The sequence below is a fragment of the Pseudomonas sp. SYWMCR5 genome (genome assembly GCF_057197165.1).
In genome coordinates, this window is record NZ_JBXUNH010000006.1 from 170,655 (window position 1) to 227,401 (window position 56,747).

Annotated in this window: 50 protein-coding genes, 2 pseudogenes and 1 riboswitch (2 of these 53 cut by a window edge); of the genes and pseudogenes, 39 read left to right on the top strand and 13 right to left on the bottom strand. The window is 64.1% G+C overall.

From position 1 onward, the window contains the following. The 4 genes in view from AC2CGW_RS17205 to AC2CGW_RS17220 are tightly spaced (at most 58 nt apart) and all read left to right on the top strand, a layout consistent with a single transcriptional unit that may run on beyond the window. Positions 1-826, top strand: partial view of a PIG-L deacetylase family protein gene (locus AC2CGW_RS17205; protein ID WP_186665877.1) — the 3' portion only. It extends 578 nt beyond the left edge of the window; 826 of the gene's 1,404 nt are visible here — the last part of the coding sequence; its start codon lies beyond the left edge, outside the window; its stop codon occupies positions 824-826. A gap of 46 nt (positions 827-872) precedes the next feature. Continuing rightward, positions 873-1,829, top strand: coding sequence for a glycosyltransferase family protein (locus tag AC2CGW_RS17210; protein ID WP_186665879.1), 957 nt, complete (start codon positions 873-875; stop codon positions 1,827-1,829). 58 nt (positions 1,830-1,887) lie between these two features. Beyond that, the gene (locus AC2CGW_RS17215) at positions 1,888-2,661 is read left to right on the top strand and encodes a glycosyltransferase family 2 protein (protein WP_186665881.1); all 774 of its coding nucleotides are present in this window, start codon (positions 1,888-1,890) and stop codon (positions 2,659-2,661) included. Between the two features lie 48 nt (positions 2,662-2,709). Then, a complete protein-coding gene (locus AC2CGW_RS17220; RefSeq protein WP_186708233.1) occupies positions 2,710-3,801 on the top strand; it encodes a glycosyltransferase in 1,092 nt (363 codons plus the stop codon). Between the two features lie 3 nt (positions 3,802-3,804). On the opposite strand, the gene AC2CGW_RS17225 is transcribed toward AC2CGW_RS17220, so the two are convergent. Further along, a complete protein-coding gene (locus AC2CGW_RS17225; RefSeq protein WP_186708231.1) occupies positions 3,805-4,410 on the bottom strand; it encodes a BUD32 family EKC/KEOPS complex subunit in 606 nt (201 codons plus the stop codon). Positions 4,411-4,510: 100 nt separating this feature from the next. On the opposite strand from AC2CGW_RS17225, the gene AC2CGW_RS17230 reads away from it, so the two are divergent. The 3 genes from AC2CGW_RS17230 to hldE all read left to right on the top strand — a co-directional run bounded on the left by AC2CGW_RS17230 (position 4,511) and on the right by hldE (position 9,061). Beyond that, a complete protein-coding gene (locus AC2CGW_RS17230) occupies positions 4,511-5,686 on the top strand; it encodes an O-antigen ligase family protein (RefSeq protein WP_411383384.1) in 1,176 nt (391 codons plus the stop codon). 15 nt (positions 5,687-5,701) lie between these two features. Next, positions 5,702-7,510, top strand: coding sequence for a lipid A export permease/ATP-binding protein MsbA (msbA, locus tag AC2CGW_RS17235; RefSeq protein ID WP_484574350.1), 1,809 nt, complete (start codon positions 5,702-5,704; stop codon positions 7,508-7,510). A gap of 129 nt (positions 7,511-7,639) precedes the next feature. Beyond that, on the top strand, positions 7,640-9,061 hold the full coding sequence (hldE, locus tag AC2CGW_RS17240) for a bifunctional D-glycero-beta-D-manno-heptose-7-phosphate kinase/D-glycero-beta-D-manno-heptose 1-phosphate adenylyltransferase HldE (RefSeq protein ID WP_151926040.1): 1,422 nt from the start codon (positions 7,640-7,642) through the stop codon (positions 9,059-9,061). Positions 9,062-9,111: 50 nt separating this feature from the next. Here hldE and AC2CGW_RS17245 read toward each other — a convergent pair whose 3' ends face one another. The 4 genes from AC2CGW_RS17245 to AC2CGW_RS17260 all read right to left on the bottom strand — a co-directional run bounded on the left by AC2CGW_RS17245 (position 9,112) and on the right by AC2CGW_RS17260 (position 12,502). Continuing rightward, entirely contained in the window at positions 9,112-10,080 is a 969-nt protein-coding gene (locus AC2CGW_RS17245; RefSeq protein ID WP_186708225.1) for a metal ABC transporter ATPase, read from the bottom strand. A gap of 37 nt (positions 10,081-10,117) precedes the next feature. Then, complete coding sequence (locus AC2CGW_RS17250) at positions 10,118-10,930, bottom strand: aldo/keto reductase (protein WP_484574351.1); 813 nt, start codon at positions 10,928-10,930, stop codon at positions 10,118-10,120. Further along, on the bottom strand, positions 10,927-12,102 hold the full coding sequence (locus tag AC2CGW_RS17255) for an NAD(P)/FAD-dependent oxidoreductase (protein WP_186708223.1): 1,176 nt from the start codon (positions 12,100-12,102) through the stop codon (positions 10,927-10,929). Before AC2CGW_RS17255 ends, AC2CGW_RS17250 begins: the two co-directional genes overlap by 4 nt. A gap of 67 nt (positions 12,103-12,169) precedes the next feature. After that, the gene (locus tag AC2CGW_RS17260) at positions 12,170-12,502 is read right to left on the bottom strand and encodes a DMT family transporter (RefSeq protein WP_186665890.1); all 333 of its coding nucleotides are present in this window, start codon (positions 12,500-12,502) and stop codon (positions 12,170-12,172) included. An 87-nt stretch (positions 12,503-12,589) separates the two neighbouring features. On the opposite strand from AC2CGW_RS17260, the gene AC2CGW_RS17265 reads away from it, so the two are divergent. From AC2CGW_RS17265 to AC2CGW_RS17275, 3 genes are all read left to right on the top strand, one after another. Further along, positions 12,590-13,480, top strand: coding sequence for a LysR family transcriptional regulator (locus tag AC2CGW_RS17265; RefSeq protein WP_186708219.1), 891 nt, complete (start codon positions 12,590-12,592; stop codon positions 13,478-13,480). Between the two features lie 98 nt (positions 13,481-13,578). Continuing rightward, positions 13,579-14,856, top strand: coding sequence for a lipid IV(A) 3-deoxy-D-manno-octulosonic acid transferase (gene waaA / locus AC2CGW_RS17270; protein ID WP_484574352.1), 1,278 nt, complete (start codon positions 13,579-13,581; stop codon positions 14,854-14,856). A gap of 85 nt (positions 14,857-14,941) precedes the next feature. Next, positions 14,942-15,376 (top strand): hypothetical protein, encoded by a 435-nt coding sequence (locus AC2CGW_RS17275; RefSeq protein ID WP_186665893.1) that lies wholly within the window; start codon positions 14,942-14,944, stop codon positions 15,374-15,376. Positions 15,377-15,443: 67 nt separating this feature from the next. On the opposite strand, the gene AC2CGW_RS17280 is transcribed toward AC2CGW_RS17275, so the two are convergent. Further along, positions 15,444-16,880 (bottom strand): TolC family outer membrane protein, encoded by a 1,437-nt coding sequence (locus AC2CGW_RS17280; RefSeq protein WP_054893157.1) that lies wholly within the window; start codon positions 16,878-16,880, stop codon positions 15,444-15,446. A 160-nt stretch (positions 16,881-17,040) separates the two neighbouring features. Then, a riboswitch (TPP riboswitch) is annotated at positions 17,041-17,148 on the top strand. A 160-nt stretch (positions 17,149-17,308) separates the two neighbouring features. Between AC2CGW_RS17280 and thiC the strand changes: the two genes are divergently transcribed. Both thiC and cytX read left to right on the top strand, forming a co-directional pair. Then, complete coding sequence (gene thiC, locus AC2CGW_RS17285; protein ID WP_186711420.1) at positions 17,309-19,189, top strand: phosphomethylpyrimidine synthase ThiC; 1,881 nt, start codon at positions 17,309-17,311, stop codon at positions 19,187-19,189. 165 nt (positions 19,190-19,354) lie between these two features. Beyond that, positions 19,355-20,638 carry a putative hydroxymethylpyrimidine transporter CytX gene (gene cytX / locus AC2CGW_RS17290; protein ID WP_484574353.1) on the top strand — a complete coding sequence of 428 codons (1,284 nt, stop codon included), beginning with the start codon at positions 19,355-19,357 and terminating at the stop codon, positions 20,636-20,638. On the opposite strand, the gene AC2CGW_RS17295 is transcribed toward cytX, so the two are convergent. Beyond that, the gene (locus AC2CGW_RS17295) at positions 20,607-21,353 is read right to left on the bottom strand and encodes an RsiV family protein (RefSeq protein WP_186665896.1); all 747 of its coding nucleotides are present in this window, start codon (positions 21,351-21,353) and stop codon (positions 20,607-20,609) included. The two genes, cytX and AC2CGW_RS17295, sit on opposite strands and share 32 nt — an antisense overlap. A 172-nt stretch (positions 21,354-21,525) precedes the next feature. Here AC2CGW_RS17295 and AC2CGW_RS17300 point away from each other — a divergent pair, with 172 nt between their 5' ends. The 9 genes from AC2CGW_RS17300 to AC2CGW_RS17340 all read left to right on the top strand — a co-directional run bounded on the left by AC2CGW_RS17300 (position 21,526) and on the right by AC2CGW_RS17340 (position 30,832). Next, entirely contained in the window at positions 21,526-22,143 is a 618-nt protein-coding gene (locus tag AC2CGW_RS17300) for an NUDIX domain-containing protein (RefSeq protein WP_186665897.1), read from the top strand. Further along, positions 22,134-22,586 carry a DUF1249 domain-containing protein gene (locus tag AC2CGW_RS17305; RefSeq protein ID WP_186665899.1) on the top strand — a complete coding sequence of 151 codons (453 nt, stop codon included), beginning with the start codon at positions 22,134-22,136 and terminating at the stop codon, positions 22,584-22,586. The genes AC2CGW_RS17300 and AC2CGW_RS17305 overlap by 10 nt, the downstream gene beginning before the upstream one ends. A gap of 84 nt (positions 22,587-22,670) precedes the next feature. After that, on the top strand, positions 22,671-23,480 hold the full coding sequence (gene cpdA / locus AC2CGW_RS17310) for a 3',5'-cyclic-AMP phosphodiesterase (RefSeq protein WP_189657734.1): 810 nt from the start codon (positions 22,671-22,673) through the stop codon (positions 23,478-23,480). A gap of 154 nt (positions 23,481-23,634) precedes the next feature. After that, the gene (locus AC2CGW_RS17315; protein WP_186711418.1) at positions 23,635-24,243 is read left to right on the top strand and encodes a YqiA/YcfP family alpha/beta fold hydrolase; all 609 of its coding nucleotides are present in this window, start codon (positions 23,635-23,637) and stop codon (positions 24,241-24,243) included. Positions 24,244-24,279: 36 nt separating this feature from the next. Beyond that, a complete protein-coding gene (parE, locus tag AC2CGW_RS17320; RefSeq protein ID WP_054893165.1) occupies positions 24,280-26,184 on the top strand; it encodes a DNA topoisomerase IV subunit B in 1,905 nt (634 codons plus the stop codon). Next, entirely contained in the window at positions 26,184-27,167 is a 984-nt protein-coding gene (locus AC2CGW_RS17325; protein WP_483407402.1) for an esterase-like activity of phytase family protein, read from the top strand. Before parE ends, AC2CGW_RS17325 begins: the two co-directional genes overlap by 1 nt. Then, a complete protein-coding gene (locus AC2CGW_RS17330; protein WP_484574354.1) occupies positions 27,164-27,682 on the top strand; it encodes a retropepsin-like aspartic protease family protein in 519 nt (172 codons plus the stop codon). Before AC2CGW_RS17325 ends, AC2CGW_RS17330 begins: the two co-directional genes overlap by 4 nt. A gap of 10 nt (positions 27,683-27,692) precedes the next feature. Continuing rightward, positions 27,693-29,948, top strand: coding sequence for a DNA topoisomerase IV subunit A (parC, locus tag AC2CGW_RS17335; RefSeq protein WP_186711415.1), 2,256 nt, complete (start codon positions 27,693-27,695; stop codon positions 29,946-29,948). A gap of 173 nt (positions 29,949-30,121) precedes the next feature. Next, entirely contained in the window at positions 30,122-30,832 is a 711-nt protein-coding gene (locus tag AC2CGW_RS17340; protein WP_186665908.1) for a PqiC family protein, read from the top strand. Positions 30,833-30,943: 111 nt separating this feature from the next. On the opposite strand, the gene AC2CGW_RS17345 is transcribed toward AC2CGW_RS17340, so the two are convergent. Then, a complete protein-coding gene (locus tag AC2CGW_RS17345; protein WP_186711414.1) occupies positions 30,944-32,416 on the bottom strand; it encodes a histidine kinase in 1,473 nt (490 codons plus the stop codon). A 135-nt stretch (positions 32,417-32,551) separates the two neighbouring features. On the opposite strand from AC2CGW_RS17345, the gene serB reads away from it, so the two are divergent. Further along, on the top strand, positions 32,552-33,766 hold the full coding sequence (gene serB / locus AC2CGW_RS17350; protein ID WP_186711413.1) for a phosphoserine phosphatase SerB: 1,215 nt from the start codon (positions 32,552-32,554) through the stop codon (positions 33,764-33,766). A gap of 45 nt (positions 33,767-33,811) precedes the next feature. Here the strand turns inward: serB and asd are convergent, their stop codons facing one another. The 3 genes from asd to AC2CGW_RS17365 are packed head-to-tail and all read right to left on the bottom strand — an operon-like array spanning position 33,812 to position 37,075. Then, positions 33,812-34,675, bottom strand: a complete 864-nt coding sequence (gene asd / locus AC2CGW_RS17355; protein WP_186709720.1) for an archaetidylserine decarboxylase — start codon at positions 34,673-34,675, stop codon at positions 33,812-33,814. Between the two features lie 9 nt (positions 34,676-34,684). Beyond that, entirely contained in the window at positions 34,685-35,494 is an 810-nt protein-coding gene (locus AC2CGW_RS17360) for a rhodanese-like domain-containing protein (protein ID WP_484574355.1), read from the bottom strand. Between the two features lie 45 nt (positions 35,495-35,539). Continuing rightward, positions 35,540-37,075, bottom strand: a complete 1,536-nt coding sequence (locus AC2CGW_RS17365; protein ID WP_186709716.1) for an HDOD domain-containing protein — start codon at positions 37,073-37,075, stop codon at positions 35,540-35,542. A 130-nt stretch (positions 37,076-37,205) separates the two neighbouring features. Here AC2CGW_RS17365 and motA point away from each other — a divergent pair, with 130 nt between their 5' ends. After that, positions 37,206-38,057, top strand: coding sequence for a flagellar motor stator protein MotA (motA, locus tag AC2CGW_RS17370; RefSeq protein WP_151926055.1), 852 nt, complete (start codon positions 37,206-37,208; stop codon positions 38,055-38,057). Between the two features lie 3 nt (positions 38,058-38,060). Beyond that, positions 38,061-39,086 carry a flagellar motor protein MotB gene (motB, locus tag AC2CGW_RS17375; protein WP_186665912.1) on the top strand — a complete coding sequence of 342 codons (1,026 nt, stop codon included), beginning with the start codon at positions 38,061-38,063 and terminating at the stop codon, positions 39,084-39,086. Positions 39,087-39,128: 42 nt separating this feature from the next. Here motB and rsgA read toward each other — a convergent pair whose 3' ends face one another. Beyond that, complete coding sequence (gene rsgA, locus AC2CGW_RS17380; protein WP_186665913.1) at positions 39,129-40,160, bottom strand: small ribosomal subunit biogenesis GTPase RsgA; 1,032 nt, start codon at positions 40,158-40,160, stop codon at positions 39,129-39,131. A 92-nt stretch (positions 40,161-40,252) separates the two neighbouring features. Here rsgA and orn point away from each other — a divergent pair, with 92 nt between their 5' ends. Both orn and AC2CGW_RS17390 read left to right on the top strand, forming a co-directional pair. Beyond that, entirely contained in the window at positions 40,253-40,795 is a 543-nt protein-coding gene (orn, locus tag AC2CGW_RS17385) for an oligoribonuclease (RefSeq protein WP_054893178.1), read from the top strand. 85 nt (positions 40,796-40,880) lie between these two features. Further along, a complete protein-coding gene (locus AC2CGW_RS17390) occupies positions 40,881-41,492 on the top strand; it encodes a trimeric intracellular cation channel family protein (RefSeq protein ID WP_054893179.1) in 612 nt (203 codons plus the stop codon). 127 nt (positions 41,493-41,619) lie between these two features. Here AC2CGW_RS17390 and queG read toward each other — a convergent pair whose 3' ends face one another. Beyond that, positions 41,620-42,687: a tRNA epoxyqueuosine(34) reductase QueG gene (gene queG, locus AC2CGW_RS17395; protein WP_186665915.1), complete on the bottom strand. Its 1,068-nt coding sequence runs from the start codon at positions 42,685-42,687 to the stop codon at positions 41,620-41,622. Positions 42,688-42,752: 65 nt separating this feature from the next. Between queG and AC2CGW_RS17400 the strand changes: the two genes are divergently transcribed. The 13 genes and pseudogenes from AC2CGW_RS17400 to AC2CGW_RS17460 all read left to right on the top strand — a co-directional run. Further along, positions 42,753-43,613: an NAD(P)H-hydrate dehydratase gene (locus AC2CGW_RS17400; protein WP_186709715.1), complete on the top strand. Its 861-nt coding sequence runs from the start codon at positions 42,753-42,755 to the stop codon at positions 43,611-43,613. Next, on the top strand, positions 43,601-44,071 hold the full coding sequence (gene tsaE, locus AC2CGW_RS17405) for a tRNA (adenosine(37)-N6)-threonylcarbamoyltransferase complex ATPase subunit type 1 TsaE (protein WP_186665919.1): 471 nt from the start codon (positions 43,601-43,603) through the stop codon (positions 44,069-44,071). The genes AC2CGW_RS17400 and tsaE overlap by 13 nt, the downstream gene beginning before the upstream one ends. Before the next feature lie 3 nt (positions 44,072-44,074). Continuing rightward, positions 44,075-45,520: an N-acetylmuramoyl-L-alanine amidase gene (locus AC2CGW_RS17410; protein ID WP_288374136.1), complete on the top strand. Its 1,446-nt coding sequence runs from the start codon at positions 44,075-44,077 to the stop codon at positions 45,518-45,520. Then, positions 45,517-47,418 carry a DNA mismatch repair endonuclease MutL gene (gene mutL / locus AC2CGW_RS17415; protein WP_484574356.1) on the top strand — a complete coding sequence of 634 codons (1,902 nt, stop codon included), beginning with the start codon at positions 45,517-45,519 and terminating at the stop codon, positions 47,416-47,418. Before AC2CGW_RS17410 ends, mutL begins: the two co-directional genes overlap by 4 nt. Before the next feature lies 1 nt (position 47,419). Continuing rightward, complete coding sequence (miaA, locus tag AC2CGW_RS17420; RefSeq protein WP_186665923.1) at positions 47,420-48,391, top strand: tRNA (adenosine(37)-N6)-dimethylallyltransferase MiaA; 972 nt, start codon at positions 47,420-47,422, stop codon at positions 48,389-48,391. Positions 48,392-48,484: 93 nt separating this feature from the next. Next, entirely contained in the window at positions 48,485-48,745 is a 261-nt protein-coding gene (gene hfq / locus AC2CGW_RS17425; RefSeq protein WP_023533024.1) for an RNA chaperone Hfq, read from the top strand. Positions 48,746-48,757: 12 nt separating this feature from the next. Further along, positions 48,758-50,059 (top strand): ribosome rescue GTPase HflX, encoded by a 1,302-nt coding sequence (gene hflX / locus AC2CGW_RS17430; protein ID WP_151926062.1) that lies wholly within the window; start codon positions 48,758-48,760, stop codon positions 50,057-50,059. 96 nt (positions 50,060-50,155) lie between these two features. Continuing rightward, positions 50,156-51,337 (top strand): FtsH protease activity modulator HflK, encoded by a 1,182-nt coding sequence (gene hflK / locus AC2CGW_RS17435; RefSeq protein ID WP_063546405.1) that lies wholly within the window; start codon positions 50,156-50,158, stop codon positions 51,335-51,337. After that, positions 51,337-52,206 (top strand): protease modulator HflC, encoded by an 870-nt coding sequence (gene hflC / locus AC2CGW_RS17440; protein ID WP_054893186.1) that lies wholly within the window; start codon positions 51,337-51,339, stop codon positions 52,204-52,206. The genes hflK and hflC overlap by 1 nt, the downstream gene beginning before the upstream one ends. Positions 52,207-52,486: 280 nt before the next feature. Beyond that, complete coding sequence (locus AC2CGW_RS17445; RefSeq protein WP_063546403.1) at positions 52,487-53,674, top strand: ATP phosphoribosyltransferase regulatory subunit; 1,188 nt, start codon at positions 52,487-52,489, stop codon at positions 53,672-53,674. A 55-nt stretch (positions 53,675-53,729) separates the two neighbouring features. Continuing rightward, a complete protein-coding gene (locus AC2CGW_RS17450; RefSeq protein WP_484574357.1) occupies positions 53,730-55,022 on the top strand; it encodes an adenylosuccinate synthase in 1,293 nt (430 codons plus the stop codon). Positions 55,023-56,054: 1,032 nt separating this feature from the next. Continuing rightward, positions 56,055-56,267 (top strand): annotated as a pseudogene (locus AC2CGW_RS17455) (methyl-accepting chemotaxis protein); the annotation flags it as partial. Positions 56,268-56,657: 390 nt separating this feature from the next. Then, positions 56,658-56,747, top strand: a pseudogene (locus tag AC2CGW_RS17460) (methyl-accepting chemotaxis protein); its annotated part runs 426 nt beyond the window's last position; the annotation flags it as partial.

Genomic DNA, 56,747 nt, shown 5'->3' on the forward strand with positions numbered 1-56,747 from the left:
GGCGGCCTATGGGCTCTACAGCCAGGCCGACGAGGCCTGGGTGGTTACCTTGACCGCAGGCGAGATCGAGGCCGAGCACTATCAGCAGATGGGCCTGGCCAAGGCCGAGGCGGCGCAGCTCAAAGGGCGCCTGCGCGCCTGGGACAGCATCGCCGTGCCACGCTGGGCCGGGGTGCCGGAGGCCCGTTGCGTGCAGTTGGGTTACTTCTGTCTGCAATTGCCTGCCATGCAGGCTGCGCCGGATCAGCCAGCGGCCTCGCGCGAGGCGGATATGGCCGATATCCGGCCGTTCCGTCGCTTCAATCCGTTTCCGCTACCGGCCGATGCCGATGGTGCGCCGACCTGGAACAACCTGCTGGCCGACTTGCGCGTACTGCTGCAGATGGCTCGCCCGGAAATCCTGGTCATGCCGCACCCGCAGCTCGATCCGCACCCGGATCATCTCTGCGCCCAGGCCGCCGTGCTCGAAGCCCTGCAGGGGCTGGACTGGCAGCCGCAGACCTTGCTGTGCTACGCCAACCACCTGCACGACAACGACCGCTGGCCCATGGGTGACAGCGGCGACGGTGTTGCCCTGCCGCCGCAACTCGAAGCCGCTCAGCCCTGGGCGCCCTGCAGCCTGGTGCTGGACGTGCCGACCCAGCGCGACAAGGCCATGGCGTTGGGCATGATGCACGACCTGCAGCCGCCGGCGCCGTTCAAGCGTCGCCTGCGCCGTCTGTTGCAGCGCTGGCTGGCCGGGCGGCGACCGTCGCCTTACGGGGAGAACGAATTCTTCCGCAAGGCGGTGCGTCGACATGAACTGTTCTGGCGCCGCGAGCTGTGAGTGCCCGATGATTGACCGCGATGGCGTCACGCCCCCAAGGAATGCAATGAAAGTCCTATTTCTGGTGCAGAAGGAACAACGGGCCATCCTCGATCGCCTGTACGACGGCGTCGCGGCCAACTGCGAGTGCGACTTGCGCTGGCTGTCGAGCGACGACCAGCGCAACCTGCGGCGCTACTTCAAGCGTGAAGTGGACGTCGAGCGTTATGACCGTATCGTCTTTTTCCTGCGCTTCAAGCAGGAGATTCGCCAGGTCGGCTTTATCCGCACGGTCCCTAATCTGGTGATCCTCGAGCACGATGCCTACCAGAACTACATTCCCTGCAAATACACCGGCAAGTTCAGCGCGCACTACCGCAAGCTGCCTTGGGCGCGAGTGATCAGCTCTGGCTACATGGTCAGCGAGCGCCTGCGCCAGGAAGGTTTCGATGCGGTGTTCGTGCCCAAGGGCTATGACGAGCAATTGCTGACCGACCAGGGGCGCGAGCGTGATATCGAACTGGCCTTTGTCGGCAGCACCAAGAGTGTCGCCTATAGCGGCCGCAAGGCGTTGCTCGATGAACTGGGGCAGGTGGAAAACCTGGTGGTGACTCGCACCAAGTCCGGTGAAGACTACTGCAACACGCTCAACCGTATCCGCTTCTTCGTCAGTGCCGACGTTGGCATGGGCGAGTACATGATCAAGAACTTCGAGGCCATGGCCTGTGGCTGCGTGCTGCTGGCCTTCGACCAGGGCGAGGCGGAAAACCGTGCGTTGGGTCTTGAGGACATGCACAACGTGGTGCTGTACGACAGCATCCCGGTGCTGCAGGAGAAGTTGCGGACATTACGCGCCGATCCGGCACTCGCCGAACGCATCGCCGCCAATGGCCGCGAACTGGCGGTTTCTGGCTTTAGTTTTGCCCAGGTCGGGCGTAGCATCGTCGACCACATGATGCCCCCCCTCAGACCGCGAGCGCCGCTTAGTGCTTGGCAGCGCCTGCGTCTGAAACTGGGGCTTTGAACCACATCAACCTGTCCGTCGGACGGATCGGAAATGGCCGCAAGGCGGAGGGAGCCCAGTGCGCTTCTCGGAAAACAGTGACATCACGCTGGTGGTAACCAGTTGCGGGCGTTTCGACCTGCTCAAGACAACGCTGGAAAGCTTCGACCGCTACAACACCGCGTCGATCCGTGAGGTGTTCATCACCGAAGACTCGGGAGACGATGCGGTTCACGCGGCCGTTCCCGAGCATTGGAAGGCCCACTGCAAGGTGTTCGTCAACCGGCCCAAGCTGGGGCAGCTGGCGTCGATCGACCTGGCCTACAGCCACGTCAAGACGCCCTACATCTTCCACTGCGAGGATGACTGGAGCTTCTATCGCCAGCACTTTGTCGAGGACTCCCGGCTGATCCTCGAGGCCAGCCCACAGATCCTGCAGGTGTGGCTGCGCAGCCATGCTCACGACCTGGCGATCCATAGCCCCTACATTCGCCTGGGCGACCGGCAGGTCATCGCGCAGGTGCCGTGTTACCCGCTGCTTTCGGATAAAGCCGATTGGCAAGCGTTTTCGCTTAACCCAGGATTGCGCCGCCTGAGCGATTACCAAACCTGCGCACCATTTGCTGCCTATTCTGGAGAGAAGGCGCTGTCGCGTCGTTATGCCGAGCTGGGCCTGACTGCGGTCACGCTCGAGGGCGATGCGGTGCTGCATACTGGTTTCGGTAGCCATGTGACCTTGCCCGAGGAAGTTCAGCGCAAGGCCAAGCGTCGCCAGCGCGATCGGATCAAGCTGGTGGCCGCGCTCGTTGTAGGAACATTGGTCGGTATTGGAATCGGCTTTCTTGCTCATTGAATCGGTTGACCTGGCGGTCGGCCCGCCGGGTATGAGGGAGCTCTACCGATGAATGTTGTCAATGTGATGTGGTCGGGAGGTGCCCCGTACATGTCAGTTCACAAGGTGCACCGTCAGATGTTGTGCCATGTTGCAGAAGGGGCCGAGATCAGCAACTGGCTGCTGCTGGGCGATGGCCTGTGCTGCGGCGAGGGCACGACCCGAGAGTGGCACATGCCGCCTCGCACACTCAAAGGCCGAAGTTTCTGGCGCTGGCTGACGCCTGTGTTGCGGCGCCGTTTGTACAAGGCACTGCAGCAGACCCGCCCCGATGTCTTGCTGCTCGACGGCATGGGTGTTGCGCGCCTTGTCTTGCCGTTGATGCGCCATTTCCCTGATGCGCGAGTGACGGTGCTTTTTCATGGGTCGACTCGCTTGCGCGGCAGCGACATTCGCTTGCTGCGTGCGGTCGAGGCGCACCGCCTGAGCATCGCTGCGGTTTCCCACACCCTTGCCCAGGCGCTGGAGCAGGCGCTTGGTCGTTCTGTCGAAACGCTGCGTGTCGCGCTGGACCCACAGGTGTTCGACGCAGCACTCTTCGAGCGTGACCACGCCAGACGAGAGCTTGCCCTCGTTCAGCGTCCGGGGCCTGTATTCGGCGCGGTAGGCCGGCTGGTGGAAAGCAAAGGTTTCGAGATGCTGATCGAGGCCTTTGCCCAGGTGCACCGGCAGCAGCCGGACGCTCGCCTGGTGATCCTCGGCGACGGCGAGCTGCGAGAGCGCCTCAGCGCCCGTATCCAGGCGCTCGGGCTGGGCGAAAGCGTGCAACTGTGCGGTTATCGTCCCGATCTATCTCAGCTCTATCGTGCCTTCGACTGGCTGCTGGTGCCTTCGCGTTCGGAAGGGCTGGGGCTGGTGCTACAAGAGGCGGTGCTGGCCGATGTGCCGGTGCTGTGCAGCGACCTGCCGGTGTTCCGCGAGCAATTGGGGCAGGCCGGACGCTACCTGCCGGTAGGGGACCAGGCCGCCTGGGCGCATGCCATCGGGGAGTGCAACACGCTCAGCGTCAAGGAGACGGCTGCCGGGCAGCGTGAGGCGCTGGCCCCGGAGCAGGCCTGGCGGGCATTCAGCCAGGGCTCGCGGACGTTGTTGCGGGGTTGAGGCTCAGCGCTCGAGCAGCGCCGACTTCAGTTCGGTGAGTGGGAAGTGGTCGCCGAGCCGCTCCCGTTCGATGTAGTTCGCCAGATGCTGCACGTTGCGCCGAACCATGCGTGCCGACAGCGGAGGGCGCAGGAAACGCATGTCGGCGACATCGATGAGGCCAAGCTGTTGCTCAGGGGTGACCACGACGTTGCCCAGGTGCAATGAACGGAAGTAGATCCCTGAGCGATGAAGGTGGCGGATCAGCGCGATCAGTGCCGGCAGGTAGTCATTCCAGCTGAACCCCGGCAGGCGCGAGCGCTGCAGCAGAGTTTCGCCCGGCAGCGGGCGGTAGAGCACCGCGGTGCGCCCCGGCAGGTCCAGCTTGTGATGGCTGATCACTTCCAGAGTGGGAATGCCCAGTTGCACCAGGCGCGCAGCGTTGTCGATGAAGCGCTGGGAGTAGGGACGCAGCAGCGCAGATGAAATCAGACGCTTACGACGAAAAACCTTGAGGATATTGCCATCCTCGAGCAGGTAGACTTTGGCGCCGTGACTGTCGGCCTCCAGAACCCTGGCGCCGAGTGTCAGCTGATCGAAGTCGGGCTGGGAGAGTCGGGAGCATTGCATGGATGGGTGCCTTGTCTTCTGCAAGCAAAATGACTGGCAATAATGCCGAAAATAATGCGGTTGCACCATGACGGTGTCATTGGACTGATCGGGGGAAGGAATGTTGTATGAAAAGCGCTGGGCCCAGGCCTGGCTCGGATTCGGTTTCGTCTGGTTCCTGGCTGCGATCGCCCTGGCGCCGAGCAACAAGCTCTACCAGCAAGGCCTCATCCTGTTCCTCTGGCTACCGACCCTGGTCTTCGCCTGGTCCGCCCGGCACCTGTTCGTGAGCGGGTGGCGACGTCAGCCGGCACTCTGGACGGCGATTGCACTGTTGTTGGCCTGGGGAGCGTTGAGCCTGGTGTGGTCATCCACCGAAGAGGGCGGACGCGAGGGTAAGCGGCTGGTCTATATCCTGCTGTTCCTTATGGCTTTCCCATTGCTGGCGCAGCTTGGTGCCCACCGTGTGCGTATGTTGTTGCGCATCGGTGGAGTCCTGATGGCGGTTGCTGCACTGATTTCGATCTACCGCTTCTATCATGTGGCCGGCAACGTACTGGTTTCTCGTCTTGAGGGAATCGGTGAAATCAGCCATCCGATCCTGGGCGCCTATGTCGTCGGTGTCATGGCCGTATTGATGCTCAACGATTGTCCGCGCAACCGCTTCGTGCAGTCGGGTTGGCTGCTGGCTTTGGCCTGCCTGGGGGCTTTCATCGCCTTTTGCCAGAGCCGCGGCGCGGGCGTGGCCTTGCTGCTCACTGTGCTCTTGGCGCCATTCTGGATGCGTGATCGGCTCAGCAAGCTGGTCTTCGTGTCATCGCTGCTGATCACTGCCGTCGCGATATTCCTGTTCCAGGACCTGATCATGCAGCGGGGTTCCTCTTATCGGCCCGAGATATTCCAGTCCTCGATGCAGATGATCGAACAGCACCCATGGACCGGCCTGGGGCTTGGCGCGTTCTACCGCGTGGAGGCAATGGGGATCCAGTTCGACCATACCCACAATATGCTCACTCACGTCGCCGTCGAGCTGGGGCTGCCCGGTATGTTGCTGTGGATAGCGGTATGGCTGTTCGCCCTGCGCGAGATCCTGCGTGCCCGGGAGACCATGTTGGGCAAGCTGGCGCTGGCGGTCTGGGTGTTTTCAACTGTGGCCATGCAACTCGATGCGGCAAGCCTGACTGGCACGCCACGGGCGGAGTGGTTCATCAGCTGGTTGCCGGTCGGTCTGGCGATGATGTTGCCGTGGGTGCATGCCGAGCGAAAAGCCTGTGGTAAAATTTCCGGTTCAACCTGAACAGCGAGCTCGATGATGGCCGAAACACCGCGACCGGCGGAGAACCCCACCAGCCTGAAGATCTATTTAAGGCTCCTGGGCTATGTGAAACCCTACATCGGCATTTTCCTGCTGAGCATTGTCGGTTTCGTGATCTTTGCCTCGACCCAGCCGATGCTGGCGGGGATCCTCAAGTACTTCGTCGATGGCCTGAGCAATCCGCAAGCGGTGTTGTTCCCCGACGTTCCCTATCTGCGCGATCTGCAATTGCTGCAGGCGGTGCCGTTGCTGATCATCCTGATCGCTGCCTGGCAAGGGCTCGGGTCGTTCCTCGGCAACTACTATCTGGCCAAGGTCTCCCTCTGCCTGGTCCACGATCTGCGCCTGGAGCTGTTCAACAAGCTGCTGGTGCTGCCCAACCGCTACTTCGACAGTCATAACTCCGGGCACCTGATCTCGCGCATCACCTTCAACGTCACCATGGTCACCGGTGCTGCCACCGACGCGATCAAGGTAGTGATCCGCGAAGGCCTGACGGTGGTGTTCCTGTTCGTCTACCTGCTGTGGATGAACTGGAAGCTCACTCTGGTGATGGTTGCCATCCTGCCGGTCATTGCAGTGATGGTGAGTACCGCCAGCAAGAAATTCCGCAAGCAGAGCAAGAAGATCCAGGTGGCCATGGGCGACGTCACCCACGTGGCCTCCGAAACCATCCAGGGCTACCGCGTGGTGCGCAGCTTCGGCGGCGAAGCCTACGAAGAGCGTCGCTTCAGAAACGCCAGCCAGAGCAACACCGACAAGCAGCTGCGCATGAACAAGACCGGCGCCCTGTACACCCCGGCGCTGCAACTGGTGATCTACAGCGCCATGGCCGCGTTGATGTTCCTGGTGCTGTTCCTGCGTGGCGATGCCTCGGCTGGCGACCTGGTCGCCTACATCACGGCGGCAGGTCTGCTGCCCAAGCCGATTCGCCAGCTTTCGGAGGTCAGCTCGACCATCCAGAAGGGCCTGGCCGGCGCCGAGAGCATCTTCGAGCAGCTCGACGAGAAGCCTGAGGTGGACGGCGGTACCGTGGAGAAGGAGCGTGTCGAGGGTCGTCTGGAGGTGCGCAACCTGAGCTTCACCTACCCAGGCACCGAGCGTCAGGTACTGACCGACATCAGCTTCGTCGCCGAACCCGGGCAGATGATTGCCCTGGTGGGGCGTTCGGGCAGCGGCAAGTCGACACTGGCGGCGCTGATCCCGCGGTTCTATCACCACAACAAGGGCGAGATCCTGCTCGACGGTGTGGAAATCGAACACTATCGCCTGCGCAACCTGCGTCGGCATGTGGCCCAGGTGACCCAGCATGTCACCCTGTTCAATGACACCGTGGCCAACAATATCGCCTATGGCGACCTGGCCGGTGCGCCGCGCGAGGCCATCGAGGCTGCCGCGGCCGATGCCTACGCCAAGGAGTTCGTCGACCAGTTGCCCAAGGGTTTCGACACCGAGGTGGGCGAGAATGGCGTGCTGCTGTCCGGTGGTCAGCGTCAGCGCCTGGCAATCGCCCGGGCGCTGTTGAAGAACGCCCCGCTGCTGATCCTCGACGAGGCGACCTCGGCGCTGGACACCGAGTCCGAGCGGCATATCCAGGCGGCGCTCGACCATGTGATGGAGGGGCGCACCACCCTGGTGATCGCGCATCGGCTGTCGACCATCGAGAAGGCCGACCTGATTCTGGTCATGGACCAGGGGCGTCTGGTCGAGCGTGGTACCCATGTCGAGTTGCTTGAGGCTAATGGCCATTATGCCCGCCTGCACGCCATGGGGCTCGATGAGCCGGACAAGGCCGATATCACCTGAAACCCTCATGAATCGGGGCGTGTGCGCCCCGATTGTCACTGGAATTGTCCCCACCGCAGTTGGCGTTAAAGCCGCCGGCTGCCGTGTGCTAATATCCTGCCCCTGTTCATTTTTTCATATGGGTTGCCCATGAAGTTGTCCATGCCGCGTTTCGATCAAGCCCCGGTACTGGTGGTCGGCGATGTGATGCTCGACCGCTACTGGCATGGCGGTACCTCGCGTATCTCGCCTGAAGCGCCGGTGCCGGTGGTCAAGGTCGACCAGATCGAGGATCGGCCTGGCGGTGCGGCCAACGTTGCCTTGAACATCGCGGCGCTTGGGGCCCCGGCTTCGCTGGTGGGTGTCACCGGCCAGGACGAAGCAGCCGACAGTCTGGCCAACAGCCTGCAGGCCGCTGGTGTGCGTTCGGTGTTCCAGCGTATTGCGCACCAGCCCACCATCGTCAAGCTGCGGGTCATGAGCCGCCACCAGCAACTGCTGCGCATCGATTTCGAAGAGCCCTTCGCCACCGATCCGCTGTCGCTGGGTGCCGAGGTCGATGCACTGCTCGAAGGCGTCAAGGTGCTGGTGCTGTCGGACTACGGCAAGGGCGCACTGAAGAATCACCAGTCGCTGATCCAGGCTGCTCGCAGCAAAGGCATTCCGGTACTGGCCGACCCCAAGGGCAAGGATTTTTCCATCTATCGCGGTGCCAGCCTGATTACCCCCAACCTCAGCGAATTCGAGACCATCGTCGGGCGTTGCGCCGATGAAGCCGAGTTGGTCGCCAAAGGCCTGCAATTGCTCGATGATCTTGACCTCGGCGCGTTGCTGGTGACGCGCGGGGAACACGGCATGACCCTGCTGCGCACCGGGCATCCGGCCTTGCACCTGCCGGCCCGCGCCCGCGAGGTGTTCGATGTCACTGGTGCTGGCGATACCGTTATCTCGACGCTGGCGGCTGCCATTGCCGCAGGCGAGGACCTGCCGCACGCGGTGGCCCTGGCCAACCTGGCCGCTGGCATCGTCGTCGGCAAGCTGGGTACGGCGGCCATCAGCGCCCCGGAATTGCGCCGCGCGATCCAGCGTGAAGAAGGCTCCGAGCGCGGGGTGCTGGGGCTCGAGCAACTGCTGCTGGCCATCGACGACGCGCGTGCGCACAACGAGAAGATCGTCTTCACCAACGGTTGTTTCGACATTCTCCACGCTGGGCATGTGACATACCTGGAGCAGGCTCGCGCCCAAGGGGATCGCCTGATCGTTGCGATCAACGACGATGCTTCGGTCAGCCGTCTCAAGGGGCCTGGGCGTCCGATCAACAGCGTCGATCGCCGGATGGCGGTGCTCGCCGGCCTGGGCGCGGTGGACTGGGTCATCAGTTTCCCTGAGGGAACCCCTGAAAACCTGCTGCGCCAGGTCAAGCCGGATGTGCTGGTCAAAGGGGGCGACTACGGGATCGACCAAGTGGTTGGGGCGGATATCGTCAAGGCCTATGGCGGCACGGTGAAAGTGCTGGGCCTGGTCGAGAACAGCTCGACCACCGCGATCGTCGAGAAAATTCGCAAGAACTGACCTGCCCTTGAAGGCGCAGGGCAGGTGGCAGCGGCCAAGCGCCGCTGCTGCTATTTATGCAGTGTGGTCTTCGCCCGCTGCAACAACGCCCGCGCCTTGTCGCTGAAACGCTGCAGGTGCGAAGGCTTCTCGGGCCGACTCTCCACCAGCCCTTGCTGACGCACCCATTCCCGCCAACGTACGCGTTCCTCTCTCACTACCCAGCCATCCTGCAGGGCGAAGCTTTCGGCCAGGTACAGCCCGCGCGTGCTCGCGGGAACAAGCTGATCCTTCTTCAGGGTGTACAGCTCCGCCAATGGCTGGCCGTCCTTCAGGGGCATCAGGTACAGGTCGGGGCGCTTGCGGTTGAGCCGGGCCACCAGTTGGTCACCTTCCAGGCGCTCGTCGACGTGAAACAGGCTGAGCGACTTGGCCTCCTTGGGTACTTGCAGGCGCAGATCGTAGATCAGTTGCAGCGAGGCGGTGGGCAGGTGCACATAGGCCCGTGGCCGCTCCAGTAGCATCAGGTTGCCGCAGTGTACCGGCCGCGCCGCGCCCGAGGCCGGGCTCAGGGTGAAGGGCAGGGCTTCGCGGTAGTGCAGGGCAGCGGCATACGGGGCGGGTAGCCAGGTGTCGTTGAAGCGTCCGCTCAGCCAGCCTTCCGGGGTTTCCAGCAGGCACTCTTCTGCCACTTCCTGAATGGCAGTGTGCAGTGGGAGGTTGAGCTCCTGGGCAGGTACGTAACCGGAGATCAGCTTGAGTACCACGTCGCCGCGGTCCTGGCGGCGTTGACGCACCAGCACCCAGTAGTCGCGGTTCTGCCAGTTGAGGGTCAGGCGTACCGAAACGCCCAGGTTGGCCAGTTCGATGACGAAGCGTTGGCTGTCATCCAGCTGGATCGCCTTGCGCCGTTGCAGGGTCTGGGCGAAGTTCAGCGGCATACCGATGCTCTGGTAACTCAGGCGTTCGGGGGTGGCTTCGACATGCAGCGGCAGGGTCTTGAAGTTGCTCGGGTTCTTGCGGATAAGCGTACGCGCCACGAGGCTCCTCCTTGCATTCGGCGGCCGCGTGAGCGGCTCAGGCCTGGCCCAGAATACGGGCGACGGTGGCCACGTTGTGGGCCAGGTGCAACGGATTGATGGTGCCGACAATAGCACTGCTCACCCCCGGATGGGTGAACAGCAGCTCGAAGCTGGCCTGGACCGGGTCCACGCCTGCAGACAGGCAGATATGCCCGCTGGCCAGGGCCTTCTTCACCAGGATGGCCTTGCCGTGTTCGGCAGCGTAGTCCAGCACCGGGCGCTCCGCCTGCTCGTTGAGGTTGTAGGTAACCATCGCGCAGTCGCCCTGCTCAAGCGCTTTCAGGCCGCCGGCGGCGGTCTTGCCGGAGAAGCCGTAGCCGAGGATCTTGCCCTCCTGCTTGAGTGCGGCGAGCGTCTGGTAGACCTCTTGCTGCTCGAGGATGACCAGGTCGTTACCGTCGGAGTGCACCAGCACCAGTTCGATGCGGTCGGTTTCCAGGCGCTTGAGGCTGCGCTCGACTGAGCGTCGGGTATGGGCGGCGCTGAAGTCGAAGTGCGACAGACCGTTTTCGAACTCTTCGCCGACCTTGCTGACGATGATCCACTCGTCACGCTGGCCACGCAGCAGCGGGCCGAGACGCTCTTCGCTGCGGCCATAGGCCGGCGCGGTGTCGATCAGGTTGATGCCCAGCTCGCGAGCCTGCGACAGCAGCAGGCGGGCATCGTCGTCGCCGGGAATGGTGAAGCCGTTGGGATATTTCACGCCCTGGTCGCGGCCAAGCTTGACCGTGCCCAGCCCCAGTGGCGATACCTTCAGGCCGGTGCTGCCCAACGGGCGGTGGAAATCGTGCAGGGTCGGCAGGCTCATGGCAGCAGTTGCTCCCAGGCGGGCACGCCGAGCGGTGGACGCGGTAGGTCCGTCAGATCGACCTGGGCGCTCGGGCGAATACCATCGCGTTCGAAGGCGGCCAGGATGCGGTCGGAGAAGTCTGGCGCCAGCGCCAGTTTGGTCGGCCAGCCAACCAGCAGGCGATCCTGCTCGCTGAGGAACGCGTTGTCGGGGCGCACCAGGCCCGACTGTGCGGGCTCTGCGCGATCGACGCGCAAGGTCGCCCAGCGCACCTGGCTTTGATCGACCCAGGGCAGCAGGCTGGCGATCTCTTTTTGCGCCGCAGCGATCTGCGCGGCCGGCTCGCGTGCCACGCCATCGGCTTCGGCGAGGTCGCCGCCCAGATACCAGACCCACTGGCCATCGGCCGCCGGGTGGGTGGTCACGGTGACCCGTGGCTTGGGCCCACCGCCCAGGCAGTGGGCGTACAGTGGCTTGAGGTTGGGGCCCTTGGCCAGGACCATGTGCAAGGGGCGGCGTTGCTGCGCGGGCTGGCTCAGGCCGAGGGCATGCAACAGGTCCTCGGTGCCGCCGCCGGCACTGAGCACGATGCGTTGGGCACGGATCTCGCGGCCATCGACCTTCAGGCCGACCAGCGCCTGGCCGTCGCGCAGAGGCTCGATCCGCTCGCCGGCGAGCAGGCTGTCACCGGCGAGCTGCGCGAGGTTGGCGAGCAGGCTGGGCACATCGATGACCAGCTCGGCCAGGCGGTAGACCTTGCCTTTGAACGCGCGATCCTGCAGGGCAGGGGGCAGTTGCTCGCCCTTGACCTGGTCGACCCGGCCTCGCACGGCCTTGCTGGCGAAGAAGCTGGTGAGGTTGCCGGCCAGGGTGCCCGGCGACCAGAGATAGTGGGCGTCCGAGAGCAGGCGGGTGTCGCGCAGGTCCAGCTCGCCGCTGCCGGCCAGCGCCTCGCGCCAGCGCCGCGGCATGTCGGCGATGGCCTCCGAAGCGCCGGTCAGCGCGCCATGCAGGGCGTACTTGGTGCCGCCATGGATGATGCCCTGGGACTTGATGGTCTGCTCGCCGCCAAGGCTGGCGCGCTCCACCAGCACTGTCGAATAGCCCAGGCGACGTAGCCGGGCATTGAGCCAGAGGCCTGCGACCCCGGCGCCGACGATGAGGACGTCAGTGGAAATGGCGGATGGCATGCGGGCACCTCGAAAACTGGAACGATTGCCCAGTATACAGCCCGTGCCCGGCAATGTTGCCTATCGATCAATGCCCAGCAGTCTTGGAGAAGAGCTGGATCACCACCACGCCCCCTACGATCATCGCCATCCCCAGCATGGCCGGCACATCCAGCTTCTGCCCATAGATCACCAGCGCTGCGAGGCTGATCAGCACGATCCCCATGCCGGACCACACCGCGTAGGCGATACCCACCGGGATGCTGCGTACCACCAGCGTGAGCATCCAGAAAGCCACGGCATAGCCGCACACCATCAGCAGCAGCGGCAACGGCGTACTCAGGCCCTTGACCGCTTTCATCGAAGCGGTGGCGATGACTTCGGCGCAGATGGCGATGGTGAGATAGGTGTAGGCATTCATGATCAGGTTCCTCTGTTTACTGGTCGGGCATTCTAGGTTGTTCCTGATTGCGGTAAAGTCATTACCTATCGATTCTGGAGATAGGTAATGGCCGAACAGTGGAACCTTGAACAGTTGCGGCTTTTCGTCCAGGTCGCCGAGCTACGCTCGTTTTCTGCCGTCGCCCGTGCCCAGCGCAAAGCGCAGTCGGCCGTGAGCAACGCCATTGCGCTGCTCGAAGCAGACCTTGGCGTGACACTTTTCGAACGCAGCAGTGGTCGCCAGCCGCGCCTGACCGAAAGTGGCGAAGCCTTGCTGCGTGACGCCCAGGAGTTGTTGCGTCAGTGCGAGCGGCTCGATGGTCGCGCCCAGGCCTTGATGCGCGGCCAGGAACCGCTGCTGCGGGTGGCCCAGGATGAAGCCATGCCCTACCAGCCGGTGATCGACAGCCTCGATGAACTGGCCAGCCAGTTCCCCTTTCTCCAGGTGCAGCTGGCCAGCGGTGCACAGGGCGACGTGGCGCGCAAGCTGGTTGAGCGACGCGCGGACCTCGGCTTGTTCTTCCATCACGAAAGCATCCCGGACTCGCTGGAGCGTCGCACCCTGGGCAGCGTCGAGATGGTCACGGTCTGTGCTACGCATCATCCGCTTGCCCATGCCGGGCGGGTAACCTGCCAGCAGCTGGCGCGCCACCGGCAGTTGCTCATCGCCCCACAGGACAGCGACTATCCGGGCGGCGAGCCGGTCAGCGCTCAGGTCTGGCGTGCCGACAGCTTCTATGTCATGGCCGAACTGCTGATGCGAGGCCTGGGCTGGGCCTGGCTGCCGCGGCATGTGGTGCAGTACCCGACGTACCAGGCGCACATGGTCGAACTCGACAGCGAATGGCGTCCGCCTGCGCTGGTCGCTGAGCTGGCGTGGCGGCGCGACGAGCCGCTTGGGCCGGCAGCTCAGTGGCTGGCTGAACGCTTTGCCATGCACCTGCGGGCAATCGGCTAGGCCAACAGCCCTTTTGCTGCCGATCCCAGGGGCCGTCTTCAACGCTCTATGGGCGAGTGCAGACACATTTCAGACAGACCCTAGTAAACTGCGACGCCATGAACAGAACCCTCTACACCCTGCTGTTTCACCTGGGCCTGCCGCTGGTTGCGCTGCGCCTGTTCCTGCGTGGGCGCAAGGCGCCAGCGTATCGCCAGCGCATCGCCGAGCGCTTTGCCTGCAAGCTCCCGGCCATGCGCCAGGGTGGCATCTGGGTGCATGCGGTGTCGGTGGGCGAGAGCATCGCTGCGGCGCCGATGGTCAAGGCACTGCTCAAGGCCTACCCGGACCTGCCCATCACGCTGACTTGCATGACACCGACCGGTTCGGAGCGCATCCGCGCGATGTTCGCCAGCGAGCCGCGGGTCCAGCACTGCTATCTACCCTACGACCTGCCCTGGGCAGCGGCGCGTTTCCTCGATCATGTGCGTCCGAAGCTTGGCGTCATCATGGAAACCGAGCTGTGGCCCAACCACATCCACCAGTGTGCCAGGCGCGGTATCCCCGTTGCCCTGGCCAATGCGCGGCTATCGGAGCGCTCGGCACGCGGTTATGCCCGCTTCGCCGGGCTGACCCGGCCGATGCTCGAAGAGATGAGCCTGATTGCGGTACAGACCGAGACTGAAGCAGAGCGTTTCCGCAGCCTGGGCGCCCGCGCGCAGTGCGTGCAGGTGACCGGCTCGATCAAGTTCGACCTGAAGGTGGATGATCAACTGCTGCCACGCGCACGCCAATTGCGCGAGCAGTGGGCGGCGACGCAGCGCCCGGTATGGATCGCCGCCAGCACGCATGAGGGTGAAGATGCGCTCATTCTCGAGGCTCATCAGCGCCTGTTGCAGGTTCATGGCGATGCATTGTTGATCCTGGTGCCGCGTCACCCGGAGCGTTTCGATGCAGTACACGCGCTGTGTCGCGAACGTTTCACTACAGTGCGGCGTTCTTCAGGAACGGCGGTGGACGGGCAGGTCCAGGTCCTGCTTGGCGATACCATGGGCGAGTTGATGTTCCTCTATGCCCTGGCCGATATCACCTTCGTCGGCGGCAGCCTGGTGCCCACGGGCGGACACAATCCGCTGGAACCGGCGGCGTTGGCATTGCCGGTGATCACTGGGCCCCATGTGTTCAACTTCCTCGAGATCACTGCGATGTTGCGTGAGGCCGGGGCGCTGCAGCAGGTGGACGATACGGAAGGCTTGGCCGTGGCAGTGCGTCGTCTGATCGAGTTGCCGCAGGACGGCCGGCGCATGGGCAAGGCGGGCAGGGCGGTGATGCAAGCCAATCAAGGGGCCTTGCAACGCCTGCTCGAGGGGCTGGGCGGCTTGCTGGGGTGTCTGTAATTAAGTGAGGCCTCTGCCCACTGGCCCTTGTTTACCTTGATCAAGACGCGCGCCATGCCGGCGCGCTTTGATCAAGGTAAACATCATGGTATTCAAGACATTAGCGCTATTGCTGTCGGTAGTGGTCCTGCCGGCTCATGCCTTCATCGTACCGCGGCCCTACCCGGGAAAGGCCGCCCCGGCGCCACGGGTCAGCATGATGGTCGATTACGCGGACTCCAAGGCGAAGATCGATCATGCCGGGGACTTCCTCACTCCGGATTGGAACGCCTCCTTCGCAGTGGACGATGAGTCCAGGGGGCGACTGTGGTTCCTGGAGAAAGCGTTTGGAGGGAAGAACTTCAAGGAATCCGTCACCCTGACCAGTGGTGGCAAGCGCTGCAAGTTCACCCTTCGTTTCGATGCATCGAGCCGCGAGGTGAGGGCCAGCACGACGTCCTCCGGGTCGGAGTTGGCAGATTGCAGGAGCTCGATCGAGATGAACGGTGAAGTGCTCGATGTGCGATTCACAATGAACTGAAGTGGCGAGCGGCCTGCACGTGGGGCGCACGTGCAGGCCGCTCCCTTGAAGTGCGTTGGGGTCTGGTTCAGGGTCGCCGTTCGAAGTTCTTCGCCGCTGCCGCAGCCAGATCCGGTGGCAGGAAGTCCTTGTCCGGGTTGTAGTCGGCTTTCAGGTAGCGCCCCAGGTCCTGCAAATCTTGCGGGCTCAGGGTGCCAGCGGCCTGTTTGAGGCGCAGGTTGTCGAGGATGTAGTCGTAGCGGCTGTTGTTGTAGTCGCGCACCGAAGTGTAGAGCTGACGCTGGGCGTCGAGCACATCGACGATGTTGCGGGTTCCGACCTGATAGCCGATCTCGGTAGCTTCCAGGGCGCTCTGGTTGGAGATGATCGACTGCTTGCGGGCCTGCACCTGCTCCACATCGGTATTCACCGCGCGGTGCAGGTTGCGGGTGTTCTCCACCACCTGGCGGCGCAGGCTTTCGCGCTGCTGTTCGCTTTGGCTCAGGCGGGCATAGGCTTCACGCACCTGCGAGCTGGTCAGCCCGCCGCTGTAGATCGGGATGTTCAACTGCAGGCCAATGCTGGTCTGCTCCACATCACCGCCGTAGCGCACGCCGGGTTGTGGCGCTGGGTTGGTGAAGCCGAGGTTGTCGTTGTCGCCTTTCTGGTAGCGCGCCACGGCGTCGAGGGTCGGGGCGTGACCGGCCTTGCGCTGGCGCAAGGTTTCCTCGGCGGCATCGACGGCGTGGTTGGTCGCCAGCAGGTTGAGGTTCTGCCGTGCGGCGGTCTCCACCCAGGCCTTGGCGTCGTTGGGCGCCGGCACCTGCACCGGCAGGCTGTGGACCACACCCTGCAGCGATCCGTACTCACGGTTGGTCAGGGTCACCAGCGCCTCGAACGCGTCCTGCACCTGGCGCTCGGCGATGATCCGGTTGGCACGGGCGGTGTCGTAGCTGGCCTGGGATTGCAGTACGTCGGTCTTGTCGGAGAGCCCGACGTCGAAACGCTCGTTGGATTGGTCGAGCTGGCGCTTGAATGCTGCTTCCTCGGCCTTGGTCGAGGCCAGGTTGTCCTGCGCGCGCAAGACAGCGAAGTAGTTTTCGGCCGTTTGCAGGATCAGGTTCTGCTCGGTGGCCGACAGCTCCAGCGCCGCTTGCTCGTTGACCGCCTCGGCGGCCTGCAGCTGGAACCAGCGGTCGGCACGGAAGATCGGCTGCGACAGAGTGGCGCTCCAGGAGTTACCGCTGCGGTTGGAGGTGATCGAGGGTTCGTCCAGCTTGGTGCGGGTATTCATCATTTCTGCACCGGCGGACAGATTGGGCAGCAGGCCTGCCCTGGCCTGGGGCACCACTTCGCGGCGGGCGCCGTAGTCGGCGCGGGCGGCGGCGAGGTCGGCGTTGTTGTTCACCGCTTCCTGGTAGACGCTGACCAGGTCGGTCTTTACCGTCGTGGGCACATCCGCTGCCCAGACCACTCCGTTGGACGCACAAGACACGGCAATCGCCAGTGAAAGTTTGCGCAGCATAGGGCAATCCTTGTACGAAATTGAATTTCTGAACTGTTGAGTATCGTGCGATGCGCCAGTGTAGTGCCGCGCGCCGTCGGCAACAATCCGCCTGTTGCGCCTTTCGTCTCCCGTGCATTTACGGGCTTGGCTTTGCCGACCACTCCAGTCTAGACTGCGCACGTTCTTGTCGGGGTGCCTTGAATCGAAGGCTGAGATCGGAGAGTTTCCGGATCCCGTTGAACCTGATCAGGTTAGCGCCTGCGTAGGGAACAAGATTGCTCGCCTTCCCGGGGAGCCTCTTGTGCCAGGTCCGGGAATGTCAGCGCTGTCATGCAGCCAAGGCACCCCCATGTATCCGGCACTGCACTCCATCCAAGGGGTGCGTCCGCGCCTTTCAGGTTCTCCCCGACATTCCGCCCGCTAGGAAGCTGTCTGGAGAGCCTGTGATGAGTAAACAAGAAAAAGCGATCAGCCTGAGCGAGTCGGCCAAAGTCGACCAGCAGTCCGTGCAACCCCTGCCCAATTCGCGCAAGGTCTACGTCCAGGGCTCGCGCCCGGACATCCGCGTGCCGATGCGCGAGATCAGCCTGCACGACACCCCTACCGACTTCGGCGGCGAGAAGAACGCCCCGGTGCTGGTCTATGACACTTCCGGCCCCTACACCGACCCCAACGTCATCATCGATGTGCGCAAGGGCCTGGGCGATGTGCGCTCGGCCTGGATCGACGCGCGTGGCGACACCGAGCGCCTGGAAGGCCTGAGCTCGAACTTCGGCCAGCAGCGGCTGAACGACGCCGAACTCGCCAAGCTGCGCTTCGCCCACGTACGCAATCCGCGCCGCGCCAAGGCCGGCGCCAACGTCTCGCAGATGCACTACGCGCGCCAGGGCATCATCACCGCCGAGATGGAATACGTCGCCATCCGCGAGAACATGAAGCTGCAGGAGGCGCGCGCTGCCGGCCTGCTCGACCAGCAGCACGCCGGGCACAGCTTCGGTGCCAGCATCCCGAAGGAGATCACCCCCGAGTTCGTGCGTGAAGAGATCGCCCGCGGTCGCGCGATCATCCCTGCCAACATCAACCACACCGAACTCGAGCCGATGATCATCGGCCGCAACTTCCTGGTGAAGATCAACGGCAACATCGGCAACAGCGCCCTGGGCTCCTCGATCGAGGAAGAAGTGGCCAAGCTGACCTGGGGTATCCGTTGGGGTTCGGACACGGTCATGGACCTGTCCACCGGCAAGCACATCCACGAGACCCGCGAGTGGATCATTCGCAACTCGCCGGTCCCGATCGGCACCGTGCCGATCTACCAGGCCCTGGAAAAAGTCAACGGCGTTGCCGAAGACCTGACCTGGGAGCTGTTCCGCGACACCCTGATCGAGCAGGCCGAGCAGGGCGTGGACTACTTCACCATCCATGCCGGCGTATTGCTGCGCTATGTGCCGCTGACGGCCAAGCGTGTCACCGGGATTGTCAGCCGTGGCGGTTCGATCATGGCCAAGTGGTGCCTGGCGCATCACAAGGAGAACTTCCTCTATACGCATTTCGACGAGATCTGCGAAATCATGAAGGCCTACGACGTCAGCTTCTCGCTGGGCGATGGCCTGCGTCCGGGCTCGATCGCCGACGCCAACGACGCGGCCCAGTTCGGTGAGCTGGAAACCCTCGGCGAGCTGACCAAGATCGCCTGGAAGCACGACGTGCAGTGCATGATCGAAGGCCCAGGCCACGTGCCGATGCAGTTGATCAAGGAGAACATGGACAAGCAGCTCGAGTGCTGCGACGAGGCGCCGTTCTACACCCTCGGCCCGCTGACCACCGACATCGCTCCGGGCTACGACCACATCACCTCCGGTATCGGTGCGGCGATGATCGGCTGGTTCGGCTGCGCCATGCTCTGCTACGTCACGCCCAAGGAGCACTTGGGTCTGCCGAACAAGGATGACGTCAAGACCGGCATCATCACCTACAAGATCGCCGCGCACGCCGCCGACCTTGCCAAGGGCCACCCGGGCGCGCAGATCCGCGACAACGCATTGTCCAAGGCGCGCTTCGAGTTCCGCTGGGAAGACCAGTTCAACCTCGGCCTGGACCCGGACACCGCCCGCTCGTTCCACGACGAGACCCTGCCCAAGGAGTCGGCCAAGGTTGCGCACTTCTGCTCGATGTGCGGGCCGAAGTTCTGTTCGATGAAGATCACCCAGGAAGTGCGTGAGTACGCGGCCAAGATCGAGACCGTGGATGTGACTGCCGAGCAAGGCATGCGCGAGCAGGCCGAGCGCTTCCGCCAGGAAGGCAGCCAGCTTTATCACAAGGTGTAAATGATGCCGGCAGGGTGGTGGTGAGCCACTCTGCCGTTGCATTTGTATCGAGGCCTCTGGCGCTTTCGCGGGCAAGCCCGCTCCTACAGGTTTTTGGGAGCGGGCTTGCCCGCGAAAGGGCCGGAGACTTCACCACAGACCCCAACTCCTTTGGCGACCCTTCCAATGACCACCCCCAGCCATTTCTCCCCCGATCACCCGGTCCCTTCCAGCCAGCGCCTGTTCGGCGCCCGCGACCTGTTCTCGCTGTGGTTTTCCCTCGGCATCGGCCTGATGGTGCTGCAGGTCGGCGCCTTGCTGGCGCCGGGCCTGGGCCTGGCGGGCTCGGTGCTGGCGATCGTGCTCGGGACTGCGGTCGGGGTGCTGTTGCTGGCAGCGGTCGGGGTGACCGGCAGTGATACCGGCCTCTCTGCGATGGCCGGTCTGCGCCTGTCGCTGGGGCGCCATGGCGCGCGCCTGCCGGCACTGCTCAACCTGCTGCAACTGGTCGGGTGGGGATCGTTCGAGATCATTGTCATGCGTGACGCCGCCAGCCTGCTGGGCGCACGCACCTTCGGCGAAGGCAGTGGCTGGAACAGCCCGCTGCTCTGGACCCTGTGCTTCGGCGTACTGGCAACCCTGCTCGCCGTCAGCGGGCCGCTGGCCTTCGTGCGCAAGGTGCTGCGCAAGTGGGGGATCTGGCTGTTGCTCGGTGCCTGCCTGTGGCTGACCTGGAACCTGTTCGCCAAGGCCGATCTTGCCGACCTCTGGCGTCGCCCCGGCGATGGCTCGCTGTCACTGGCGGTGGGCTTCGATATCGTCATCGCCATGCCGCTGTCGTGGCTGCCGCTGATCGCCGACTACTCGCGTTTCGGCAAGCGTGCCAGCCGAGTCTTCGGTGGCACCGCGCTGGGCTTTTTCATCGGCAACGCCTGGCTGATGAGCCTGGGCGTGGCCTACACCCTGGCGTTCGCCCCGAGCGGTGAGGTGAATGCCCTGCTGCTGGCCCTGGCTGGCGCCGGGTTTGGTATCCCGCTGTTGCTGATCCTGCTGGACGAGTCGGAAAACGCCTTCGCCGACATTCATTCGGCGGCAGTGTCCACAGGCTTGTTGGTAAAGCTCAAGGTGGAGCACCTGGCGCTGGCGATCGGCCTGCTGTGCACCCTGATCGCGTTGCTGGCGCCGCTGGCCCAGTACCAGAACTTCCTGCTGCTGATCGGTTCGGTGTTCGCGCCGCTGTTCGGCGTGGTGCTGATGGATCACTTCGTGATCCGCCGTCGCCGCATGCCGCAGCAGGTGCCGGGGCTGCATTGGCCGGCGCTGCTGGCCTGGCTGGCGGGGGTGATGGTCTACCACCTGCTGGCGAACAAGGCGCCGGAGCTGGGCGCGACCCTGCCAGCCTTGCTGCTGGCAGGTGGCCTATATGGGGTGCTGCGTGCTATCCGCGGCCGGGAAACAGTTCGGGCTTGATGACGCCGTTCAGGCGCGGATAAGGGATCTTCAGTTCGACGTGGCCCATGGAATAGGGCGCGATCGCGTAGACCTCATACTTCACCACCACCGCGCCGTACGTCAGGGCGATGTGCGGCGAGCGCTTGAATGGCCAGGTCTTCACGAACTCGGCGTCCTTGTCCATGCCGGTGCTGATCAGCCAGGCGCGGTGCGACTCCTCGACGGTCTTCCAGAAGGTCTCCTCCTGGCCAGGCACCAGCATGTCCTGCAGCGTGAGGACCTTGTCCTGCTTGCGTGAATAGTTGATGAAGGCCCGCCCTGGCATGCCGTGGGCGCCGCCGCTGTCCAGGTAACTGGACAGCTCGACGATCACCAGTCCGTCATGCTGCTCGCGTACCTTGGCCTGCAGGTAGCTGCTGTTGCGCGCTTGCGCGCTGGCCAGGTATTGCTGCTCGTACTGCTGCAGCGTGGTGGGTGCGGTGCCGCGCTGGTTGTCTTCGGTCAGTTGCAGCAAGCGACGCTCGACGATGGCATCGAGCTTGGGCAGCGCCGGGAAGTGTACGGTGTCGATGTTCACCAGCGGGCAATCGCGCTCGCTGCAACCGGGTTTGACGTGCTCCCAGGCTTCGCGCTTGACCTCGAGCGGTGCGCGATAGTTGGGCGTGAACAAGCTCTGGCAGGCGCCGAGGGTCAACGCCAGCAGGGCGACGGCAGTCAGTTTGACGAGCGTCATGGTGATCCTTGCAGAACATGGATGATCGGCCTTGGACCGTCGGCAGGGCCTTCGGTTCGCCACTAAGCTAACAGAGTGAGAACAGCCTGTCCCGGTCGCCGGAAAGGGATGAAAGCTGGCGGCACGCAGAGTAGGATGGCGCGACGCAGTCGTTGATGTAACGAGGAATTCCATGTCAGACACCTTGAATTCGGTGCCCAGGGCGGTCGAGATCGTCGAGCGGGCCAATTGCTTCCAGGGCTTCTACAAGCTCGACAAGGTGCGCCTGCGCCATGAGCTGTTCGCCGGTGGCATGGGGCGCGAGATCAGCCGCGAGCTGTTCGTGCGCCACGACGCCGTCTGCGTGCTGCCCTACGATCCGCTGCGTGACGAAGTGGTGCTGATCGAGCAGTTCCGTGTCGGTGCGCTGGACAAGACCGACAATCCCTGGCTGATCGAACTGGTCGCCGGGCTGATCGACAAGGATGAGCAACCTGAGGAAGTCGCCCACCGCGAAGCCGAAGAAGAGGCAGGCTTGAGCTTCTGCGCGCTGTGGCCGATGACCCGTTACTTCCCGTCGCCTGGTGGCAGTGACGAGTTTGTTCATCTGTTTCTCGGGCGTTGCAGCAGCGAGGGTGCCGGTGGCCTGCACGGGCTGGAGGAAGAGGGCGAGGACATCCGCGTGCGTGTCTGGTCGTTCGAGGATGCGTTGCAGGCAGTACGTGATGGACGCATCGCCAACGCGGCAAGCATCATCGCCCTGCAGTGGCTGGCGCTGAACCGTGACGAAGTCCGGGGGATGTGGAAGTGAACCTGCTGCGCGAACGCTACCGGGTCGATCTCGTCGGCCTGCAGGCAGCCTGCGAGGCCAACTACGCGCGGCTGATGCGCCTGCTGCCGGACATGCGTACCACGCAAAGCTCGCGACGCATCGGCATGACCCAGGGCGACCAGATGCTCGGCGTGCTGGTGCTCGACGTGGTGCTGGCCTGCCCCTACACCACCACGCTGCGGGTATGCCAGGAGCACAGCCTGCCGTGGCTGCCGGTGCCGCAACTCGAAGTGCAGGTCTATCACGATGCACGCATGGCCGAAGTGGTGAGTGCCGAGCACACCCGGCGTCTGCGCAGCATCTACCCGTATCCCAACGCGGCTATGCACCAGCCCGACGAGAAGGCTCAGCTCAACCTGTTCCTCGGTGAGTGGCTGAGCCATTGCCTGGCCTGCGGCCACGAGTTCGAAACCGTTCGTTGAAATGTGACGCCGGTTGGTTTCGAGTATTTGCTCCAACTCTTTCTGCGGCCATAATCGTGCCGAATCCGATCAAGGAGACGGCCGTTGTCGCATTCACCAACCCCTCCCGCGCAGGCTCCGGTGCATGTGGTGCAGCTCACCGACGCCCACCTGTTCGCCGATCCGGCTGGCACTTTGCTGGGCCTCAACACCCGTGACAGCCTGCGTCACGTGGTGAGCCAGGTGCGGCGCGAGCAGCCGCGCATCGACCTGTTGCTGTGCACCGGTGACCTGTCCCAGGACGCCAGCGTGAACTCATACGCGGCGTTCCGCGAGCTGACCGACGGTTTTGCCGTGCCGACCCGTTGGTTGCCGGGCAACCATGACGAGGCCGAGGTCATGGCGCGTGTGGCGCCCGATCTGGTCCATGCCGTTACCGACATTGGCGCCTGGCGCGTGGTGATGCTCAACTCGGCGGTACTGGGTGCCACCCACGGGCTTCTTGAACAAGACCAGCTGGCGGCCCTCGATGCGGCTTTGGCGTCGGCGGGTGAGCGCCACTGCCTGGTGTGCTGCCACCACCAGCCGGTGGATATCGGCTGCGCCTGGATTGCGCCGATCGGCTTGCGCAATGCCGATGAGCTGCTGCAGTGTCTGCGGACTTATCCACAGGTGAAGGCGTTGCTGTGGGGGCACATCCATCAGGAGTGGGACGAGGTCCGCGACGGTATTCGCTTGCTGGCCACGCCCTCGACCTGCATCCAGTTCGCCGCGCACAGCGAAGACTTCAAGGTCAGCGAAGAACAGCCGGGGTATCGCTGGCTGCGGCTGCATGCCGACGGGCGGCTCGAAACCGGCGTCGAGCGGGCGAAGGATTTCGTGGTGACCCTGGATTTCAACAGTCCGGGTTACTGACAGGCTACCGCTCTTGCAAAGACCGCGGCAGCAGTGGGATTTGAAGATTGTGTTGCGAAAATCCCACCCTTGCGCCAAAACCCGGCGAACGCGCTACACTGCGCGTCCCTGTGCCCGCATCGTCGGGCGCGAAGCCACAGATTCCGGGGGCAGCATGTCGGGTTCCATCCTCTATATCCACGGCTTCAACAGCTCGCCGTTGTCCGCCAAGGCGCGCCAGCTCGAAGCGGTGATGCAGCAGTTGGGTCTGGGCGACCACCTGCGCGTCCCGGCCCTGCATCACCATCCGCGCCAGGCCATGGCCCAGCTCGAGACGGCTATCGCCGAGCTCGGTGCTCCGCTGCTGGTCGGCAGCTCCCTCGGCGGCTACTATGCCACGCACCTGGCCGAGCGCCATGGCCTCAAGGCCCTGCTGGTCAACCCGGCAGTGACCCCGCACAAGCATTTCGACGGCTACCTCGGCACGCAGCGCAATCACTACAGCGAGGAAACCTGGGAACTGACCCTCGACCACGTTCAGGCCCTGGCCGAACTGGAGGTGCCGCCGCCCCAGGACGCCTCGCGTTATCAGGTGTGGTTGCAGACTGCTGATGAAACGCTGGACTATCGCCATGCCGAACGTTATTACCGGGCCTGCGCCCTGCGTATCGAGGCGGGCGGTGATCACAGTTTCCAGGGTTTCGCCGAGCGCCTGCCGGCCCTGCTGGCCTTCGCCGGCATTGCCCGCGCGCAGTATGCGGCGCTTGATTTTTCTGTATTTTGACCTTTTTTGCACTCACCAGACTGACGACGAGAACCCATGGCCAATCCCAGCGCTAGCGCCTATAACGCAGACGCCATCGAAGTCCTCTCCGGCCTTGACCCGGTCCGCAAGCGGCCGGGCATGTATACCGACACCAGCCGGCCCAACCACCTGGCCCAGGAAGTCATCGACAACAGCGTCGACGAAGCCCTCGCCGGTCATGCCCGGTCGATCCAGGTCGTGCTGCATGCCGACCATTCGCTGGAAGTCAGCGACGATGGTCGCGGCATGCCGGTGGATATCCACCCTGAAGAAGGCGTCTCGGGTGTCGAGCTGATCCTTACCAAGCTGCACGCCGGCGGCAAGTTTTCCAACAAGAACTACCAGTTCTCCGGCGGCCTGCACGGCGTGGGCATTTCGGTGGTCAACGCCCTGTCGACCCAGGTCCGCGTGCGGGTCAAGCGCGACGGCAATGAATACCAGATGACCTTCGCCGATGGTTTCAAGGCCACCGAGCTGGAAGTAATCGGCACGGTCGGCAAGCGCAACACCGGTACCAGCGTCTACTTCGCGCCCGATCCCAAGTATTTCGATTCGGCCAAATTCTCCATCAGCCGTCTCAAGCACGTGCTCAAGGCCAAGGCCGTGCTGTGCCCGGGGCTGTCGATCAGCTTCGAGGACAAGGGTACCGGCGAGAAGGTCGAGTGGCACTACGAGGATGGGCTGCGCTCGTACCTGGTTGACTCGGTCAGCGAATTCCAGCGTCTGCCCGACGAGCCGTTCTGCGGCAGCCTGGCCGGTAATAAAGAAGCTGTTGACTGGGCGCTGCTGTGGCTGCCCGAGGGCGGCGACAGCGTTCAGGAAAGCTACGTCAACCTGATCCCCACCGCCCAGGGTGGCACCCACGTCAACGGCCTGCGCCAGGGCCTGCTCGATGCCATGCGCGAGTTCTGCGAGTTCCGCAACCTGCTGCCGCGTGGCGTCAAGCTGGCGCCTGAGGACGTGTGGGAGCGCATCACCTTCGTGCTCTCGATGAAAATGCAGGAGCCGCAGTTCTCCGGCCAGACCAAGGAGCGCCTGTCGTCTCGCGAGGCCGCGGCGTTCGTTTCTGGCGTAGTCAAGGATGCCTTCAGCCTGTGGCTCAACGCCCACCCGGAGCTGGGCATGCAACTGGCGGAGCTGGCGATCAGCAACGCCGGCCGTCGCCTCAAGGCGAGCAAGAAGGTCGAGCGCAAGCGCATCACCCAGGGGCCGGCGTTGCCCGGCAAACTGGCCGATTGCGCCGGGCAGGACCCGATGCGTGCCGAACTGTTCCTGGTCGAGGGCGACTCGGCAGGTGGTTCGGCCAAGCAAGCGCGTGACAAGGAGTTCCAGGCGATCCTGCCCCTGCGCGGGAAGATCCTCAACACCTGGGAAGTCGATGGCGGCGAAGTGCTCGCCAGTCAGGAGGTGCACAACATCGCCGTGGCCATCGGCGTAGACCCAGGTGCCACCGACCTGTCGCAACTGCGCTACGGCAAGATCTGCATCCTCGCCGACGCCGACTCCGACGGCTTGCACATCGCCACGCTGCTGTGCGCGCTGTTCGTCCAGCACTTCCGTCCGCTGGTCGAGGCCGGGCACGTCTATGTGGCCATGCCGCCGCTGTACCGTATCGACCTGGGCAAGGAGATCTACTACGCCCTCGACGAAGCCGAGCGCGATGGCATTCTCGACCGCTTGGTCGCCGAGAAGAAACGTGGCAAACCCCAGGTCACCCGATTCAAGGGCCTGGGCGAAATGAATCCGCCACAATTGCGCGAAACGACCATGGATCCGAACACTCGGCGCCTGGTGCAGCTCACCTTGGATGACCTGGCCGGCACCACCGAGATCATGGACATGCTGCTCGCCAAGAAGCGTGCGGGCGATCGCAAGAACTGGCTGGAGACCAAAGGCAACCTGGCCGAGGTCCTGGTTTGATTCGTCTGCTTGTCGCAGCCTTGCTCGCGCTGGCCAGTTTGGCGAGTTTCGCCAGCGACTGGCCGGAGCTCAAGCTCACCGCCGAGCACCCGATCGAGGGCATGCGCGGCGGCAACCTGTCGGGCCTGGCCCTGTGCCGTGGCGCCCTGTGGGGTGTCTCGGACCGCGACGACGATCGTATCTACCGACTGGAGCAGCAGGAAGGTGTGTGGCGGGCAGAGGCCCTGGCCTTCACCCCGCCACCAGTGCCGGAGAGCGGGCTGCCCTGGGGGCTGAAGTCACGCAACTGGGCGGTATCGTTCATTCGGGGCGGCGAGCTGGATTTCGAAGGCATCACCTGTGACAGCGCGGGCAACTTCTATGTGGTCAGCGAGGCCCATGCGGCGGTGCTGCAATTGCCCGTCGAGGGCGAGCCGAACTGGCTGAGGATCGATCCGGCCATGGTTCGCCAGGCCCGTGCCAGCGGCATGCTGTTGCACTTCAATGCCTTGTTCGAGGGCCTGGCCATCAATCCGGCCGGTGACCGCCTGTGGTTGGCTGCCGAGCGCGAGCGTCGGGGGCTGATCGCCGTGCAGCGTCAGCAAGCGGTATGGACCTGCGGACGCAGTTGTGTGCTGCTCAGCGAGGCCGGAGTGGAGATGCAACCGTCACAGATGCCCGGCTCGCGGGCACTGTCGCGGGACTTCGCCGACCTTGCACTGTTCGACGGCAAGCTGTTCACCCTGGAGCGCAATGCCTTCCGCATTTGTCGGCGTGATGCCGACACCGGGGCGGTCGAGCGCTGCTGGTCGTTCGCCGCCGATGCCCTGGTCGACACGCGTCGCTACGACCAGCCGTTCGGCCTGGCCGAAGCGCTGGTGATCGACAAGGACGGCGCCTGGATCGGCCTGGACAACAACAACGGCACCCGTGCCGATGGTGAAACCCGCCCTATCGTCTGGCGCTTTGCCGCGCCAGCGGGCGGCTGGAGCGCGGAGCCTTGAGCCAGCCAGCGGGCAAGCGGGCGGGTCGGGTCCTGTTGGTCCTCGCCTGGGCGGCGGCGATGTTTCTTGCCACGCGCTTTTTCGGGCAGTGGGAGGATCGCCAGCAGAACCCCAACAGTGTCGTGCAGTCCGAGCGCGGCGAAGGCTTTGTCGAGGTGCGCCTGCTGGGCAATGGCCAGGGCCACTTCGTCGCCGATGGCGCGATCAACGGCAAGGTCGTGCATTTCATGCTCGATACCGGTGCCACCGATGTGGCGATCCCCGAGGCACTTGCCCGTGATCTGGCGCTGCAGCGCGGCGCGCCGGTGATGCTCAGCACCGCCAATGGCCGCACCGAGGGCTATCGCACACGGCTCGACAGCCTGCAGTTGGGCGATATCCGCCTGCGCGATGTGCGTGCCCTGGTGGTGCCCGGGCTGGACGGACAGACGGTGCTGCTCGGCATGAGTGCTTTGAAACAACTTGAATTTACTCAGCGCGGCGGCACCATGCTGCTGCGCCAGAACCTGAAATGACGAGGCTCGCATGAGCGACTTACTGGACAGTCTCGAAGGCGTCGAACGCCGTTCCCTGGCCGACTTCACCGAACAGGCCTACCTCAACTACTCCATGTACGTGATCATGGATCGCGCCCTGCCGCACATCGGCGACGGCCTCAAGCCGGTGCAGCGACGTATCGTCTATGCCATGAGCGAACTGGGGCTGGATGCCGATTCCAAGCACAAGAAGTCGGCGCGTACCGTCGGCGACGTGCTCGGCAAGTTCCACCCCCACGGCGATTCGGCGTGCTATGAAGCCATGGTGCTGATGGCGCAGCCGTTCAGCTACCGATACACGCTGGTCGACGGCCAGGGCAACTGGGGTGCGCCGGACGATCCGAAGTCGTTCGCTGCCATGCGTTACACCGAGGCGCGGCTGTCGCGCTACTCCGAGGTGCTGCTCAGCGAACTGGGCCAGGGCACCGTCGACTGGGTGCCGAACTTCGACGGCACCCTGCAGGAGCCGCAGGTATTGCCGGCGCGCCTGCCGAACATCCTGCTCAACGGCACCACCGGCATCGCCGTGGGCATGGCCACCGACGTGCCGCCGCACAACCTGCGTGAAGTCGCCAGCGCCTGCGTGCGCCTGCTCGACGAGCCGAAGGCAACCATCGAGCAGCTGTGCGAGCACATCCAGGGCCCTGACTACCCAACCGAAGCCGAGATCGTCACGCCACGGGCCGAGATCCAGAAGATCTACGAAACCGGCAAGGGCTCGATTCGCATGCGCGCGGTGTACCGTGTCGAGGACGGCGACATCGTGGTCACTGCTCTGCCGCATCAGGTGTCCGGTGCCAAGGTGCTGGAGCAGATCGCCGCGCAGATGCAGAACAAGAAGCTGCCGATGGTCGCCGACCTGCGTGACGAGTCGGACCACGAGAACCCGTGCCGCATCGTCATCATTCCGCGCTCCAACCGTGTGGACGCCGACGAACTGATGCAGCATCTGTTCGCCACCACCGATCTTGAAAACAGCTACCGGGTCAACGTCAACATCATCGGCCTCGATGGCCGTCCTCAGTTGAAGAACCTGCGCACGCTGTTGCAGGAGTGGCTGCAGTTCCGCATCGGCACCGTACGCCGCCGCCTGCAGTTCCGCCTCGACAAGGTCGAGAAGCGCCTGCACCTGCTGGATGGCTTGCTCACAGCGTTCCTCAACCTGGATGAAGTGATTCACATCATCCGCACCGAGGATCATCCCAAGCAGGCGCTGATCGAGCGCTTCGAGCTGACCGAGATTCAGGCCGACTACATCCTCGAGACCCGCCTGCGTCAGCTGGCGCGCCTGGAAGAGATGAAGATCCGTGGCGAGCAGGACGAGTTGCTCAAGGAGCAGGCCAAGCTGCAGGCCCTGCTGGGCAGCGAGACGAAGCTGCGCAAGCTGGTACGCAGCGAACTGATCAAGGACGCCGAAACTTACGGCGACGATCGCCGCTCGCCAATCGTCGAGCGCGCCGAGGCCAAGGCTCTGTCGGAAAACGAGCTGATGCCGACCGAGCCGGTCACCGTTGTGCTGTCGGAAAAAGGCTGGGTACGTTGTGCCAAGGGCCACGATATCGATGCCACAGGCCTTTCGTACAAGGCCGGCGATGGCTTCAAGGCTGCAGCGGCGGGGCGTTCCAACCAATTCGCGGTGCTTATCGACTCCACCGGGCGCAGCTATTCGCTGGCAGCCCACAGCCTGCCATCGGCCCGTGGCCAGGGCGAGCCGCTGACCGGGCGTCTGACGCCGCCGCCGGGCGCCACCTTCGAGTGCGTGCTGCTGCCGGACGATGATGCGCTGTATGTGGTGGCATCCGATGCTGGCTACGGTTTCGTGGTCAAGGGCGAGGATCTGCAGGCCAAGAACAAGGCGGGCAAAGGGCTGCTCAGCCTGCCCAATGGCGCCAAGGTGATGACGCCGCGGCCCGTCGCCGATCGTGAGCAGGACTGGCTGGCGGCGGTCACCACCGAAGGTCGCCTGCTGGTGTTCAAGGTTGCCGACCTGCCGCAACTGGGCAAAGGCAAGGGCAACAAGATCATTGGCGTACCGGGTGATCGCGTGGCCAGTCGTGAAGAATTCGTCACCGATCTGGCGGTGATCGCCGAGGGATCGACGCTTGTATTGCAGGCTGGCAAGCGTACCCTGTCACTGAAGCCGGATGACCTTGAACATTACAAAGGCGAACGCGGACGTCGTGGTAGCAAATTGCCACGTGGTTTCCAGCGGGTCGACGGCATGGCGGTAGAGCGCCCGGAGTAAACCGGTGGTTCGCCTGGAACGGCGTTTTCAGCGTCGTTCCGGGCGGAAATGCTGGAGTCTGGCGACTATTTCGCGGATGATACACCCCTTGCGGGGCCGGCGTGGCCGTGTGCCCGCGGGAATCCACATGAGTATCACTGCGGTTGCCGGGCGGCGGCCGCTTGGATGGGATGATGAAATTTCTGCGCCTTCCATTTGCGCTGCTGATGACGGGGTTGCTGGGTCTGAGCGGGTGCAGCATGCACCAGCCGGTGGCCCTGTACCAACTCGACAGCGGCGACCCCGGCCAGCCTTCGCAGGCTGCCGGCATGGCGGTCGTGCTAGGTCCGGTATCGGTAGCCGACTACCTGCAACGTGAAACCTTTCTGCAACGCCAAGCCGATGGCAGCCTGACTGCGGCGACCGACGGTCGCTGGGCCGGCAGCCTTTCGTCGGATATCGACCAGTTGCTGGTGCGCCAGCTCGCCTGGCGCCTGGACAGCCAGCGTGTCGTGCTTGCACCTGCCAGCGCCGGCTTCACGCCGGATGTGCAGGTACTGCTGTCGATCACCCGCCTGGACTCGGGCGCCAACCAGCCGGCGATCCTCGATGCCCAGTGGCGCGTGCTGGACCGTCGTGGCCATGTGCGCGACAACCGTATCGTCCACCTCGAGCAACAGCATGAGGGCAGCGAGGCCTCGCAGGTCCAGGCCCAGGGGCAGTTGCTGCAGAAGCTGGTCGAGCAGTTGAGCGTTGCCGTCAAGCCACTGGCGAACCAGCCAGCGGTCGCTGAAGAGACGCCGAAAAAGCCGGCGGCTCCAGTTCAGGTCAAGAAGGAGCCGGAGAAATCGAGGATTCCGATGGCTTCGCCGATCCGCACCGATATGGAAGTCTATCGGTTCTGATTCAGCAGACACGAAAAAGCCCGCAGCGATGCGGGCTTTTTTGTGGGTGCCGGATTGCAGGCCTTTCGCGACACAGGGCCGCTTCGACAACCGCACCGCGGATCAGGCCATTCAGGCCCGACGCTCATGCATCCGCGCCAACTGGCGCTCGAGCATCGACGGGTAGGGCTCCATCAGTCGCTCGACACAGCAGGCGCCTTCAGGGCTGGCGATCGGGCGAATGCGCGCGCGCTGGCGGATCAGGGCGTCGTCGCTGACCTGGCGCTCGACCAGCAGCAGGTTGCGGCTGTGTTGCGACAGGGCCAGGGCATCCTGGGCCTTCTCGGTCATCAGCAGTTCGACCTGATCCATGCCCAGCAGGTCTTCACCCAGCGCCAGGCCCAGCTGCAACTGCAGGGTGATACCGCTGTCGGCGACCTCGATCTGCAGGGCGTGGCCCAGGGCGCGCAGCAATTCGCCACAGCAGATGGCATTGGTGAGGTAGTCCTCGCCGCTGTCACGGCTGTGGAACAGCAGCAGTGTGCTGCCATCGTCGAGGGTGTGCACTTCACCTTCGTACAGCGACGCGGCCTGGTCGAGGCAGTCGCGATAGCGCTCCAGCAATTCGGTCAGGCGCGTGCGTGGCAGACGGCGCAGTTGCTCCTGGGAGCCGAGTTGCACGGCGAGCACGGCGCTGGTGTTCGGCTCGTCAGATTCCGGTGCGGCCAGCGCCTTGGGGCTGTGCTCGGTGTCGTCGAGCAGGTCGGCAAAGGCGTCGTCGTCTGCGTCGTCGTCCTGGGCGGCCACCCTGGCCGCTACGGGCTTGGGTGCGGCCTTGCGTGGCGGCTCCTCGACATGCAGGTCGGCGAAATCATCCTCGTCGTCTTCCTCTTCTTCCGGCTCCGGCGGTGGCGGCGGGGCCAGACGGGCGTGGAGCTGACGAGCGAGATCGCCGATTTCGTCCTGGCGCTCGATGGCCGGGGTATAGGGGTGCGGGTCACGCAGCCAGACACGCAGTTGCAGTAGCGGCGTCGAGATGAAGCGACCCAGGCGCAGGCTGAGGGTGAGCGCCAACGCCAGCAGGATGGCTGCGAGAATACCCATGCTCTGCAGGCTGATCAGCATGGGTTGCTGGAACTGGCTCATGTCCAGGCTGATGCGCAGTTGCCCGGCGGTCACGTCCTGGAAGGTGATCTTGGTCTGGTAGACCCCTTCGGCCTCGCCCAGCAGGCTGTTCTTCGGCCGTTGCCCGGCCTCGGCGAGGATGCGGTTGTCGACGCTGTAGATCGCCGCGTGGGCCACCAGCGGGTTCTTCACCAGGTTGCCCAGCAGCACGTTGAGGCTGAGGATGTCGTTGGACACCAGCAGCTCGGTAGCCGAGGTCGCGGTCTGCACGGTCAGGCTCTGGCCGACGGCATCGGCCTGCTCGTGCATGGCCTGCTTGAACTGCAGGCCCATCACGCAGGCATAGATCACCAGAGCCAGCGCCACCAGGAAGATGTTGTGGCTGGCGATGCGCAATGCCAGGGGAATACGACGCTGGCGCAGGGCTCGGAAGATCATCAGAAAGAAGTTGTCGGTTTTGACAGGCGTGGGCCGGTTCACAGAGCGCGGCTCTTTATGGCGGAATAGATGCTGGGCAGTATAGCGACCCGCGTTTTGTCGGCAAAGTATCGATGGCGCCCGATGGTCATGGAAAGTGGGTAGAATGCGCATTTTTCATCGAGTTGGAGCCCGGTCTTGCGCGAAATCGTCCTGATCAACATCACTGGTGAAGACCGTCCGGGTCTCACTGCGGCCATCACCGGCGTCCTGCTCCAGGGCGGTGTGAACATCCTCGACATCGGTCTTGCGGTCATGCATGGCACGCTGTCGTTCGGCATTCTGGTCGATATTCCCGACAACGAAGTCGCCACCGGCTTGCTGCAGGGGGTGCAGTCCAAGGCCCATGAGCTGAACCTGCAGGCGCGCTACACGCCGATCTCCGAGGCAGACTACCAGCAATGGGTGGACGGCCATGGCGATAATCGCCACATCGTCACGCTGCTCAGCCGCAAGGTCACGCCTGAGCAACTGCAGCGGGTGAGTGCGGTCATCAGCCGATATGGCCTGACCATCGAACGTATCGAGCGCCTGTCGGCACGTGTGGCGCTCGACGCCGCCACCGACAAGAGTCGCGCCTGCCTGGAAATCTCGGTGCGTGGTGAACCGACCGACGCCCAGGCCCTGCGCACCGATTTCTTCGCATTGTCGGCCGAGCTGGGTGTCGACATCGCCTTCCAGCAGGATGACCTGTTCCGTCGCAATCGCCGCCTGGCGGTGTTCGACATGGATTCGACGCTGATCGAGGCCGAGGTGATCGACGAGCTGGCCAAGGCTGCCGGTGTCGGCGAGCAGGTGTCGGCGATCACTGAGCGCGCCATGCGTGGCGAGTTGGATTTCCGTGCCAGCTTCAAGGAGCGCATGGCGCTGCTCAAGGGCCTGGACGTCGGCGTGCTGGACGAAATCGGCGCGTCGCTACGCCTGACCGAAGGGGCCGAACACCTGTTTGCCGAGCTCAAGCGCCTGGGTTACAAGACCGCGATCCTCTCCGGCGGTTTTTCCTACTTCGCCAAGCAGGTGCAGGCACGCCTTGGCATCGACTATGTGTTCGCCAATGAGCTGGAAGTGGTGGATGGCAAGGTGACGGGCGTGGCGGTCGAGCCGATTGTCGATGCCCAGCGCAAGGCCGACCTGCTGAAGGAGCTGGCGCACAAGGAAGGATTGCAACTGGAGCAGACCATCGCCGTGGGCGATGGCGCCAACGACCTGCCGATGCTGTCGCTGGCCGGCCTGGGCGTGGCCTTCCGCGCCAAGCCGCTGGTGCGTCAGTCGGCCAAACAGGCGATTTCCACGCTGGGCCTCGATGGCGTGCTGTACCTGCTCGGCTGGCGTGACCGCGACGGTCGCGCGTAAGGCCCTGAAACAGCGGGGCTGCAAAGCAGCCCCGCCAATCCTGAGTCAGCCCTGTGCCGGCAGCGCCAGTTGCTCACCCATGCGTACGGCAGACCCGGCGCCCAGGGCTTCGGCCCATTTCACCTGCTCTGGTCCGAACAGCACGATCGCGGTCGATCCCAACTTGAAACGCCCCAGTTCCGCGCCTTTTTCCAGATGGATCGGCGCGCGGCTGGCTTCGTCGTAGCGGAAGGTCTTCAGCTCGCGCTTGGGCGGCGTGACCAGCCCGGCCCAGACCGTCTCGATCGAGGCAACGATCATCGCCCCCACCAGCACTACGGCCATCGGCCCGCGTTCGGTGTCGAACAGGCAAACCACGCGCTCGTTGCGGGCGAACAGTTCCGGGACGTTTTCTGCCGTGGTCTGGTTGACCGAGAACAGGCGGCCCGGAACGTAGACCATTTCACGCAGGGTGCCGGCCAGCGGCATGTGCACGCGGTGGTAGTCCTTCGGCGACAGGTAGATGGTGGCGAACTCGCCGCCCATGAATGGCGCGGCCAGTGCCGGATCGCCACCGAGCAGCTCGAGGGCGCTGAAGCTGTGGCCCTTGGCCTGGAAGATGCGACCGTGCTCGATCGGGCCGAGCTGGCTGACCGCGCCGTCGGCCGGGCACAGGATCGCGCCCGGGGTTTCATCCAGGGGGCGCGCGCCGGGCTTGAGGGCACGGGTGAAGAACGCGTTGAAGTGCTCGTAGGCGGTCAGGTCTTCGACCAGCGCCTCGGACATGTTCACCTGGTAGCGTTTGGCGAACCAGGCGGTGAAGGCATTCTTGAACCAGCGTGCGCGGCACTCGGCGACGCAGCCGGCCAGGCGCGACAGCAGGTGATGCGGCAGCAGGTGCTGGCTGATGATGAACAGACGGGATTTCATGCAGGTTCCTTAAACTTCTACAGGCGTGTCCGGGTGATTGCCCCACTCGCTCCACGAGCCGGCGTAGGCCTTGACCCGTGGATAGCCGAGTGACTTGGCCACCAGGTAGGTGAATCCGGAGCGACGGTGGGTCTGGCAGTGGGTGATCACTTCCTTGTCAGGGGTGATGCCCAACTGCTGCAGTACTTCGGCGATGTCCTTGCGAATGCGCAGGTGGTCGTTGAGGTCCATGCCGGCAGTCCACTCGAAGTTGACCGCGCCGGGGATATGACCGCCCTTGGCTGCCAGGACTTTCTCGCCATTGAATTCCTGCGGGCCGCGGGCGTCCCAGACCACCAGGTCGTCTGCGCCCAGGCGGCTTTGCAGGTATTCGCGAGTGGCGGTGGGTTCGGCGCGCAAGCGCAGGCGTACAGGCGTGCTGGCGGCTGGTGGCACTTCAGTGACGAGCTTGTCCGCGGGCCAGGCCTGGATGCCGCCGTTGAGGTAGTGGTAGCGCGTGTGGCCGATCACGTCGAGCAGCCAGATGAAGCGCCCGGCCCAGCCGCCGCCTTCGTCGTCGTATACCACGTACACCGCGTCGTCCCGATGGCCAAGCTCGCTGAACAGCTTTTCCAGGTCGGCCTGGGTCGGCAGCAGGCCGGGGGCCGGGGGGTGGCCCAGTTGGGTGCGCTTGCCCTCGACGAACCGCGCGCCGGGAATATGGCCGCTGACATAGCGGTTGGCGCTGCTCAGGTCGACCAGGATCAGCTCAGGCGAATCCAGGCGTGGCAGCAGGTCGGCGGCTTCGATCACCAGGGGCAAGCCGGAAAAATCAGTCATCCACGGTCTCCGGGGAGCAAGGGAGGTGCGATTGTAGCGCAAGGCTCAGGCATTGCGGTTGGCGAAGCTGGCCAGCGCGCGCTCGATACACTGTGCGGTTTTCCCGAAGGCCTGCACGCTCACGTCGGCAAGCGGCTTGCCACCCTGGTCGGCGATCGCCAGCATCAGCACCTGGTCGTTCACGGCCAGCGAGCGCAACAGCAGGTGTTCGCTGGGGAACAGCGCACGCAGCGGTGCGGGCAGCAGGGCGGAAAACTGGGCATGGTTGTCGGGTGTCAGGCGCAGTTGCGCGGCTTTGCTCAGCAGTTTTTGCAGCAGCTTGCTCTGGCCCAGTGCCAACGTCAGCCCTGAGGCTTCGCGCGGCAAGCCGGCGCTTTGCTGGACGCGCAGGCAGTCGTTGGGTTTGTCGAGCAACAACAACAGCACCCGCTGCATGCCGCAAGCCAGCAGCGCCTCGCGTGCCTGGGTGGCCAGGTGCACGGTGTTGGTGAAGGGGCTGGGCTGTGCAAGAAGGTCGCCGCACAGCGTGCGCCAGCGCGCCAGGTCTTGGGCGGGTGGCGGTGGCGGGGTGAGCATGTCCGGGTGCGGACGGCGCTGCTGCCAGGGCCAGATCAGCGCCTCGGCCGGGTGGAACAGCGCATGCCGGGCGTGGTGACGGGCGCTGGCCGCCGCTTGCTGGTGCACTTGCTGCTGCACATCGTCCAGCGTGGTTTGCAGGTACATGGCTGTGAGCAGTTGCCAGCGCAGCAGGTGCGGGTTGTCCCAGCCGACCTGGGCCGACAGCGCGAGGCCGTTGGCCAACAGCACTGTGTTGGCCGGTTGGTTGAACCAGCGGCGCAGCCCGGGCTCTTCGTCCAGTCGATGCTGCTTGCTCAGATCGTCGGGCTCGCGGGCGATGTTCAACACCTGGGCCAGTTGCTCGCGTTCTTCGAGCAGCAGGCGATAACCCTGGGTGACCCATTCCGGCAGGCGCCAGTGTGTGGCGACGGCGCGGCACAACTCCATGATGCGCACACCAAACAGTGCATGTTCCACCTCTGAAGCTTCTTCGCCCTTGTGAATGACCCGCAGTTCCCAGGTGTCGAGCAGCTTGGGGTAGGCCAGGGCCAGCGCCCACAGTGGCGAGAGGAACAGCAGGCTGCCCCAGTGGATTTCCTGCCACAGGCGTGCCAGGCGGCTGGCGAACAGGCCGTTGGCCTGCTGGGTGGCGTGCTGGCTGATCAGCAGGAACTGGCGCAGTACTGGGGGGATGTCGTCGCCCGGTATCGATGGCAGGCGCCCCATCAGTTGCAGGGTGCGGCTCAGGCCCAGGCGATTCAGGGCGACTTCCAGGCTCTCGGCGGGCTCGGCCTGGCTGGCGTGGGTCGGGTGGTTGGCTTCGCGCATCACGCACAGCACCAGCGACGGGCTGTCCTGCATCAGTTCGGCGATGTCGCGCAGCGAGCGACGGTTGTCGTTGATGGCCGCCAGAACGCGGTCGTGACTCTCTTTGGGCACCGGCACGCGGATGCCGTCGAGCAGCCTTACCCAGGCATCTAGAGAGGAGGGGATCTGCGCTGGCACCTTGGTTTCGATTGGCATTTTGACATCAGTCCAAACTGGCTTTTCGCATTGAGTGGCTATAGTCTGGCGCAGTTCTGCCGATAAGGAGAAGAAGAGTTTCCAAGCTTCCGCCCCTGACCCTGACCACGACAGCAAGTGCTTTCAATCTATGGCTAAAATTATCGGCATCATCGTCGTATTCGCGAGTGTGCTCGGCGGATACGTGCTCTCCCACGGCAAGATCGCGGCGCTGATCCAGCCGTTCGAAGTGCTGATCATCGGCGGTGCGGCCTTTGGCGCGTTTCTCCAGGCCAACCCTGGCTACATGACCATGCACGTCATGAAGAAGTCGCTGAAGATGTTCGGCAGCCGCTTCACCCATACGTTCTACCTGGAAGTGCTGGGCCTGATCTACGAGATTCTCAACAAGAGTCGCCGCGAGGGCATGATGGCCATCGAGGGTGACATCGAGGATCCCGCGGCCAGCCCGATCTTCGCCAAGTACCCTGCGGTCATGGGCGATGCGCGGATGACCGCGTTCGTCTGCGACTACCTGCGCATCATGTCGACCGGCAACATGGCGCCCCATGAGCTCGAAGGCCTGTTCGACATGGAGCTGCTGAGCATGAAGGAAGACCTCGAGCACCCGTCCCATGCAGTGACCAGTGTCGCCGACGCCATGCCCGGCTTCGGTATCGTCGCTGCGGTACTGGGTATCGTGGTGACCATGGCCTCGCTGGGCGATGGCGACCAGAAGTCCATCGGCCTGCACGTCGGTGCAGCGCTGGTCGGTACCTTCTTCGGTATTCTCGCCGCCTACGGCTTCTTCGGCCCGCTGGCCAACTGCCTGCGCCACGATGCCAAGGAAGAACTGAACGTCTACGAGGCGATCAAGGCTTCGCTGGTGGCCTCGGCGTCCGGCATGCCGCCGTCGCTGGCTGTCGAGTTCGGGCGCAAGGTGCTGTACCCGGCGCACCGACCGAGCTTTGCCGAACTGGAACAAGCGGTTCGCGGTCGCTAAGTCATGGAGAACAATCAGCCCATCATCGTCAAGCGCGTCAAGCGCTACGGCGACGGCCACCATGGCGGTTCCTGGAAGATCGCCTTCGCCGACTTCGCCACGGCGATGATGGCGTTCTTCCTAGTGCTGTGGTTGCTGTCCACGGCCACTCCGGAGCAGAAGATCGCCATCGCCGGCTACTTCAAGGACCCGATCGGCTTCTCCGAAAGCGGTACGCCCTACGTCATCGACCTGGGCGGCTCGCCGCAGCTGGCACCGGAAAAGACCATCAACCCGGAAGAGAAGTCCGAGCCGACGCCTGACACCAGCGTGCAGATGGACAAAGACCGGATCGAGACCATGGCCGAGCAGGTCGAGCAGGAGCGTCTGCAACTGCTGCTGCAGGAGCTGCAGAACAAGGTCGAGGAAAATCCGCAACTGCAGAAGTTCAAGGACCAGATCCTGTTCGAGATCACCCAGGACGGCCTGCGCATCCAGATCATGGACGCCGAGAACCGACCGATGTTCGACCTCGGCAGTGCGCGCCTGAAGCCCTACTTCGAAGACATCCTGCTGGCGATGGCCGACACCATCAAGGCTGTGCCGAACAAGATCAGCGTCAGCGGCCATACCGATGCCAAGCCTTATGCCGGCACCGGTGATTTCGGCAACTGGGAGCTGTCGGCCAACCGTGCCAACGCCGCGCGACGTGCGCTGGTGGCAGGTGGTTACCCGGATGGGCAGGTCGCAAGGGTGGTGGGTTACGCCTCCTCGTCGCTGTTCGACCGCGAGAACCCGTTCAATCCGGTCAACCGCCGGATCGACATCATCGTGCTGACCAAGAAAGCCCAGCGGGATATCGAGGGCGAGCAGGGCGCACCTGAAGCACCGGCCAATCCGACCCCGCCTGCCGATGCGGCGCCAGGAGCACCTGGTGCCTCCGCCGCGCCGGCCGATGGCGCGGCGCCGATGCAGCCGCGTGAATTGCGCCAGAAGCTGAACATCTTCGAGGATGGCGTGCTGAAGATGGACGAGCCCAAGGAAAACTGAGCACGTAATCGGCAAGAGCGGCGCAATGCCGCTCCTGCATCTTCAGTAGGTGTCTTGCGTCAGGCTAGCCACGATCGAGCGGTAGCTGTGCATCCGCTGCGCCGAGATACGCCCTTCCTCCAGCCCTTTGAGCAGCGCACACCCCGGCTCGCGGTCGTGCTTGCAGTCGCGGAAGCGGCAGTTGCCGAGCAGTTCGCGGAATTCGATGAAGCCTGCTTCCACATCGTCCCGGCTGACATGCGCCAAACCAAACTCGCGGATACCGGGTGAGTCGATCAGGTCGCCCCCGTTGGGGAAGTGGTAGAGCCGTGCGGTGGTGGTGGTGTGGGTGCCCTGGCCCGACCACTCCGACAGATCGCCAACCCGCGTCTGTGCCTGCGGCAGCAGGCTGTTGACCAGCGACGACTTGCCCACGCCCGATTGCCCGACGAACACGCTGATGTGCTCGTCCAGTGTCTGCTGCAGGCGTTGCATGCCATCGCCGTGGTGTGCAGACACCTCCAGCAGCGGGTAACCGAGGTCGCGGTACACTGCCAGCAACGCATTGAGCGTCGCTGCGTTGTCGTCGTTGATCAGGTCGGCCTTGTTCAGCAGCAGCAGCGGGCGGATGCCGGCGTGCTCGGCGGCGACCAGGTAGCGGTCGATGAGATTGGCCTGGGGCTCGGGTGCCGGGGCGAAGACGATCACGATCAGGTCGACGTTGGCCGCCACCGGCTTGAGTTGCCCGTGGTTGTTCGGCCGACACAGCTCGGTGCTGCGCGGCATCTGCGCGACGATCACGCCGTTGCCCTGGTTGCCGGCCCGCCAGACCACCTTGTCACCTGTGACCAACGCCGGCAGGTTGGCGCGCAAGTGGCAGCGGAACACCTGGCCTGCGACGTCGCCGTCCTGGGCCTCGACCTCGACCGTGACGCCGAAGTGGGCGATCACCAGGCCCAGTTGTTCAGGCCCCAGGTCGCCGCCTTCGAGCTCCTGCAGGGCGTGCTGCTCGCGTTTGGCGGCGCGGGCGGCGCGTTCACCCTGGATCTTTTCGATGCGCCAGTTCTGGCGGCGGTTGAGCTGGCGTTTGGCCATGGAGGTTCCGTGTTGGCGGGGCAAAAGAAAACGGCAGGCAGTTTAGCACGCTCCACTAGGCTAATATGTCGGCCTATTCGAGGAGCTCATTCATGCACAACCCACAGAACCTGATCTGGATCGATCTGGAGATGACCGGCCTGGATCCGGACAACGACGTCATCATCGAGATGGCCACCATCGTCACCGACAGTGAACTGAACACCCTGGCCGAGGGCCCGGTTATCGCCATTCACCACAGTGACGAAGTACTGGCGCGCATGGACGAGTGGAACACCCGCACCCATGGCGCCTCCGGCCTGACCCAGCGCGTGCGCGAAAGCCGTATCGACATGGCCGAAGCCGAAGCACAGACCATCGCCTTCCTCGAGCAGTGGGTACCCAAGGGCAAGTCACCGATCTGCGGCAACAGCATCTGCCAGGATCGCCGCTTCCTCTACCGCCACATGCGCGCGCTGGAAGGCTACTTCCACTACCGCAACCTCGATGTCTCCACTCTCAAGGAGCTCGCTGCACGCTGGGCACCCGACGTGCGCGACAGCTTCAAGAAAGGCAGCACGCACCTGGCACTGGATGACATCCGCGAGTCGATCGCCGAGCTGCGTCACTACCGCGAACATTTCATCAAGGTCTGATGAGTCAAGGGGCGTACATGCGCCCCCTTTTGGTGCCCCGCGCGAGTGAGTAGACTGCGCGCCTTTTCTCGCACGGATCTGCGCCATGCTGTTGATGCTCTACCTCATCGCCATCACCGCCGAAGCCATGACAGGCGCCTTGTCCGCCGGTCGGCGCGGCATGGACTGGTTCGGCGTGGTACTGATCGCCTGCATCACCGCCCTGGGTGGCGGCTCAGTGCGCGACGTTCTGCTTGGGCACTACCCGCTGACCTGGGTGAAGCACCCCGAATACCTGGTGCTGACCAGTTTCGCCGCATTGCTGACGATCTTCATCGCGCCGCTGATGCGTCACCTGCGCTCGTTGTTCCTGGTGCTTGACGCCCTTGGGTTGGTGGCCTTCACCTTGATCGGCTGCATGACGGCGCTGGAAATGGGGCAGGGGATGCTGGTGGCGTCGATCAGCGGCGTGATCACTGGCGTGTTCGGCGGGATCCTGCGCGACATCTTCTGCAACGATATTCCCTTGGTGTTCCGGCGCGAGCTGTATGCCAGCGTGTCGTTCGCAGCGGCCTGGTTTTATCTGGGCTGCGTGTACTTCAAGGTGCCAGCCGAGCAGGCGATGCTGTTGACCCTGTTTGGCGGCTTCCTGCTGCGGTTGCTGGCGATCCGCTTCCACTGGGAAATGCCCAAGTTCCACTACAACGACGAGCATTGAATCTTCGGGATCGACTGCGGCCTTTTCACGGGCAATCCCGCTCCCACAGGGACTGGCTGGCCTTTAGATTTGAGCAAGACAGTCTCCTGCAAGAGGTGCCGCCCGCGAAAAGGTCGCACTGTGCCTGTCAGCTCGCCGCCTCGTGCCGCGCCAACGCCCACTCCACATGCTCCCTGACCAATGCCGAAGGATGCTCGCGCCGCGCTTTCAGCGCCTCGAGCACGGCAATCGTCGAAGGTGCGTTGCCCAGCCCAACCGCCAGGTTGCGCAGCCAGCGCTCGTAACCGGCACGACGCAGCGGCGAGCCTTCGGTGCGGCTGAGAAAGGTCTTTTCGTCCCACAGGAACAGTGCCGCCAACTCGACATTGTCCAGTCCGTGACGCGGCTTGAAGTCGTCCTCGCCAGTCGATTTGGCGAAGCGGTTCCAGGGGCAGACGATCTGGCAATCGTCGCAACCGAACACCCGGTTGCCGATCAATGGACGCAGCTCCACGGGGATCGCGTCCTTGAGCTCGATGGTCAGGTACGAGATGCAGCGCCGCGCATCGAGCTGGTAGGGGCCGACGAAGGCTGCGGTGGGGCAGATGTCCAGGCACGCCTGGCAGCGTCCGCAGTGCTCGCTGGTCTGGGCTTCGTCGGCGGGTACAGGCAGATCGACGAACAGCTCGGCCAGGAAGAAGTAGCTGCCCGCTTTACGGTTGAGCAACAGGGTGTTCTTGCCGATCCAGCCGAGCCCGGCCTGTTGGGCGATGGCTTTTTCCAGTACCGGGGCGCTGTCGACGAAGGCACGGTAGCCGAAGGGGCCGATGGCTTCGTGGATGCGGTCAGCCAGGTGCTGCACGCGCTTGCGCACCAGCTTGTGGTAGTCGCGGCCCAGTGCGTAGCGGGAGATGTAGGCTTTTTCCGGCTGAGCCAGGCGTTGGGCCATCAGCGTATCGCCGGGCAGGTAGTCCATGCGCAGCGAAACCACCCGCAAGGTGCCGGGAATCAGTTCGGCGGGGCGCGAACGTTTTGTGCCGTGCGCTGCCATATAGTCCATCTCGCCGTGATGGCCGGCCTCCAGCCAGCGCTGCAGGTGCTGTTCATGCTCGCCAAGCTCTACATCGGCGATGCCCACGTGGGCAAAACCGAGTTCGCGGCCCCAATCCTTGATCGATTGGGCCAGTGCTTGAAGGTCTAGAGAGGAGGCGGACATGGATGGACAAGGCATTGCAGGCTCAGGTGCGTATAATTCTGCCAGACATCGGAGCCTTTGACCCCATGCCTCAGACCAAACACCCCACCAACACCCCGCAAACGCTCAGCAGCGTGACCGTCGCGCACCTGCCTGCGCGGCCGGCGACTGCCCACAAGGGCGATTTTGGCCATGTGCTGGTGGTCGGCGGCGACCTGGGGACCGGCGGCGCCGTGCTGCTCAGTGCCGAAGCCGCCCTGCGCTGTGGCGCGGGGCTGGTCAGCCTGGCGACACGCCCCGAACATGTGTCCGCGAGCCTCAGCCGCCTGCCGGAAACCATGTGCCTGGGCGTCAGTTCGGCCAACCAGTTGATGGCGGTGCTGGAGCGCGCCTCGGTGCTGGTGGTGGGGCCTGGTCTTGGCCAGGCTGCCTGGGGCCGCAGCCTGCTTTCGGCTGTTGCCAATGCGCACCTGCCGCAGGTCTGGGACGCCGATGCGCTCAACCTGCTGGCGCGCACGCCCCTGGCCTTGCCGAGCGGCAGCATCCTGACCCCGCATCCTGGGGAGGCTGCGCGTTTGCTGGGCGTTTCCACCGAGGCCGTACAGGCCGATCGGCCTGGGGCTGCGCGTAAACTGGCGCGTCGCTACGACAGTGTCTGCGTGCTCAAGGGCGCCGGGACCCTGGTCGCCAACCCGGACGGCCAGTTGCGGCTGTGCGAGCGAGGGCACCCGGCCATGGCCGGTGCCGGCCTGGGCGATGTGCTGACCGGCGTGCTGGCCGCGTTGCTGGCCCAGGGCCTGGACGCCTGGCAGGCGGCGGGCCTGGGCGTGTGGTTGCACGCCTGCGCTGGCGAACGTCTGGGCGCGCAGGGCAGAGGTCTGGCGGCCAGCGATCTGGTTCCGGTCATTCGAGAATTGTTGGAGGAGCATTCAGCGTGTCAGGCATAACCCTGTTTCTGGCCGACGAGCCGGCCACCGTCGCGTTCGGCGCGACACTCGCCAAGGTCACCGGCGGCCATGGCGTGATCTTTCTGGAAGGCGACCTGGGCGCCGGCAAGACCACCTTGTCGCGTGGTCTGATTCGTGGATTGGGTCACACTGGCGCAGTGAAAAGTCCGACCTTCACTGTGGTGGAACCTTATGAAATAGGCGACATCCGCGCCTTCCATTTCGATCTTTACCGCCTGGTCGACCCGGAAGAGCTAGAGTTCATGGGGATTCGCGACTATTTCGAAGGCGATCCGCTGTGTCTTTTCGAATGGCCGCAGAAGGGCGAGGGCGTTTTGCCAAAGCCCGACCTGACCATTACCATAAGCCCCCAGGCGGGCGGCCGCTCGCTGAACCTGTCGCCGCAGGGGGCTCGCGGCGAAGCCTGGTGTGCCGCTCTGGCTGCCGAAAACAAATAGTAAGTGGGGAAAGGTATGCTGCGCATTCGCGCACTGGTCGCCGTCGTTGGACTGCTGCTGACAGCGGTGACCGTTGACGCTCTGGCCGTCACACAAGTCAAGAGCATGCGCCTGTGGCGCGCGCCGGACAACACGCGCCTGGTCTTCGACCTGTCCGGCCCGGTGCAGCACAGTGTCTTCACGCTCAGCGCGCCTGATCGCCTGGTCATCGACATCAATGGTGCGACGCTCGCCTCGCCATTGAATGTCTCCACCTCGAACACGCCTATCACCAGCGTGCGCTCGGCCCAGCGTACCGCCACCGACCTGCGCGTGGTGGTCGACCTGAAAAAGGCGGTCACGCCCAAAAGCTTCACCCTTGCACCCAACGCCCAGTACGGCAACCGCCTGGTGGTCGACTTGTACGACCAGGAAGCCGATGCGGTTGCCGCCAGCAATCCCACGCCGCCGCCGGTCACCCAGGCACCGGCCACCACGCCTGCGGTGCCAGTGACACCGGCGCAACCGGCGATCAAGCTGCCGCCGGTGCCCAACGGCAAGCGTGACATCGTGGTCGCCATCGATGCTGGCCACGGCGGGGAAGACCCCGGCGCTTCCGGCTCGCGCGGCCAGCACGAGAAAGACATCGTGCTCGACATCGCCCGCGAGCTTCAGCGCCAGATCAACACCGAGAAAGGTTATCGTGCCGAGCTGACCCGTACCGGCGATTACTTCATTCCGCTGCGCAAGCGCACCGAGATTGCCCGCAAGAAGGGCGCTGACCTGTTCATCTCCATCCACGCCGACGCCGCGCCGTCGAAAGCGGCCTTTGGTGCGTCGGTGTTTGCCCTGTCCGACCGTGGCGCCACCTCCGAGACCGCGCGCTGGCTGGCCGACAGCGAGAACCGCTCCGACCTTATCGGCGGCGCCGGCAACGTCAGCCTCGATGACAAGGACCGCATGCTCGCCGGCGTGCTGCTCGACCTGTCGATGACGGCCACGCTCAGCTCCAGCCTCAACGTGGGCCAGAAAGTGCTGGGCAACATGGGCCGCATCACGCCGCTGCACAAGCAGCGCGTGGAACAGGCCGGGTTCATGGTGTTGAAGTCGCCGGACATCCCGTCGATCCTGGTCGAAACCGGGTTCATCTCCAACGCCAACGAAGCCAACAAGCTGGCAACCAAGAGCCACCAGCAGGCGCTGGCCCGCTCGATTCATACCGGTGTGCGCCAGTTCTTCCAGCAGAACCCGCCACCAGGCACCTACATCGCCTGGCTGCGCGATTCCGGCAAGATCGCCCAAGGCCCACGTGAACACAGCGTGCGCCCGGGCGAGACGCTGGCGATGATCGCCGTGCGTTACCAGGTCAGCGTGGCCAGCCTGCGCAGCACCAACAACCTCAAGAGCGATGAGCTCAAGGTGGGTCAGCACCTCGACATCCCGGCCACTACCCTGGCGTCCCAGCAATGAGTGGTGGTTCGCGAATCCAGCTGCTCAGCCCGCGGCTGGCCAACCAGATCGCCGCCGGCGAGGTGGTCGAACGCCCTGCGTCGGTGGCCAAGGAGCTGCTGGAGAACAGCCTGGATTCCGGTGCCCGGCGCATCGACGTGGATGTCGAACAGGGCGGCGTGAAGCTGCTGCGCGTGCGGGACGATGGCAGTGGCATCGCCCCGGACGACCTGCCGCTGGCGCTGGCGCGCCACGCGACCAGCAAGATCCGCGAGCTGGAAGACCTTGAGGGCGTGCTCAGCCTGGGCTTTCGCGGCGAGGCGCTGGCTTCGATCAGTTCGGTAGCACGCCTGACCCTGACCTCGCGTACCGCCAATGCCAGCGAAGCCTGGCAGGTCGAGACCGAGGGCCGTGACATGCTCCCGCGGGTGCAGCCGGCGGCGCACCCGGTCGGCACTTCCGTCGAAGTGCGCGACCTGTTCTTCAACACTCCGGCCCGGCGCAAGTTCCTCAAGGCCGAGAAAACCGAATTCGATCATCTGCAGGAAGTGATCAGGCGCCTGGCGCTGGCGCGTTTCGATGTCGGCTTCCACCTGCGTCACAACGGCAAGAGCATCCTCAGCCTGCACGAGGCGCCCGACGAACTGTCGCGTGCGCGGCGGGTCGGGGCGATCTGCGGGCCCGGCTTCCTCGAGCAGGCGCTGCCGATCGAGGTCGAGCGCAATGGCCTGCGCCTGTGGGGCTGGGTCGGTTTGCCGACCTTCTCGCGTAGCCAGGCGGACCTGCAGTACTTCTTCGTCAATGGCCGCGCGGTGCGCGACAAGCTGGTCGCCCACGCGGTGCGCCAGGCCTACCGCGACGTGCTGTTCAACGGGCGGTATCCGACCTTCGTGCTGTTCCTGGAACTCGACCCCACCGGTGTCGATGTCAACGTGCACCCGACCAAGCACGAAGTGCGCTTTCGTGAAGGGCGCATGGTCCACGACTTCCTGTACGGCACCTTGCACCGTGCACTGGCCGATGTGCGCCCTGAGGACCAGCTCGCGGTGCCGGCGGCGACCACGGAAATCGTGCGTCCCAGCGGCCTGCAGGCCGGCGAGTTCGGCCCCCAGGGCGAGATGCGCCTGGCCGCCTCGGTGCTCGAGCAGCCCCAGGCGCAACCGCAGCCGTCGTTCTCCAGCGGTGGCGCCGGTGCAGGCTACCAGTACCAATACACGCCGCGCCCATCGCAGCCGGTGCCGGCAGCCGAGGCGCAAGCGGTCTATCGCGAGTACTTCGCCCCGCTGGAGAACAGCGCCCAGCCAGCTGTGGCGCTGCCGCAAAGCCAGGGGGACATTCCGCCGCTGGGCTATGCCCTGGCTCAGCTCAAGGGCATCTACATCCTCGCCGAGAACGCCGTGGGCCTGGTGCTGGTAGACATGCATGCCGCCCACGAACGGATCATGTACGAGCGCCTGAAGCTGGCGATGGCCAGCGAAGGGTTGAGCGGCCAGCCGTTGCTGGTGCCCGAATCGCTGGCTGTGAGCCAGCGTGAGGCCGACTGCGCCGAGGAGCATGCCCAGACCTTCCAGCGCCTGGGCTTCGAGCTGCAGCGCCTGGGCCCGGAAACCCTGGCGATCCGCCAGATTCCCGCGCTGCTCAAGCAGGCCGAGGCCAACCGCCTGGTGCAGGATGTGCTCGCCGATCTCATGGAGTACGGCACCAGCGACCGCATACAGGCGCACATCAACGAGCTGCTCGGCACCATGGCCTGCCACGGTGCGGTGCGCGCCAACCGACGCCTGGCGATCCCCGAGATGAACGCCTTGCTGCGTGACATGGAAAACACCGAGCGCAGCGGCCAGTGCAACCATGGCCGACCGACCTGGACCCAGATGGGCCTGGATGATCTGGACAAACTTTTCCTGCGCGGTCGATGACATGAGCGGCAAGCCCCCAGCGATTTTTCTCATGGGCCCGACGGCTGCCGGCAAGACCGACCTGGCCATCGCCCTCACCCAGAGCCTGCCGTGCGAGCTGATCAGCGTCGACTCGGCCATGGTCTACCGCGGTATGGACATCGGCACCGCCAAGCCCTCGCCAGAGGTGCTGGCTGCCCATCCGCACCGTCTGGTAGACATCCTCGATCCGGCCGAGAGTTATTCGGCGGCGCAGTTCTGCAGCGATGCGCTGCAGGCCATGACCGAGATCACTGCGCGCGGCAAGATCCCGCTGCTGGTCGGCGGCACCATGCTGTACTACAAGGCGCTGGTGGACGGCCTGGCCGACATGCCGCCCGCTGATGCCGAGGTTCGTGCCGAACTCGAGGCGCAGGCCCGCGAGCTGGGCCTGGGTGAACTGCACCGGCAGTTGGCCGAGATCGACCCGGTATCGGCGGCGCGCATTCATCCGAACGATCCGCAGCGGCTGATCCGTGCGCTGGAGGTGTACCGGGTGAGCGGCCAGAACATGACTGCCCACCGCGAGCGTCAATCAGCCGAAAGCCGCGGTTCAGACGCAGGCGCGGGCGGGCATTTGCCCTATACTGTCGCCAGTCTGGCGATTGCGCCTACAGATCGTCACATTTTGCATGAGCGAATTGCGCTACGATTTTCGCAGATGCTGGAACAGGGCTTCGTCGACGAGGTCCGAGAGCTGCGGGCCAGAAGTGACTTGCATGTCGGGCTGCCGTCTATACGGGCAGTGGGGTACAGGCAGGTATGGGACTATCTGGACAGCAAACTGACAGCCGAGCAGATGCGCGAACGCGGTATCATCGCCACCCGCCAGCTGGCCAAGCGGCAGTTCACCTGGTTGCGTAGCTGGTCCGACGTACATTGGCTGGACAGTCTGGCCTGCGACAATCTGTCCCGCACCTTGAAATACCTGGAATCGGTCTCCATATTGAGCTGAGTCCCTGCAATTGCCGTCTATTCTTGCGACTGACGGCCTTAATGAACGAATTTTTTCAGTTTTTTACTATTGATCCTTACAGGAGTGCGGCATATGTCAAAAGGGCATTCGCTACAAGACCCTTACTTGAACACCTTGAGAAAAGAAAAGGTCCCGGTTTCGATCTACCTGGTCAACGGCATCAAGCTGCAAGGCCAGATCGAGTCCTTCGACCAGTTCGTCGTGCTGCTGAAGAACACCGTCAGCCAGATGGTCTACAAGCACGCGATTTCCACTGTCGTACCTGCCCGTCCGGTTCGTCTGCCAAGCCCTTCCGATTCCGACCACGGCGACAGCGAGCCAGGCAACGCCTGATAGGAGCCTGCATTGTTCTTTGAGCGCCACGGTGGTGGTGAACGGGCGTTGCTCGTTCACTTGGAAGGTCAGAACCCTGAGGCGCGCGAAGACCCGCAGGAGTTTCAGGAGCTGGCACTGTCGGCCGGAGCGGACATCGTCCACCTGGCTACGGTTGCCCGGCACCAGCCCACAGCCAAGTTTCTGATCGGCAGCGGCAAGGTCGAGGAACTGCGCGACCTGGTCAAGGCCGAAGAAGCCGACCTGGTGATTTTCAATCACACCCTCACGCCCAGTCAGGAGCGCAACCTCGAACGCGTCTTCGAGTGCCGCGTGCTTGACCGTACCGGCCTGATTCTCGATATCTTCGCCCAACGAGCACGTACTCACGAAGGCAAGCTGCAGGTCGAATTGGCCCAGCTCGAGCACATGAGCACGCGGCTGGTGCGTGGCTGGACCCACCTTGAGCGGCAGAAGGGTGGTATCGGCCTGCGCGGCCCGGGTGAAACCCAGCTTGAAACCGACCGCCGCCTGCTGCGGGTGCGCCTGCGTCAGATCAAGGCGCGTCTGGAGAAGGTGCGCAGCCAGCGCGAGCAGGCCCGACGCGGGCGCAAGCGCGCGGACATCCCTTCGGTGTCGCTGGTGGGCTATACCAACGCCGGCAAGTCCACGCTGTTCAACGCCCTGACGCAATCGGAGGTCTACGCGGCCGACCAGTTGTTCGCCACACTCGACCCTACATTGCGCAGGCTCGAACTGGATGACCTGGGGCCGATCGTGCTGGCCGACACCGTGGGTTTCATTCGCCACCTGCCGCACAAGCTGGTCGAGGCTTTTCGGGCTACGCTCGAAGAGTCGAGCAACTCCGACCTGCTGCTGCATGTGATCGATGCGCACGAACCCGAGCGCATGGAGCAGATCGAGCAGGTGCTCGCCGTGCTGGGCGAGATCGGTGCCGAAGGCTTGCCGATCCTCGAGGTCTATAACAAACTCGACCTGCTCGAAGATGTCGAGCCGCAGATCCAGCGCGATGCCGACGGCAAGCCGGAGCGGGTATGGGTTTCGGCCCGCGACGGGCGCGGTCTTGAGCTTGTGGGGCAGGCGATAGCCGAATTGCTGGGGGATGATCTGTTTGTCGGAACCCTGCGCCTGGAACAGCGACTTGCACGCTTGCGCGCGCAATTCTTCGAACTGGGGGCAGTGCAAGGCGAAGAACATGATGAACAGGGCAGCAGCTTGCTGAGCGTGCGTCTGCCCCGGGTAGAGCTCAATCGCCTGGTCAGCCGCGCAGGCCTGGAGCCTGAGGTGTTCATCGAGCAACACACTTTGCAATAAATGCCCGTCGAGGTCGCCGGGCAGCCGTGACAGGCATTCTGTAGCATTGGACGGCGCGCCGTGGGCGCGTCTTTGCTTTATCAGATGGAGAGCGCTATGGCTTGGAACGAGCCGGGTGGCAACTCGAACAATCAGGATCCCTGGGGCGGCCGCCGTGGTGGCGGTGGTGGTGGCGACAAGAAGGGACCACCGGATCTCGACGAGGCCTTCCGCAAGCTGCAGGACAGCCTGAACGGCATGTTCGGCGGCAGCAAGAAACGCGGTGGCGGTGGTGACCGCAACATCGGCAAGGGTGGTGGCTACGGCTTGCTGGGCATTGGCCTGGCAGTACTGGCGGCCATCTGGCTGTACAGCGCCGTCTACGTGGTCGACGAGCAGGAGCAGGCCGTGGTGCTGCGCTTCGGCAAGTACTACGAGACCGTGGGGCCGGGCCTGAACATCTACTTCCCGCCGATCGACCGCAAGTACATGGAAAACGTCACGCGTGAGCGTGCGTACACCAAGCAGGGCCAGATGCTCACTGAAGACGAGAACATCGTCGAGGTGCCGCTGACCGTGCAGTACAAGATCAGCAACCTGCAGGACTTCGTGCTCAACGTCGACCAGCCGGAAGTCAGCCTGCAGCATGCCACCGACAGCGCCCTGCGCCACGTCGTGGGTTCCACTTCGATGGACCAGGTGCTGACCGAAGGCCGTGAGCAGATGGCCGTGGATATCCGCGAACGCCTGCAGCGCTTCCTCGACACCTACCGCACCGGTATCACCGTCACCCAGGTCAACGTACAGAGCGCGGCAGCCCCGCGTGAAGTGCAGGAAGCCTTCGACGACGTGATCCGCGCCCGTGAGGACGAGCAGCGTGCGCGCAACCAGGCCGAGTCCTACGCCAATGGCGTGGTGCCTGAGGCCCGTGGTCAGGCGCAGCGCATCATCGAGGATGCCAACGGCTACCGCGATGAAGTGATCGCCCGCGCCAAGGGTGAGGCGGATCGCTTCACCAAGCTGGTCGCCGAGTACCGCAAGGCGCCTGACGTCACCCGTCAGCGTCTGTACCTGGAGACCATGCAGGAGGTGTACAGCAACACCAGCAAGGTCATGGTGGCCACCAAGGACGGGCAGAACAACCTGCTCTACCTGCCACTGGACAAGATGGTCGAAGGCAGCCGCAACACTGCAGCGCCGTCCAGCAGCGTGTCGCCGTCGGTCAACGACGCTGCCACCCGCGCTGTACAGGACCTGCAACAGCAACAACAGCCGCTGCGCACTAGGGAGAGCCGCTGATGAGCAATAAATCGCTGTTCGCCCTGATTGCCGCCGTGGTGCTGGCGATCGTCGCCTGGAACTGCTTCTACATCGTGTCGCAGACCGAGCGGGCGGTATTGCTGCAGTTCGGCCGTGTGGTCCAGGCGGATGTCCAGCCGGGCCTGCATGTGAAGGTTCCGTACGTCAACCAGGTGCGCAAGTTCGACGCCCGTCTGATGACCCTCGACGCCCCGACCCAGCGTTTCCTCACGCTGGAGAAGAAAGCTGTGATGGTCGATGCCTACGCCAAATGGCGCGTGAAGGACGCCGAGCGTTTCTACACCGCGACCTCGGGCATGAAGCAGATCGCCGACGAGCGCCTGTCGCGTCGTCTGGAAAGCGGCCTGCGTGACCAGTTCGGTAAGCGCACCCTGCATGAGGTGGTTTCCGGTGAACGTGACGCGCTGATGGCCGACATCACCGCTTCGCTGAACCGCATGGCCAACAAGGAGCTGGGGATCGAGGTCATCGACGTTCGCGTCAAGGCCATCGACCTGCCGAAGGAAGTCAACCGCAGCGTGTTCGACCGTATGAGCACCGAGCGTGAGCGTGAAGCGCGCGAGCACCGTGCCAAGGGTAACGAGCTGGCTGAAGGTATTCGTGCAGATGCCGACCGTCAGCGCCGTGTGCTGCTGGCTGAAGCCTACCGTGAAGCTGAAGAAACCCGTGGTGATGGCGATGCCCAATCGGCTGCCATCTACGCCAAGGCCTACGGCCAGGACGCTGACTTCTACGTGTTCTACCGCAGCCTGCAGGCTTATCGCGAGAGCTTCGCCAGCAAGAGCGACGTGCTGGTCCTGGATCCGAAGAACGAGTTCTTCCGCTTCCTGGACAAGAGCAAGCCGTAACAGGAAAGACCCCCACCGGGCAGCTAAAACGCCCGGTGGGGTGCATCCCGAATCAAAAGGGGTGTATGATGAGTCAGCCGGGAAATTCCCGGCTTTTTTGCGTCTGCAAGGTTGATTGGCCCCGGGCTTTTTGACGACTTGGACAGGACGCGCGGTTTTTCGAGGGTGTTGGCACGGCGGCGGCGCTGGGATCGGTGCTGCCTGCTGTTGTGCGCCAATGCCTGCTTCACAGACGGCTAACCTGTTGGGCAGCCGCCCGGACCAGAGGGGAAATGGCGTAATGGCAACGGTAGACCGCTGGCTTCTGCCAGATGGCATCGAGGAAGTACTGCCACCTGAAGCGGCGCGCATCGAGATTGCGCGTCGCCAGGTGTTGGACCTGTTCCAGAGTTGGGGTTATGAACTGGTCGTCACCCCGCATATCGAGTACCTGGAGTCGCTGCTCACCGGCGCCGGCCAGGACCTGGATCAGCGTACCTTCAAGGTGGTCGACCCGCAGTCCGGTCGCCTGATGGGTTTCCGTGCCGACTTCACGCCGCAGGTGGCACGCATCGACGCCCACACCCTGCGCCGCGAAGGCCCGAGCCGCCTGTGCTATGCCGGCAGTGTGCTGCACGCCGAGCCGCGTGCGCTGTCGACCTCGCGCAGCCCGATCCAGTTGGGCGCCGAGCTGTATGGCGACGCCAGTCCGACCAGCGACGTCGAAGTGATCAGCCTGATGCTGACCACCTTGCAACTGACTGACGTTGCCGATGTGCACATGGACCTGGGTCACGTCGGTATCTACCGCGGCCTGGCCCGTGCCGCCGGCCTGTCGGGCGCGGTCGAGCAGCAGTTGTTCGATGCGCTGCAGCGCAAGGCTGTCGATGAAGTTCACGAGCTGACCGCCGACCTGCCGAAAGACCTGGGCAACATGCTGCGTGCCCTGGTCGAACTGTGCGGTGGTCGCGAAGTGCTGGCCGACGCCCGTGTGCGTCTGGGCCGAGCCCCGGCCAGCGTGCTGGCGGCCCTGGACGACCTGCTGGCGATCGCCGATCGCCTGGCAGCGCGTTATCCGGACCTGCCGCTGTACTTCGACCTGGGCGAGCTGCGCGGCTACAACTATCACACCGGCGTGGTGTTCGCGGTGTTCGTACCCGGGGTCGGCCAGTCGATCGCCCAGGGCGGGCGCTACGATGACATCGGCGCCGACTTTGGCCGGGCACGTCCGGCCACCGGTTTCTCAACGGATTTGAAGACCCTGGTCACACTGGGGCGAGCGGAGGTCGTATTGCCTTCTGGCGGCATCTGGATGCCGGACAGTGGCGACGCGGCCCTCTGGCAGCAGGTCTGCCAGTTGCGCAACGAGGGCCAGCGCGTGGTCCAGGCACTGCCTGGCCAGCCGCTGAGTGCTGCTCTCGAGGCGGATTGTGATCGGCAATTGATTCAGCAAGACGGGCGCTGGCAGGTTCTGCCGCTGACCCATTGAGATTCTTCGCCGGCAATGGGCCGGCAACCAAGTTGCGTGAATGAGGACAAGTGTTATGGGTAAGAATGTCGTCGTCCTGGGCACCCAATGGGGTGATGAGGGCAAAGGCAAGATCGTCGATCTGCTGACCGAACATGCTGCCGCCGTCGTGCGTTACCAGGGCGGCCACAACGCGGGCCACACCCTGGTGATCAACGGTGAGAAGACCGTTCTGCACCTGATCCCGTCGGGTATCCTGCGTGAAGGCGTACAGTGCCTGATCGGCAACGGCGTCGTCGTCGCGCCGGACGCCCTGATGCGCGAAATCACCAAGCTGGAAGAGAAGGGCGTACCGGTTCGCGAGCGTCTGCGCATCAGCCCGGCTGCTCCGCTGATCCTGTCGTACCACGTGGCGCTGGACCAGGCCCGTGAAAAGGCCCGTGGCGAAGCCAAGATCGGCACCACCGGCCGTGGTATCGGCCCAGCCTACGAAGACAAGGTCGCCCGTCGCGGCCTGCGCGTGGGTGACCTGTTCCACCGCGAGCGTTTCGCCGCCAAGCTCGGTGAGCTGCTGGACTACCACAACTTCCAGCTGGTCAATTACTACAAAGAGCCGGCCATCGACTTCCAGCAGACCCTCGACGAGTGCATGGCCTATGCCGAGCAGCTCAAGCCGATGATGCTCGACGTCACCGCCGAACTGCACAACCTGCGCCGTGCCGGCAAGGACATCATGTTCGAAGGCGCCCAGGGCTCGCTGCTGGACATCGACCACGGCACCTACCCGTACGTCACCAGCTCGAACACCACTGCCGGCGGCATCTCCACCGGTTCCGGCGTTGGCCCGATGTACCTGGACTACATCCTCGGTATCACCAAGGCCTACACCACCCGCGTGGGTTCCGGTCCGTTCCCTACCGAACTGTTCGACGAAACCGGTGCTACCCTGGCCAAGCGTGGCCATGAGTTCGGCTCCACCACCGGTCGTGCCCGTCGTTGCGGCTGGTTCGATGCCGTGATCCTGCGTCGTGCCATCGACGTCAACAGCATCTCGGGCATCTGCCTGACCAAGCTGGACGTGCTGGACGGTCTGGAAACCATCAACATCTGCGTCGGCTACAAGAACGAGAACGGTGTGGTGATCGACGCGCCTTCCGATGCCGACAGCTATATCGGCCTGGAGCCGGTGTACGAAGAGATGCCAGGCTGGAGCGAATCGACCCTGGGCGTGAAAACCCTGGAAGAGCTGCCGCAGGCCGCGCGCAACTACATCAAGCGCATCGAGGAGCTGGTCGGCGCTCCGATCGACATCATCTCCACCGGCCCGGACCGCAACGAGACCATCGTGCTGCGTCATCCGTTCGCCTGATCTGCCTTCTGGCTGATCCAGCGCCGCAGCCCTGCAAGGGGTTGCGGCGTTTTTGTTCCTCGCTGCAGTGGTCTTTCGCGGGTAAGCCCGCTACCACGGTTCATCGTGCTGCTAGACCTTGGCGTATTTCCCTCCTGCTTCAGGCATGACCCTTGCTGTAAGAAGCTTCTGTAGATGCCATCAAAGTAATGGCGCCAGAAACACGGGGGTTCAAACGTGTCTGCCATCCTCTCTCTGTTACGAAGCCGCCTCCTGCGGCCTGTTTTTGTTGCACTTGGTATCGCTCTTCTGGTGCAGGTCGTGGTCGCCGTCGTGCTGACCCGCAGCACCGTCACTGCACTGGAGGCCGATTTGGGCGAACGCCTGGGTGCTGACAGTCGCAAGCTGGCAGGTGAGCTGGAGCAGGCGGGGCAAGATGTGCGCTCCGGTCTCGACAGCCTCTCGGCCAGTACCCGGCAACGCCTGAGCGCGGGGCTTTCCACGCGATTGCAGAGCGAACAGCAACAGCTACGCACCACACTGGAGCAAAGCCTCAAGGAGTCGGCCAACGACATGGCCGAGTTGCTGGCCTCGGTGGCACCGAGGGCGATCTGGGACAATGACGTCCCCACGCTATCTGACTTCGCTCGTCGCGCGCAGCGCAATCCCAACGTGCTGTTCGTGATCTACGACAACGCCGAGGGCGAGCACCTTACCCGTTACCTCAACCGCCAGAACCCGATCAATCAGGCACTGATGGAAAAGGGCCAGGGCGAGCGGGCGCTGGACAAGGTGCTCGACGCTGCGCGCCGGGATCCATCGGTGTACTTCGTCGAGGCTTCGATCAGCCCCAATGGCGCCCAGATCGGCAAGGTACTCATGGGGGTCTCCACCGCCGCCGTCGATCAAGAGCTCAAGGCGCTCGACCAGCGCTTTGCCGCCCTGATCGCCAGTAGCGAACAACTGGTCGGCGAGAGCCTCGGCGCTGCCGCAGCGGATAGCGGCAAGACCCTGCAGGCTCGTCTTGAGACGGCGCAGAACAGCGCCACTGCCATGCAGGCCAATACCGCGCAGACGGTTCGCGACGCGGCCGGCGAGCTGCGTTGGCGCATCGGCGTCGGCCTGGTGCTGGTCGGGCTTGGCGTGCTGTTGGTGGTTGCCGTGGTGCTGGGGCGGCGGGTGGTCAGCAAGCTGCGCCTGTTGATCGCTGCCCTCGACGACCTGGCGGCCGGGGAGGGCGACCTGACCAAGCGGGTGGCGCTCGACAGCCGTGACGAGATCGGCGACATGGCGTCGGCAGTCAACCGCTTCGTCGACAAGCTTCAGCCGATCGTCCGCGAAGCCGGTGAAGTGGCCCAGCGTACCGGGGTGGAGATCGGCACCATGGCCGAGCGTAATGCGGGGGCCGATGCAGCGGCAGCGTTGCAGCGCGACGAGGTGGCGGCGAGTCTGCGCGACCTGTCGAGCATGGCCGACGAGGCCCAGGCCGAGAGCCACGCCATGCAGGCGGCGCTGCAGCAGGTCGTGGATATCCGCCAGGCTACCGACGAGAACAGCCGTGCCTCGACCCAACTGGCCAAGCTGATCGAGAAGCTGGCGGGAGAAGTGGAAAGCGGCTCGCAGGTCATCGAGCGCCTTGCCAAGCAGAGCGAGCAGATCGAAGTAGTGCTGACCGTGATTCATGGCATCGCCGAGCAGACCAACCTGCTGGCACTCAATGCGGCGATCGAGGCAGCGCGGGCCGGC

Bases quoted from the DNA above. Each gene is read 5' to 3' on its own strand.
- rsgA (WP_186665913.1), bottom strand. From the start codon at position 40,160: ATGGCCAAACGCCAGCTCAACCGCCGCCAGAACTGGCGCATCGAAAAG.
- cytX (WP_484574353.1), top strand. From the start codon at position 19,355: ATGACCACCCCCAGCCATTTCTCCCCCGATCACCCGGTCCCTTCCAGC.
- AC2CGW_RS17275 (WP_186665893.1), top strand. From the start codon at position 14,942: ATGGTATTCAAGACATTAGCGCTATTGCTGTCGGTAGTGGTCCTGCCG.
- mutL (WP_484574356.1), top strand. From the start codon at position 45,517: ATGAGTGGTGGTTCGCGAATCCAGCTGCTCAGCCCGCGGCTGGCCAAC.
- parC (WP_186711415.1), top strand. From the start codon at position 27,693: ATGAGCGACTTACTGGACAGTCTCGAAGGCGTCGAACGCCGTTCCCTG.
- miaA (WP_186665923.1), top strand. From the start codon at position 47,420: ATGAGCGGCAAGCCCCCAGCGATTTTTCTCATGGGCCCGACGGCTGCC.
- asd (WP_186709720.1), bottom strand. From the start codon at position 34,675: ATGAAATCCCGTCTGTTCATCATCAGCCAGCACCTGCTGCCGCATCAC.
- AC2CGW_RS17255 (WP_186708223.1), bottom strand. From the start codon at position 12,102: ATGCCATCCGCCATTTCCACTGACGTCCTCATCGTCGGCGCCGGGGTC.
- parE (WP_054893165.1), top strand. From the start codon at position 24,280: ATGGCCAATCCCAGCGCTAGCGCCTATAACGCAGACGCCATCGAAGTC.
- AC2CGW_RS17220 (WP_186708233.1), top strand. From the start codon at position 2,710: ATGAATGTTGTCAATGTGATGTGGTCGGGAGGTGCCCCGTACATGTCA.
- AC2CGW_RS17260 (WP_186665890.1), bottom strand. From the start codon at position 12,502: ATGAATGCCTACACCTATCTCACCATCGCCATCTGCGCCGAAGTCATC.
- hflC (WP_054893186.1), top strand. From the start codon at position 51,337: ATGAGCAATAAATCGCTGTTCGCCCTGATTGCCGCCGTGGTGCTGGCG.
- waaA (WP_484574352.1), top strand. From the start codon at position 13,579: ATGAACAGAACCCTCTACACCCTGCTGTTTCACCTGGGCCTGCCGCTG.
- hfq (WP_023533024.1), top strand. From the start codon at position 48,485: ATGTCAAAAGGGCATTCGCTACAAGACCCTTACTTGAACACCTTGAGA.
- AC2CGW_RS17225 (WP_186708231.1), bottom strand. From the start codon at position 4,410: ATGCAATGCTCCCGACTCTCCCAGCCCGACTTCGATCAGCTGACACTC.
- AC2CGW_RS17265 (WP_186708219.1), top strand. From the start codon at position 12,590: ATGGCCGAACAGTGGAACCTTGAACAGTTGCGGCTTTTCGTCCAGGTC.
- hldE (WP_151926040.1), top strand. From the start codon at position 7,640: ATGAAGTTGTCCATGCCGCGTTTCGATCAAGCCCCGGTACTGGTGGTC.
- AC2CGW_RS17315 (WP_186711418.1), top strand. From the start codon at position 23,635: ATGTCGGGTTCCATCCTCTATATCCACGGCTTCAACAGCTCGCCGTTG.
- AC2CGW_RS17210 (WP_186665879.1), top strand. From the start codon at position 873: ATGAAAGTCCTATTTCTGGTGCAGAAGGAACAACGGGCCATCCTCGAT.
- AC2CGW_RS17295 (WP_186665896.1), bottom strand. From the start codon at position 21,353: ATGACGCTCGTCAAACTGACTGCCGTCGCCCTGCTGGCGTTGACCCTC.
- queG (WP_186665915.1), bottom strand. From the start codon at position 42,687: ATGTCCGCCTCCTCTCTAGACCTTCAAGCACTGGCCCAATCGATCAAG.
- thiC (WP_186711420.1), top strand. From the start codon at position 17,309: ATGAGTAAACAAGAAAAAGCGATCAGCCTGAGCGAGTCGGCCAAAGTC.
- AC2CGW_RS17250 (WP_484574351.1), bottom strand. From the start codon at position 10,930: ATGAGCCTGCCGACCCTGCACGATTTCCACCGCCCGTTGGGCAGCACC.
- AC2CGW_RS17390 (WP_054893179.1), top strand. From the start codon at position 40,881: ATGCTGTTGATGCTCTACCTCATCGCCATCACCGCCGAAGCCATGACA.
- AC2CGW_RS17450 (WP_484574357.1), top strand. From the start codon at position 53,730: ATGGGTAAGAATGTCGTCGTCCTGGGCACCCAATGGGGTGATGAGGGC.
- AC2CGW_RS17365 (WP_186709716.1), bottom strand. From the start codon at position 37,075: ATGCCAATCGAAACCAAGGTGCCAGCGCAGATCCCCTCCTCTCTAGAT.
- motB (WP_186665912.1), top strand. From the start codon at position 38,061: ATGGAGAACAATCAGCCCATCATCGTCAAGCGCGTCAAGCGCTACGGC.
- orn (WP_054893178.1), top strand. From the start codon at position 40,253: ATGCACAACCCACAGAACCTGATCTGGATCGATCTGGAGATGACCGGC.
- hflK (WP_063546405.1), top strand. From the start codon at position 50,156: ATGGCTTGGAACGAGCCGGGTGGCAACTCGAACAATCAGGATCCCTGG.
- msbA (WP_484574350.1), top strand. From the start codon at position 5,702: ATGGCCGAAACACCGCGACCGGCGGAGAACCCCACCAGCCTGAAGATC.
- AC2CGW_RS17360 (WP_484574355.1), bottom strand. From the start codon at position 35,494: ATGACTGATTTTTCCGGCTTGCCCCTGGTGATCGAAGCCGCCGACCTG.
- AC2CGW_RS17280 (WP_054893157.1), bottom strand. From the start codon at position 16,880: ATGCTGCGCAAACTTTCACTGGCGATTGCCGTGTCTTGTGCGTCCAAC.
- AC2CGW_RS17340 (WP_186665908.1), top strand. From the start codon at position 30,122: ATGAAATTTCTGCGCCTTCCATTTGCGCTGCTGATGACGGGGTTGCTG.
- AC2CGW_RS17300 (WP_186665897.1), top strand. From the start codon at position 21,526: ATGTCAGACACCTTGAATTCGGTGCCCAGGGCGGTCGAGATCGTCGAG.
- AC2CGW_RS17400 (WP_186709715.1), top strand. From the start codon at position 42,753: ATGCCTCAGACCAAACACCCCACCAACACCCCGCAAACGCTCAGCAGC.
- AC2CGW_RS17230 (WP_411383384.1), top strand. From the start codon at position 4,511: ATGTTGTATGAAAAGCGCTGGGCCCAGGCCTGGCTCGGATTCGGTTTC.
- AC2CGW_RS17445 (WP_063546403.1), top strand. From the start codon at position 52,487: ATGGCAACGGTAGACCGCTGGCTTCTGCCAGATGGCATCGAGGAAGTA.
- motA (WP_151926055.1), top strand. From the start codon at position 37,206: ATGGCTAAAATTATCGGCATCATCGTCGTATTCGCGAGTGTGCTCGGC.